43 protein-coding genes and 1 pseudogene are annotated in these 41,268 nt (G+C 58.8%); 26 read left to right on the forward strand and 18 right to left on the reverse strand.

The features are described 5' to 3' along the window. Positions 1–140 precede the first annotated feature (140 nt). The gene (locus tag NP534_RS08145; RefSeq protein WP_081007142.1) at positions 141–929 is read left to right on the forward strand and encodes a phosphotransferase; all 789 of its coding nucleotides are present in this window, start codon (positions 141–143) and stop codon (positions 927–929) included. A gap of 476 nt (positions 930–1,405) precedes the next feature. Here NP534_RS08145 and NP534_RS08150 read toward each other — a convergent pair whose 3' ends face one another. Beyond that, positions 1,406–1,849 carry a GNAT family N-acetyltransferase gene (locus NP534_RS08150; RefSeq protein ID WP_274098397.1) on the reverse strand — a complete coding sequence of 148 codons (444 nt, stop codon included), beginning with the start codon at positions 1,847–1,849 and terminating at the stop codon, positions 1,406–1,408. A 412-nt stretch (positions 1,850–2,261) separates the two neighbouring features. On the opposite strand from NP534_RS08150, the gene NP534_RS08155 reads away from it, so the two are divergent. From NP534_RS08155 to NP534_RS08175, 5 genes are all read left to right on the forward strand, one after another. Next, on the forward strand, positions 2,262–3,056 hold the full coding sequence (locus NP534_RS08155) for an aminoglycoside phosphotransferase family protein (RefSeq protein WP_053152181.1): 795 nt from the start codon (positions 2,262–2,264) through the stop codon (positions 3,054–3,056). Positions 3,057–3,457: 401 nt separating this feature from the next. Next, positions 3,458–4,597, forward strand: a complete 1,140-nt coding sequence (locus NP534_RS08160; protein ID WP_274098398.1) for a PIN domain-containing protein — start codon at positions 3,458–3,460, stop codon at positions 4,595–4,597. A gap of 242 nt (positions 4,598–4,839) precedes the next feature. Then, positions 4,840–5,205 carry a helix-turn-helix domain-containing protein gene (locus tag NP534_RS08165; RefSeq protein WP_274098399.1) on the forward strand — a complete coding sequence of 122 codons (366 nt, stop codon included), beginning with the start codon at positions 4,840–4,842 and terminating at the stop codon, positions 5,203–5,205. A 6-nt stretch (positions 5,206–5,211) separates the two neighbouring features. Then, on the forward strand, positions 5,212–5,487 hold the full coding sequence (locus NP534_RS08170; RefSeq protein WP_274098400.1) for a hypothetical protein: 276 nt from the start codon (positions 5,212–5,214) through the stop codon (positions 5,485–5,487). A gap of 255 nt (positions 5,488–5,742) precedes the next feature. After that, complete coding sequence (locus tag NP534_RS08175; protein WP_274098401.1) at positions 5,743–6,744, forward strand: hypothetical protein; 1,002 nt, start codon at positions 5,743–5,745, stop codon at positions 6,742–6,744. A 169-nt stretch (positions 6,745–6,913) separates the two neighbouring features. Here NP534_RS08175 and NP534_RS08180 read toward each other — a convergent pair whose 3' ends face one another. Further along, complete coding sequence (locus NP534_RS08180) at positions 6,914–7,708, reverse strand: DNA adenine methylase (protein WP_274098402.1); 795 nt, start codon at positions 7,706–7,708, stop codon at positions 6,914–6,916. A 183-nt stretch (positions 7,709–7,891) separates the two neighbouring features. Between NP534_RS08180 and NP534_RS08185 the strand changes: the two genes are divergently transcribed. After that, complete coding sequence (locus NP534_RS08185; protein WP_274098403.1) at positions 7,892–8,467, forward strand: hypothetical protein; 576 nt, start codon at positions 7,892–7,894, stop codon at positions 8,465–8,467. On the opposite strand, the gene NP534_RS08190 is transcribed toward NP534_RS08185, so the two are convergent. The 3 genes and pseudogenes from NP534_RS08190 to NP534_RS08200 form a co-directional block, all read right to left on the reverse strand. Further along, positions 8,456–9,013, reverse strand: a complete 558-nt coding sequence (locus NP534_RS08190) for a lysis system i-spanin subunit Rz (protein WP_274098404.1) — start codon at positions 9,011–9,013, stop codon at positions 8,456–8,458. The genes NP534_RS08185 and NP534_RS08190 overlap by 12 nt on opposite strands. Then, positions 9,013–9,582, reverse strand: a complete 570-nt coding sequence (locus NP534_RS08195) for a glycoside hydrolase family 19 protein (protein WP_274098405.1) — start codon at positions 9,580–9,582, stop codon at positions 9,013–9,015. Before NP534_RS08195 ends, NP534_RS08190 begins: the two co-directional genes overlap by 1 nt. Before the next feature lie 36 nt (positions 9,583–9,618). Next, a pseudogene (locus NP534_RS08200) lies at positions 9,619–10,209 on the reverse strand (phage late control D family protein); the annotation flags it as partial. Between NP534_RS08200 and NP534_RS08205 the strand changes: the two are divergent. The 7 genes from NP534_RS08205 to NP534_RS08235 all read left to right on the forward strand — a co-directional run bounded on the left by NP534_RS08205 (position 10,189) and on the right by NP534_RS08235 (position 15,259). Beyond that, positions 10,189–10,386 carry a pyocin activator PrtN family protein gene (locus NP534_RS08205; protein ID WP_274098427.1) on the forward strand — a complete coding sequence of 66 codons (198 nt, stop codon included), beginning with the start codon at positions 10,189–10,191 and terminating at the stop codon, positions 10,384–10,386. The pseudogene NP534_RS08200 and the gene NP534_RS08205 overlap by 21 nt on opposite strands. A gap of 85 nt (positions 10,387–10,471) precedes the next feature. After that, positions 10,472–10,969: a hypothetical protein gene (locus tag NP534_RS08210; protein ID WP_274098406.1), complete on the forward strand. Its 498-nt coding sequence runs from the start codon at positions 10,472–10,474 to the stop codon at positions 10,967–10,969. Further along, positions 10,966–11,349 (forward strand): hypothetical protein, encoded by a 384-nt coding sequence (locus tag NP534_RS08215; RefSeq protein WP_274098407.1) that lies wholly within the window; start codon positions 10,966–10,968, stop codon positions 11,347–11,349. The genes NP534_RS08210 and NP534_RS08215 overlap by 4 nt, the downstream gene beginning before the upstream one ends. Beyond that, on the forward strand, positions 11,346–11,609 hold the full coding sequence (locus tag NP534_RS08220) for a pyocin activator PrtN family protein (protein WP_227696918.1): 264 nt from the start codon (positions 11,346–11,348) through the stop codon (positions 11,607–11,609). The genes NP534_RS08215 and NP534_RS08220 overlap by 4 nt, the downstream gene beginning before the upstream one ends. 432 nt (positions 11,610–12,041) lie before the next feature. Continuing rightward, positions 12,042–12,737, forward strand: coding sequence for an HNH endonuclease (locus tag NP534_RS08225; protein WP_274098408.1), 696 nt, complete (start codon positions 12,042–12,044; stop codon positions 12,735–12,737). A 58-nt stretch (positions 12,738–12,795) separates the two neighbouring features. Then, entirely contained in the window at positions 12,796–13,413 is a 618-nt protein-coding gene (locus tag NP534_RS08230; RefSeq protein ID WP_274098409.1) for a hypothetical protein, read from the forward strand. A 1,444-nt stretch (positions 13,414–14,857) separates the two neighbouring features. Next, on the forward strand, positions 14,858–15,259 hold the full coding sequence (locus NP534_RS08235; RefSeq protein WP_274098410.1) for a hypothetical protein: 402 nt from the start codon (positions 14,858–14,860) through the stop codon (positions 15,257–15,259). A gap of 305 nt (positions 15,260–15,564) precedes the next feature. Here NP534_RS08235 and NP534_RS08240 read toward each other — a convergent pair whose 3' ends face one another. Next, positions 15,565–16,320, reverse strand: a complete 756-nt coding sequence (locus tag NP534_RS08240; protein ID WP_274098411.1) for a hypothetical protein — start codon at positions 16,318–16,320, stop codon at positions 15,565–15,567. A gap of 279 nt (positions 16,321–16,599) precedes the next feature. Beyond that, positions 16,600–17,721: a site-specific integrase gene (locus NP534_RS08245; RefSeq protein ID WP_274098428.1), complete on the reverse strand. Its 1,122-nt coding sequence runs from the start codon at positions 17,719–17,721 to the stop codon at positions 16,600–16,602. Positions 17,722–17,823: 102 nt separating this feature from the next. On the opposite strand from NP534_RS08245, the gene dusA reads away from it, so the two are divergent. From dusA to NP534_RS08265, 4 genes are all read left to right on the forward strand, one after another. Then, positions 17,824–18,834 (forward strand): tRNA dihydrouridine(20/20a) synthase DusA, encoded by a 1,011-nt coding sequence (gene dusA, locus NP534_RS08250; RefSeq protein WP_274098412.1) that lies wholly within the window; start codon positions 17,824–17,826, stop codon positions 18,832–18,834. 32 nt (positions 18,835–18,866) lie between these two features. Then, a complete protein-coding gene (locus tag NP534_RS08255; RefSeq protein ID WP_274098413.1) occupies positions 18,867–19,088 on the forward strand; it encodes a hypothetical protein in 222 nt (73 codons plus the stop codon). Between the two features lie 176 nt (positions 19,089–19,264). Then, on the forward strand, positions 19,265–20,191 hold the full coding sequence (tal, locus tag NP534_RS08260; RefSeq protein WP_274098414.1) for a transaldolase: 927 nt from the start codon (positions 19,265–19,267) through the stop codon (positions 20,189–20,191). 189 nt (positions 20,192–20,380) lie between these two features. Then, the gene (locus tag NP534_RS08265; protein WP_274098415.1) at positions 20,381–22,246 is read left to right on the forward strand and encodes an alkaline phosphatase D family protein; all 1,866 of its coding nucleotides are present in this window, start codon (positions 20,381–20,383) and stop codon (positions 22,244–22,246) included. Between the two features lie 71 nt (positions 22,247–22,317). Here the strand turns inward: NP534_RS08265 and rssC are convergent, their stop codons facing one another. Together rssC and rssB are read right to left on the reverse strand one after the other, a co-directional pair. Beyond that, on the reverse strand, positions 22,318–22,800 hold the full coding sequence (gene rssC, locus NP534_RS08270; protein ID WP_016500715.1) for an anti-sigma factor antagonist RssC: 483 nt from the start codon (positions 22,798–22,800) through the stop codon (positions 22,318–22,320). Next, complete coding sequence (gene rssB / locus NP534_RS08275) at positions 22,797–23,981, reverse strand: two-component system response regulator RssB (RefSeq protein WP_027596602.1); 1,185 nt, start codon at positions 23,979–23,981, stop codon at positions 22,797–22,799. The genes rssC and rssB overlap by 4 nt, the downstream gene beginning before the upstream one ends. Positions 23,982–24,251: 270 nt before the next feature. Here rssB and NP534_RS08280 point away from each other — a divergent pair, with 270 nt between their 5' ends. Next, positions 24,252–24,551: a PilZ domain-containing protein gene (locus NP534_RS08280; protein WP_033700379.1), complete on the forward strand. Its 300-nt coding sequence runs from the start codon at positions 24,252–24,254 to the stop codon at positions 24,549–24,551. Positions 24,552–24,586: 35 nt separating this feature from the next. Here the strand turns inward: NP534_RS08280 and NP534_RS08285 are convergent, their stop codons facing one another. Continuing rightward, on the reverse strand, positions 24,587–25,294 hold the full coding sequence (locus NP534_RS08285; protein ID WP_274098416.1) for an MlaA family lipoprotein: 708 nt from the start codon (positions 25,292–25,294) through the stop codon (positions 24,587–24,589). A gap of 191 nt (positions 25,295–25,485) precedes the next feature. Here NP534_RS08285 and NP534_RS08290 point away from each other — a divergent pair, with 191 nt between their 5' ends. Together NP534_RS08290 and NP534_RS08295 are read left to right on the forward strand one after the other, a co-directional pair. Then, entirely contained in the window at positions 25,486–26,049 is a 564-nt protein-coding gene (locus tag NP534_RS08290; RefSeq protein WP_274098417.1) for a phosphonoacetaldehyde phosphonohydrolase-related protein, read from the forward strand. A gap of 122 nt (positions 26,050–26,171) precedes the next feature. After that, positions 26,172–26,435, forward strand: a complete 264-nt coding sequence (locus NP534_RS08295; protein WP_003248815.1) for a DUF4404 family protein — start codon at positions 26,172–26,174, stop codon at positions 26,433–26,435. Between the two features lie 59 nt (positions 26,436–26,494). Here NP534_RS08295 and queF read toward each other — a convergent pair whose 3' ends face one another. Then, complete coding sequence (queF, locus tag NP534_RS08300; protein WP_274098418.1) at positions 26,495–27,325, reverse strand: NADPH-dependent 7-cyano-7-deazaguanine reductase QueF; 831 nt, start codon at positions 27,323–27,325, stop codon at positions 26,495–26,497. Between the two features lie 68 nt (positions 27,326–27,393). After that, complete coding sequence (locus NP534_RS08305) at positions 27,394–27,897, reverse strand: cupredoxin domain-containing protein (protein ID WP_274098419.1); 504 nt, start codon at positions 27,895–27,897, stop codon at positions 27,394–27,396. Positions 27,898–28,081: 184 nt separating this feature from the next. Here NP534_RS08305 and cinR point away from each other — a divergent pair, with 184 nt between their 5' ends. Together cinR and NP534_RS08315 are read left to right on the forward strand one after the other, a co-directional pair. After that, complete coding sequence (gene cinR / locus NP534_RS08310) at positions 28,082–28,762, forward strand: two-component system response regulator CinR (protein WP_274098420.1); 681 nt, start codon at positions 28,082–28,084, stop codon at positions 28,760–28,762. Next, positions 28,759–30,111: a heavy metal sensor histidine kinase gene (locus NP534_RS08315; RefSeq protein WP_274098421.1), complete on the forward strand. Its 1,353-nt coding sequence runs from the start codon at positions 28,759–28,761 to the stop codon at positions 30,109–30,111. Before cinR ends, NP534_RS08315 begins: the two co-directional genes overlap by 4 nt. Before the next feature lie 38 nt (positions 30,112–30,149). Here the strand turns inward: NP534_RS08315 and NP534_RS08320 are convergent, their stop codons facing one another. Genes NP534_RS08320 through NP534_RS08330 form a run of 3 tightly spaced genes read right to left on the reverse strand, consistent with a single transcriptional unit; the run spans position 30,150 to position 33,389 of the window. Further along, positions 30,150–31,391: a lipoprotein-releasing ABC transporter permease subunit gene (locus tag NP534_RS08320; protein WP_274098422.1), complete on the reverse strand. Its 1,242-nt coding sequence runs from the start codon at positions 31,389–31,391 to the stop codon at positions 30,150–30,152. Between the two features lie 56 nt (positions 31,392–31,447). Further along, complete coding sequence (lolD, locus tag NP534_RS08325; RefSeq protein WP_177326495.1) at positions 31,448–32,131, reverse strand: lipoprotein-releasing ABC transporter ATP-binding protein LolD; 684 nt, start codon at positions 32,129–32,131, stop codon at positions 31,448–31,450. Between the two features lie 7 nt (positions 32,132–32,138). Beyond that, on the reverse strand, positions 32,139–33,389 hold the full coding sequence (locus tag NP534_RS08330; protein ID WP_033700392.1) for a lipoprotein-releasing ABC transporter permease subunit: 1,251 nt from the start codon (positions 33,387–33,389) through the stop codon (positions 32,139–32,141). A gap of 93 nt (positions 33,390–33,482) precedes the next feature. Between NP534_RS08330 and NP534_RS08335 the strand changes: the two genes are divergently transcribed. Together NP534_RS08335 and NP534_RS08340 are read left to right on the forward strand one after the other, a co-directional pair. Next, positions 33,483–34,067 (forward strand): PilZ domain-containing protein, encoded by a 585-nt coding sequence (locus NP534_RS08335; RefSeq protein ID WP_274098423.1) that lies wholly within the window; start codon positions 33,483–33,485, stop codon positions 34,065–34,067. A gap of 29 nt (positions 34,068–34,096) precedes the next feature. After that, positions 34,097–34,813 (forward strand): glycerophosphodiester phosphodiesterase, encoded by a 717-nt coding sequence (locus tag NP534_RS08340; RefSeq protein ID WP_274098424.1) that lies wholly within the window; start codon positions 34,097–34,099, stop codon positions 34,811–34,813. A gap of 48 nt (positions 34,814–34,861) precedes the next feature. Here NP534_RS08340 and sthA read toward each other — a convergent pair whose 3' ends face one another. The 3 genes from sthA to NP534_RS08355 form a co-directional block, all read right to left on the reverse strand. After that, positions 34,862–36,256 (reverse strand): Si-specific NAD(P)(+) transhydrogenase, encoded by a 1,395-nt coding sequence (gene sthA / locus NP534_RS08345; RefSeq protein WP_033700396.1) that lies wholly within the window; start codon positions 36,254–36,256, stop codon positions 34,862–34,864. 201 nt (positions 36,257–36,457) lie between these two features. Beyond that, positions 36,458–37,456 carry an FAD:protein FMN transferase gene (locus NP534_RS08350; RefSeq protein ID WP_274098425.1) on the reverse strand — a complete coding sequence of 333 codons (999 nt, stop codon included), beginning with the start codon at positions 37,454–37,456 and terminating at the stop codon, positions 36,458–36,460. Between the two features lie 197 nt (positions 37,457–37,653). After that, complete coding sequence (locus tag NP534_RS08355; protein WP_033700399.1) at positions 37,654–39,117, reverse strand: glyceraldehyde-3-phosphate dehydrogenase; 1,464 nt, start codon at positions 39,115–39,117, stop codon at positions 37,654–37,656. Between the two features lie 167 nt (positions 39,118–39,284). Here NP534_RS08355 and NP534_RS08360 point away from each other — a divergent pair. Then, the coding region (locus NP534_RS08360) for a CarD family transcriptional regulator (protein ID WP_274098426.1) at positions 39,285–41,268 on the forward strand (1,984 nt) is incomplete at its 3' end.

Here is a 41,268-nt window from a genome sequence, read left to right on the forward strand (position 1 = left end):
TGCTCTTCCGATCTCAACGATGGACGTGTTATTACGGTTTTAACCACATCAACTGGCCAGAAGCCGAGATTACTCATTGGGTTAACCTGTCCAGTTTTTCGTAACCTGGACAGATGCTGTTAACTTAGAAGGTAAAAGTTTTGGACGAATTGGAGACTATTCTTCAGGGTGGGGGCAGATCTTTGGTAACGAAGAAGGGAGATGTTGTTTTCCGCGCACCTACTCCTTGGTCAATGACAACCGTTGCGCTGCTCGAGCATTTGGAGCGAGTCGGCTTCGAATACTCGCCAAGACTGGTAGGTACCGGCCTCGATTCCAAAGGACGGGAAATGGTTTCGTTTTTGGATGGTGATTTTGTCCATCCTAAGCCTTGGGAAGATGAAGCCCTACCGCTCCTGGGACGCATACTGAGAGAGTTGCACCTGGCGACTAATACTTTTGTACCTCCAGATAACGCTCAATGGCGTCCATGGTTTGGCCGCGGGTTGGGTACCCCTTCAGTAATAGGCCATTGCGATACGGGCCCTTGGAATATCGTATGTCGTAATCAGTTACCGTTTGCGCTCATTGATTGGGAAGAGGCTGGCCCCGTTGACCCATTGATCGAACTCGCACAAGCCTGCTGGCTAAACGCTCAGTTAGTAGATGACGACATCGCTGAAAAGCAGGGGCTGCCCTCGATTGAAGTCCGTGCTCATCAAATGCGGTTGCTACTCGATGGATATGGTGTCCCCCGTTCTCAACGCGCTGGTTTCATTGATAAAGTGAGGGACTTTGCCATTTTCAGTGCCGCGAACGAAGCAATTGCGGCGCGGGTGACGATGGATAGCCAAGAGATTGATCCGCTCTGGGGTATATCGTGGAGAGCGCGCAGTGCAGCCTGGATCATAAAACACCAAGCCACGCTCAATCGGGCAATCGTAAGATGATCTATCCCCGCTGATTTTTCCGCCGCCTCTTCCCATCAAAAGGCGGCCATACCCGGTTCTACAAAGGGGAGATTGAGCGCGAACTATATAGGTCTAACTAAGTTAGACTTTCCACAGTCGAGCGACTGCGTTGCAGAGAAACTGGGCTCGGATACGATATCCAGCACAATTAAAATACGGCACATGAATGCCTGGAGTGGACCAGCGACCACTTCGGGTCGGTTGCTGCCAATCATACGAAACTATCAGCCTTTTCGGTGATGGATTGGACGCACACACGCTGTAAGCCTTAATTTTAAAGGCCTCTGTTGATCATCATCAGACTGTGTACCAATTTTTTACCACTTCACCTGTTAGCGCCGAGCTGTAACCTACCACTTTTCGTTCAGAGGTCGACAGCGAAAGGTACGACTACACTTTGAGACCAGGCGCCACTACGAGACGCTGGTACGGAGGTCCATCCTCAGTACAACCATTTAAGAATACTCCGCTTTGACTTGACGAGGAAAATTTTTACTTCCTATCTCTGAAAAGCCCCACTTGAGATAGGCGTTTCTTGCATTTACTGCAGACGCCATTACATCCAGCCATACGTGCGTCAGCCCTAACTCTTTCGCGTGCTCGATTGCTGCAGACACAAGTCGAAACCCTAACCCCGACTTCTGACTGCCCGGTAGAAGATAGATCCTAGAAATCTCCGCTCCCCCGCATTCGTGCGTGATCGGGTTTCGAGAGTCAACCATCATGGTTAAGAATCCAACCACAACCCCAGCAACCTCGGCTACCCAAAGCCTTGATTCAGCTTGTCGCAGCAGCATCAAAAATGCTGACGTACTAAAGGTATCGAGTTGATGGGCTAAAGCTACGCAGTCATTCCATAGGTAATGATAGGACGCTGCATAAGCAGCAGGACCAATCACTCCTAACACCTCAGCATCGTCTACACATGCTCTGCGGATTTTTACCACTCCGTCCACACTTGGGCCTCGCGCAATTCCAATGGGTCACCCAAGAGTCTACCCGCTCAGATCTGCGTCTGCTTTGCTCGACTGCTGCCATGGATGCAGAAATTAGCCCCCAAATCCGTGATGGATTGGACCAATTAATGGCAGCCCCTTTAAAGCAAAAGGTTACAGAGCAACCACCGCCTTCTCTTACCAATTTTGAACCACCCCCTACTCGAGTTTTCATCCACGGTCAACGGACGTTGCGGCAGCTAACGACCCAAAGCGGCCGGTCGGAGAAGGCAGCAGCCCGCCAAAACCAGACGTTTAGTCTCACGTCTCAATCATTCATAATGCTGCTCCGGAAAGTGCGAAAGTTAATGAATTCATGTTTGATCAATACTTGAAACGATGGGAACTGACCATCGACGGTGATGCTTTCGCCTCGCTGAATGGACATCTACTGCCCGTTCGCCACCACGGCCTACCAGCCATGCTCAAAATTTCGCAAGCGCTGGAAGAGCGGGCAGGCAATCTGCTCATGGCTTGGTGGGACGGTGAAGGAGCAGCTCCAGTGCTGGCACATGACGGTGAGGCCTTACTCATGGAGCGTGCGAACGGCTCGGTCTCCCTGGCGCACATGGTGAGCTGCGGCCAGGACGACGAGGCTACTCGTATTATCTGTTCGGTGGTCCGCCGCCTCCACATACCAAGTACAAAACCGCTGCCTGCTTTGGTCCCCCTGGTTAACCGGTTCGAAGCCTTATGGAGCGCAGCGGCAACGCACAGAGGAGTCTTTGAACAGTGTGCAGAAACCGCCCGCCAACTTTTAGGCGCACCTCGCGAAGTCACGGTACTGCATGGCGACATCCATCACGGAAATGTCTTGGACTTTGGCGCCAAGGGATGGCTCGCTATCGATCCTAAGGGACTGTACGGTGAGCGCGGCTTCGATTACGCGAATATTTTCTGCAATCCGGATAGCAAAAGCGCTTTGGCTCCAGGGTGTTTCGAGCGCCGTATAGGGGTCGTGGCACACGCCTCCGAAATTGATCGCCACAGGTTGTTGCAGTGGGTGCTCGCATGGGCGGGGTTGTCAGCAGCCTGGATGCTCGAGGACGACATTGAGCCGGATGCCCCCCTTGAGGTGGCGAAGCTTGCAGCGTTGGCGCTCGGTTTGTGAGTTTTACGGTAGGGCGAGGCCAGAATACTTTTCTGTCAACCTTGGGTTGCGATAGCTAATGGTCTCGATAGACTACTTTTGGCCGAATGCTGCCTTTAGCCACTGTCAGCTCTGGGTCGGAAGTGGATCTTCCCACAAGCAACCCCCTGCCTCATATCCTCGCACCAGAATCGAGAATGGACAGTGGCTAAGCTCCATGTGATGGATTGGGCATAGTTTCCCCCAACGCCGCGAATTTCAAGACCTCTATGCCATAGCATTGAGCCCTGTACCAATTCTGTACCATCCTCAACGTTTGAGAGCCTTTCTCTCACACGATCTCTCTTGTCGTCACGGACGATTACCTTTTAAGCTCAACACTCGCCATGTCGGCTCACCATCTTGCTGAAGGACCATCTCAGATGCCGGCTTTACAGGTATTCATTGATACTAACATCCTACTGAACTTCTATGAATTTTCAGACGACAAACTCGAAATACTCGACGAACTCACTGAGCTTGTCTCTCCTGATGCGATAACACTCCATTTGCCAAAGCAAGTCGAGAACGAACTTAAGCGCAACAGAGAGTCAAAACTTCAATTCGCAATAAACAACTTCAATAACGCTCAACTCCCGACAGGCGTCCCGCATCATATGCGCGGCACAGAAGCTGCTCGACAGTATGACGAAGCGATAAAAAGTGCAAAACAAGCAAAAAAACTCTTGATAGCCAACGCTGCATCTCTTGCATTGAGCAACCAGCTAGAAGTTGACACAAAAATAACGAAGCTATTTGAAAGAGCCACTCGCCATCCCGAAGACGATGAACTGTACAATCAGGCCATTGTTAGAATGCACAAAGGCAACCCCCCAGGCAAGGCGGGAAATATCGGGGACCGCTATATCTGGGAGACACTTCTCGCCCGCACCCCAAACGAAGACTTATTCATAATCTCAAAAGACGGAGATTATGCTTCACCTTTGACAACAGACAAAACTATACGCCCCTTATCGTTTCTTTCCGATGAGTGGAGTGAGACGAAAAATCAAGGGAAGTTGACGGTATTCAAAACTATAAGTGAAGTTGTTGAATATTACAAAAACCTTCAGTCTCAACCCGAAAACATTGAAGAGCCGCAGGCTGAGGTACAAGAGCCTGCGGCGGAAGCCGCTGAGCCACCACCAGCCCACGAAGAGCCAGCTCCAGAGGTAGATACTGATAATCCGCTCCCGCCACCTGCAGCCCCCCAGCTTCCACGCGAACCAGTAGATGAGGCGATATCGGAATTAGAAGGAAGCGGAAGCTTTTCTACTACTCACTGGGCGGTAGCAAATGCCACGCGCTATCTAGATCAGTTGACAAAAGACGATGCGGAACGGTTGTTCCAAGCAGCAATTGATAACAATCAAATTCGGTGGATCATTTCGGACGACGACGTTAACGCCTTCTATTTGTCGCTTGTTAACAAATGGGTAACCGAGATCAGCCCTGATATTGCGGATTCAGTCATTGATATCCTAGGCTTGACACCAGATCCTACTGATCAAGAACCGGCCTAAGGAGAGCTTACGCTCTTTACACACACCAATTGTGCTGCAGTAGACCCCAAAAAAGGCGCCCAATCCCCGTAGCACAGGGACTTGGGCGCCTTTTCACATTCAGGCACTACGGTTTGCACTGGCATAGATTGGCATGAAATGGCGTGCGGTTTGCCCCATTTCTGCCCCATTGTGTCGTAGCCTTTGCCAAGATATTCGCCTCGCCTATACTGTCTGGATATACAGCATAGGACGGTATTGCCATGACCTCCCACGATCTTGATCAGTACCCGCTTCGCCTCAACTTGGACGAGGAACAGACCGAAGTAATCGCGTGGCTTATGGATTACTTGCCACTCAGTTTTAGGGACGTTCATTGCGCCCCTGCCCGTAATCTACTGGGCTGGAAGATCGGCGATCTCAGCTCAGCATCCGGCGTTACCCCTCAAGCCATCCAGCGGCTTGAGAACGGTGCACAACTCAACCCAGTCAGCATGCAGGCGCTGGCATTTGCTCTTGAGGCTGAAGGCTTGGTGTTTTTCCCCGGCCACCCGCCACTCAAGGGTGAGAACTGTCGCGGGGCGACGAAAGACCCGCGCAGCCGCGACGACCACCACCAACTTGAGTAGCCAGTCATGACCCAGCGCTACTGCTTCCGTAGCGGCAAACTGGCACCCGGCCTATTGCTACCACCGGATATTCAGATGCGCCTTAACCTGGTTCTCGCATCGATCGAAGCTGCCAGTAGCCCTGTTAATTGCCTGATCGCACAGGCCAACGCCCAGGGCGTTTGTCTCGGCTTGGACATGGGACGCGTACTGGCTCGTCCCGACATCGAGCGCATCGAGATCCTTGTCGACAACATCGCAAGCCAGCGATTGGCCGAGCTGGCTAGCGACACGCAACCGTGACCAAGCCGGCTGCTCCCCAGCTAAGCTGCAGGTAATAATCATGCGCTCCAAGTAGCCGGGTACAACAACCACTCCAATCTCCCATGTTTGCCATGAAATCCCGACTCATAATTTTCGACTGGCAAACACTCGCCTAACATGGACCTTCAGCAACCGTCTTTTTTGGACTATGCTAGCTTTGCATGCCAAGGCTGCCGCACTGCCGCACGCAATTAACAAGTCACATAATTTACCGTCGACTTCTGGAGCACTAGAATGGGGCAAGTAAAAATTGAAATACCCAGAGACACAACCGTAAAACGCTATTTGTCCTTTCAAAACTTTGAACGCCTAATAAAGAATCAATCCCTCTACTTCTCAAGATTCGACAAATTCGAGGATCATCTGGAAGGCGGCATCAACAGACGAAACTACCACAATATCAGCAATTCCCTATCTATTTTCGATTTAGCCATGCAAAGATGGCCAAGCGTCTCCCCTCGCACCGAAGAAGAAACACAAGCTCTAAGAAAGTCTGAAACTGAAATTTTTGAGAACACCTTTCCTTCTATTCTTGGAACTCAAAAAAAATTAGATGGCGACGCATTCTTAAAAAACATTAGCTCATGGCTTTATGCAAATTGCTGGACAGACTTAGGGCACGAATGCCAAGCAATGTGGCAACTTTATGGAAGCTCCGGCAGCAACTGCCGCCATGACAAAGGTTGCCAGGAATGCGCAGAAACCATAGGAAACTCAGTCTGCATCGAAACCACTGCAGGTGCAATCGTAGACAATCTAGAGTTACCCGAGGGATACAACCTCACAATTCGAAAAGTCGAATACATCGACCATCGAACCTCGCACTTCCATGAAGATGACTTGGTGATGCGCCCATACTTTTCTAAAGCGCTACATTTCAGTTACGAAAACGAGGTTCGCTTTATGCTTTGGCCGGAGAGCAACGACATTAAGTTCTCCCATAAACACGACCAAAGCACGATAAACAACCAAGACAATCAACAACTCAAACTCAAAGACCTCAATAGCTTTATTCATAGAGTCATTTTGGCACCCCCACCTCCCAGTAAAATTTACAAAACGCGGAGCTTACACATGGAGCGCTTTGGCACCGAACTAGGTCTAGAGGATGAGCTTTCAAATAAAAACCTTAAAACCAAAGTCGAAGCCCTATTTAGAGCGAACAACTTGAACATTAACATCACCGAATCCGACCTTATCCAAATATCCCCCAAAGACTGCTATACACTTGGATAACAACAATCAACCACCAATGCCTGTAACCCTTGGTGCTTAGCCCTAGGATGTAGGCAGCGTTGCTGAAATCGGCTAGATACTGCAGCCTCTGGAAGTGCTAACAAAAATGAACGGAGCCATATCAACGCGCTAGTTACACTGCTTACGGCCCCGTCGGTTGCATCAATGGTTAGAACAAGCCGCCCAGCGCAGCTGGCCGCCAGTTCATGATCACAAGTTCGCCCGTCACCTCAGCCCTGCACTGCCGCTGGTTTGTGTTGGTGTAGCGGATATCCAGATACTCGAAGTGGAAGCCTTCGAAGACGCGCCGGATGTCCGGGTGGTCATTGATGCTGACCATCACCTTGCCCTTGCACCGGCGCATGAAGTCAGCCATGCGCTCGTACTCCTCGAAGGGGAAGTCGACGCCGTAGCCGGCGGTCTGCCAATACGGCGGGTCCATGTAGAAGAAGGTATGCGCTCGATCATAGCGCTCGGCGCAGGCGAGCCAGGACAAATTCTCAACATAGGTACCAGCCAGGCGTTGCCACGCGGCGGATAAATTCTCCTCGATTCGCAGCAGGTTGATGGCCGGCCCTGTGGTCGCGGTACCAAACGTCTGCCCGGTGACCTTGCCGCCGAAGGCATGCTGCTGCAGGTAGAAGAACCGAGCGGCGCGCTGGATATCGGTTAGCGTTTCAGGGCGCGTCATCTTCTGCCACTCGAAGATCTGGCGGGAGCTGAGGGCCCACTTAAACTGGCGCACAAACTCCTCCAGGTGGTTCTGCACAACGCGATAAAGGGTGACCAGGTCACCGTTGAGATCGTTCAGCACCTCCACCGGGGCGGGCTGGGGACGCATGAAGAACAACGCGGCACCACCGGCGAAGACTTCGACATAGCATTCGTGAGGGGGAAAGAGAGGGATCAAGCGGTCGGCTAGGCGGCGTTTGCCACCCATCCAGGGAATGATAGGAGAGCTCATAGGTATGCAAGTCTTTACTGTATAGATGAACAGGTGATAGGCTCGCCGGGCTTTGTGCACAAGGCAGGAGCCACGGCTGGACTTGCAGGAAAGGTCTGCGGGTTCGGTGGACCTGGGCGGATGTTGGCGCATCCAACCAGGCCCGCTCCTTTTCATTTTTTTAGCGAAGATTGGGGAGTTTTGATGAGTGCTAAAGAATTCGCTAAGCAACTCAAAGTCGAAATCGAAAACTTCGCAGCGCAGGGCCAAGACTCTGTCAGCATAGAGACCCTCACGTCAGGCCTTGATAAGTTTATCAACAGTGCAAGTGAGGAAAGTGAAAGCATTCTGATAGAGCGTCTTAAGGCGTATCTCCAGTCTGAAGTTGAGAAAGAGAAGTACAACCACTCCGCCGACCTGGAAATGTTCAAGTCTGTAATTCAGACAGGCCAGAATGCCCTCCGGGCGATTGTCCTCTTGAATGGAGGCGCAGCAGTAGCCTTGCTAGCTTTCATCGGAAAACTCGCGGATGTCAGCCGACTCAACATTCCTCTATTTGCAGCACCGCTGACTATATTTGTAGTCGGAGCTTTCCTATCAACCATATCGTCGGGCCTGACTTACCTCACTCAATTGCTTTATTCTGAAGAGGGAAAATGGCGAACCCGTGCTGGCGTTTCATTGCAAATCGCCTCAGTACTTCTCGGTTTGACGTCGTTGTGTTTATTTGGGTACGGAACTTATCGCGCCTATGAAGCGTTCATAGCCTTAGGGACTTGAAATCGCCTTAACGTAGGCTTGGCATGCAGTCAATGCTAGAAGTCCCCGGTCGCCGTCGTCTGTGATGGCGATAATTCGTTGAGCATGCGCTGGGTCAAGTTGGGCGCGTACGGCGCCATGTACCAGGCCTCCGGTGCCGGCGGTTTCTCGCACCCCACCGTCACAACCCTGGGCGGCGAAGGCTCCGGCGTCGACAAGGACTGACAACCGCAGATCAGCGGTAGCAAGCCGGTCACGCAGGCGAGCTTGAGTTTTTTGAGCATCGTTCATTTCCTGCCAATGTGTTTTGCCCTGCTCCTGCAGGCGAACCTCCAGGGCTTGGCGCTGGGTCTGCTGCTTCGCCAACTGATCCAGGGCTGCAGCTGCAGCCTCTTCACGCTCGCGATGATAGGTTTGCTCCTTGTCGGCCAACTGCCGAACGTAACCAGCGGCCTGGTCAGCAAGCTGCCGCCCATACTCGCTGGCCTGCCACACCCAGGCGCCACGGCCGCCGGCATAGAGCCCGACCGCAGCGGCCAACAAGGCGATACGCCAATTCAGCGACATTACTGCAGCACCTCAAGCGCTCGCTTATAGAGCGCCTGGCGATCATTCAACCCATTCAGGCCCCCATTGATGCGGCGGGTGATCGACTCGAAAACCGAGTCATCGGCCTGCAGCACCTTGTCAGCCAGGGTGTTAAGCCCCGCCCGCTGCCAGAACCAGCCGGCCGACAGCGAGGCGTAGACGGGCTGCTCGAGCAGGTCGGGGGTGTTGAGCAAGCGACTGTCACCGAACAGCGCTTCGCTGCAGGCCTCGTAGTTGTCGCGGCCTGTGATCTGGATAAGCCCACGGCCACGGTACCGCTGACCATCGCCATCAGCCGCCGGGGTGTTGCCGAGGCACTGCGCCAGGCGCCCCGTGTCGTACTTGGCCAGGTAGGCATCGTTACCGAGCTCACGCACATACAGCAGCTGCCCAGACTCATGGCCGACCTGGGCAAGGAATGCCGCCATGCGCTTGGGGGTGATGATCGAGTACTTGCCCATCGTGGCGTTGAGGCCCGGAATGAAAACGCCGGCTTTGCGGCCGGCGTTGGGGAGGATTTGTTGCAGTTGTTGAACCGAGATAGCCATTGCGTTCTCCAGTGATAGCCGCGTGCGGCCGTGGGGTTACAGCTGCTCAACCCTGAGCGGCTTTTGTTCTTTCTTCTTCTTGCCCGAGGCCTTGGCCTTGCCCTTCTTGCCGCCGTTGCACTCGACCGTCGTCGTCCACCCGGATTGGGTAAACACCTGCTCGACGGCATCCACCAGGTACTCGCCATCGAGCCCGACCTTGAAGCCCTGGGCGTTGATCGAGCACTCGGCAAACAGGTCGGTACGCCCGGCCATCTCCAGACGCACGGCAGCGGTGCTGCGGTTGAACGCGGCCAGCCGCGCCTTGGCGGCCTGCTCGGCGGCGGTCTTGTTGGGGTAGATATGGCGGTCGGTGTGGACCGGAGGCAGACCATCGGGCGACTCGCCGTTGTCCAGCTGCACCACCTTCAAGGCACCGGTTTTCTGGTCCTGATGCTGGGTCTTCACAGCCTTTTGCGTGCTGCGATCTCCTAGACGGAACTGGTACCGGGCGACGTCCGTCTTGTTGATGGTCACGACCAGCAGCGACTTGCCGGTTGTGGTCTTGCCACCCTGCCGAGGCATGACCAGCAGCTTGCCCTCGGCCACCTTGGCGGTGCTGTCGTACTGCCGGGCCAGGCGCGTGAGCACTACTTCTCCCACATCGGTACTGACCGCCGCTTCAGGGAGCTGATCAATAAAGGCCGGATCAAGCTGAGTCTCAAAAAGCTGCACAACTCAGCAAAGGCACAACACGTGATCTACCTCCACGACCTCGCTGACTACCTCGACAGCCAGGCGGAAGAAGCGAAGCAGACGGCTTAAACCAGACGGCCCCGGTCTACAGGGGCAACCAGCTCGCCGTCGACCTCTCACTTACACCGATGGCGGGCAGTTCGGAGCACAGCACATGCAACCCTTCCAATACGCACTCAGCGCCGGGATCGTCTTACTCTTCATCTTGGCGATCCTGCCCTACTTGCTCGCTGGAGCCCGTCGCCGGGCACGTGAAGAAGGCAAGGAAATTGGCTTGGCGGAACGCAATGCCACGCATGCCCAGCGCATCAAAACGCTTAACGAAGAACTGGCGGAACTCGCCGTACAACGCGAAGCCGACCAGCGCAAGCACCTCAAGACCACGGCAAACCTCAAGCTCACCATCAGCGAGCTCGAGGAGCGAATCATGTCCTACACTGGCATGCCGGTGACCAGGGCCGATTACGAGCTGCTGACGAAGGTCGGCGAAACACTGCAGCTCGCTCATCGCACCATGAAAGCCTTGAAGTCGGATCAACAGGCGAGCCTGGCCACAGCACAGGCGCTCTGTGTTGATTCGCTCGCCAAGCGCATTCACGCCCAGTTGCGCGGCACCCCAGCCACGGCACCGACTGCGGAGGCTGCAGCATGACCACCGTTATCCAACGAAGCTGCCTCGTTGATGGCCGCATAACCACGCACAAGCATCTCTGGGAAACAGTGGACCCTTACGACGGCGGTTATCACATCTGCAAGAAGTGCAAACTCGGCTCTCAAGGCGAGCGCCTTGCGACACCTTGCCCCGTATCCGACGCCGAGTATCACGCCGTCGCGTGGCTCGGCCAGGCCGGGCTGTACCGAACTCGGTTTGAGGCAGTGCGCAACTTCGAGCAGTCCGTAGCGCCGGTTACCGCCGACGAATTGTTCAACCTTGCCAGCAAACAGGCGCGAAGCCAGTTCAATGAGGGTCGGCAATCCGCTCGCCCCAGCAACGCAGAGACAAATTCGCAGGAACAGGAGGGTCACGCGTGAACACAGCCTTTGTTTTGATGGCGCAGTACAACGGCATGGCGATTATCTCGCTCGACCAGGTATGCGCTGACTACTTCACGCACCTCACGCCGCTCGTATTCCAACGCAAGGTGCTGGCGGGGGAAATCAAGCTGCCCATCACCCGACTAGAACCAAGCCAGAAAAGCGCCCGAGGCATACACATTGCCGATCTGGCTCTCTACCTGGACCAGCAGCGGGATGCTGCGCGCAAAGAGTGTGCGCAATTGAATAGGAGGTGACGCGCAGACTGATACGGAGATTTCATCGCACTTGATCAGTGTCAGCCGTCCGCCCGGAACAAACCGCTACATCCCACCCTTCCGCCCAGTCGAATTCACCTTGGCCACCTTGCGTCGATGGCCGCCTACGATCGGCGGCTATCGACCCATAGCGGACTCTTGCAAAGGGCAGTAATCGTCCAAAAGCGGTACTACCAATGCTCCGTAGAGTTTCCTTGTTCCGGGCGCAATATCATCCCATCGACAATGCGACGGAAAAACTCATCGCAGTCCTCTGTCGACGCGAGCCCCTTCGCAGAGGGGGCCTGCGGCCTCACTAGTGTTTGTATTATTGATCGCTTATATTTGTTCGCTTGTGTGATTTTCGGAACCACTCGCGCGCCGCGGATCCACTGGCTATTTAGACCGGCATCAAATCTAAAGGATGGCATCGTGGCGTGTTCTCGCGGCAAAGCAGCACCGGATAAGCTGACAGAAAAAAGGCTCTTTGCTTCGTCTGCTGGCTACTGCCAGCGGCCAGGGTGCACCACCCCCTTGTTTCGAGATACCGGAACCAAGGTAATCCACCTCGCTGAAATGGCCCACATTTTTGCGGCCAATAACGATGGGCCGCGTGCAAACCCTGCTATGTCAGCAGAAGAGCGCGGAGCCTTTGAAAATCTAATTCTGCTGTGCCCTACATGTCATACGATGATCGACAAAGCACCGCAAGATTTCCCAGATGGCACGGTCATTGGGTGGAAGCAGCAGCACGAACGAAAGCTCGCGCAGCTTTTTGGAGCCCAAAAGTTTTCGACACGAGAGGAAACCTTTTTGGCAATCAGGCCACTGATGCTTCAGAATCGGATGATCCATCAGCAACTGAATCCTGAGTTGGAGTATCGCTACAATCCTGAGGCGGAAGAGGCGTCCCAATGGAAGCTAAAAATGGTCGAGCAGATCATACCTAATTCTCGTCGCGTCCTTAGCATCCTCGATGCGAATACCCGACTTATGACTGAGGAAGAGGAAGTTACACTGGAGTTGTTCAGGCAGCATGTTTATGACCTTGAAGCTCGACATATTGCCAAAATCCCTGCCGGAGCCCAGAGTCGGTTTCCGATCAAAATGAACGAGATGATGAGATAAGACGATGGCACGGAGCCCTCAGGACAACACAAATTTTGCCAGCAGCATGATTGCCAGAATGACTGAAGTTGTACAACGAGTGGAGACCGTCACTCCATATTCGTTCCTAGTGCACACGGAAAAATTCCCCCCTGTGCGGGTAGGTGTACTCTCGATAAACAAGGTTGAAGCATCAGATATCCAAAGATTGCTCGATGCAGATCCAAGAGTCGAGTTCATAGCGAATATTCCGAAGGTCGGAGTATGGCAAGGCTCAGCAATCCACCTTCTGCAAGATAAGGGAGTTGCTTTTGGCCCTGTGAAACACTTGATGGGCGCCATCAGTGGCCGACGAGATGAGGAGCCTCTCAATGACTATGAGCACGCAGAAACTAAATACTTCAAGACGATACTGTCCCAGCACAAAAATTTGCATAAATTGGTGCGTATTACTGACTTGATTTATGAGTTCCACCGCAAAAACGGCGAGCCCCTTCTGATTGCCGGTTTGAATGATTATGAACTGACAGGTGTCATGATTCGAGCGGCAGTTGCTCAGCACGGTCAAGTCTCGATAATTTTTGCGACCAACCCCAATGGCGGGCCTACACCCGAAGCGTACGACGCCGCAAAATCCATGGGCATTGAGTTGTACGATCAGAGGAATGATTTCTACCGCAGGCTACACACTCCATGAGTGTTGCACAGTTGCTGCAATGCCTCACGAAGGTTATAGATCTGACCGAATCATCCGTCTCTAATGCAAGATGGTTCGGCTTCGGGTCATTTTTTTTGAGCACAAAACACTTCAGCGATGTCGATCTGTTAGTCGTGTGCGAGACGCAGGAGGACGGCATTTTGATTTATCAAATGTGTCGTGAACTTTGGACCGAATGGCCAGTCGACCTCCTGATAATGACTCAGACCGAAGAAGCCGATACTTCGTTCATCGTCAGGTGGGGCTGTATCCCCCTACTTGGGGGGATTCCGCATTGGCGGACGAGCCAAGGTGCGACTTCCCCTGATGAAAACTGTTGAGGGACAATCTCTTGCACCGAACCTATGGCACCTTAAACGCCTGCGTTGAATCGCTGCCTGATCGAAACGACAGGCAGCTCTGGGTTGAAAGCCGTCACTCACTAACGTTTAAGCCAGGCAGCGCCTGTCAGAGACTTCAAGCCGGTATCGAATCCCTTAGTTGCATTTGGTAGAATTCCCCAATGGCCACTGCTCTTTCTTGGGACTGTACAAATAACTTCAAAAAATTTTGAATTTTCACTTTTCCTTACCATGCGCGCCCAATTGTTCTCGAGAACCCCGCAGTGTGCGGCATGTATTGCAGTTCAATGGCAGGACAAGATCCTCTGATTCACTTTCGGAAAATTTAATAACACACAAACCTAAATCCCTTAGCGCATCGCTACCAATGACACCCCGGATATCCGACAGCATTTTCGCATCAAGGAGAAGTTTATCAGTGATTTCCTCCGCGTCGAACCGTCTCAAGCCACGAACCTTGCGTATCGCCACATTGCAACTCCAACACACATCTTCCGCGTATAGCAAGGTAAATTGCTCTTTTCCATCTTGGCCGCCCAGATAGCACGAAACTCACGAGCTTCGGTAGCGGCACCTCAAATTTCTTAATCATTGGTATAGATATATCGCTGATCATTTCAAGCTCGAAGGCTGAAAGAATAAAAGAAGGTTCGAGCCTGCTTCGATTGAGTCTAGACGCCAACCATAGCGATTTAACGCCTGACTCGATATACATGCGCTGATGCCTATTGAACTCTTCAGGGGGCTGCCCAGACAGGTGCACTTCAATCACCCTTGCTTCGTCATCTCTATTTCAATAGACATCCGCGACCTACTGAGACCCGGATGGGGCGGTTCCGCGAAATTCCGTGATTGCACGCCAGCCCACATCAATTGAAATCGGGTAACGCTGCCCGAGTGCGCCATCCGCTCACCCTTGTAAGTCGCGACCATCCTCTATCGGCCGGTCACGGACGTCGGCAAGGGATTCATTCAGCACCAACGTAGTTTCCTGGACTATGGAGCCTGCACTGGCCTACTATCTCAGTCTGCGTCTTTGGCAGGCCACTAGCCTAATCAAAAATTGATGTTAGAGAAAACTCATGAAAAAAAGGACTTTTGACTTTTACAGGTTGTTGCACGAGATCGAGTTTGAGATAGGAAGCGAATGCTACAATGGCAATATTCAGAACTTCGGGCCTGGTGGGTCTTGGGAGGGGGAAGGTAGAGATTTTCGCTACCCAGTTCGTTTCACCAATGCTGAAGGCGAGCGCGAGAAATACAGAGGAAAGCTCCCGTTCACGATGAGCTCTAGCGGGGAAATAGCATACTGCATTCTCGGCGAAAATCGTTTTAGTTCTGCTCACTATGCTTTTGGGGCGAATGAGCTTTACATTATGCGAGGAATCAAACACGCTCTTGAAAAGTTAGAGTCACGATTCGGCATAGACTTTGATGAGCTATTGAAGCAGGAAAAGACCTCCGAGAAAGGGGGGACAAATTAGATTGTTTGTAGCAAATCTTGCTGCAGGCGTTAAGTTGGTTTTTGTACAGAAGTCGATTCCTGCTTTTGTGGCTGCCTGTGTTCCTAGCTGGAGATCGCGAAAAACTTTAATTCAACCCGGGGTGGCTGAAACTGGCCGTTTGCCACCCTCTACCAACGGCGGCTACGGGTCGAAAGCGGACGGTCGCGAGCGGCCGCAATCGACCCAAAGCGGCCGGTGGCGGCGAGCAAAGAACGGCCAAAGCCGACTAATCGTGGCATCTACCAAATCAGCGAAAAGTCATCTTGTTGGCAAGCGAGGTCAAGTTAACGCTCATAAATTGGCCTAGGATCTGTATGCTCTAGACGGCGGTTCTGTGCAATAGATGCAATCCTGCCACTTAGTATAATTAGCAGCCTGGTGCAAGCTTGCGAGTAATAGTGTTTCGCATCAAAGGTGTAATTGTCGTTAAAGGTCTTTCGGTAAAGGTCTTTACATTTGTCGTGCAAGGAGGTGTCTGCGAGTGAAATTCCTAGCTTGTGTGCAAAGCTGTTCCGAATTGCTCGCACTACCTCAATTGCTTGTAGTTCATCTTTCGAAATAAGACCGAGTGAGAAAGCTGCCTTCGTTCGAGCTGAAAAGGCAAAGAGCGGTCCGCTGCCTCCACGAAGCATGTCCTTCGTAATGGTGCTTTCAACGAGAAATTGCTCTAGTAGCCGACATAGCATTTCATCCACCATTGACGCCCAGACGAGAACAAGCCCTCTCTCAGTACCGCTGGCGTTCTCGCGATTGGCCTCTTCGAGAAACTCATGGATATCGTGCCACCCGACAGGTAAGGCTGGCGGATGTAATTCTTCATGTACTAGTGACGGTGCGTCGAGTTTCGCCGGAGCTACATTGCCGAACTCACCGGATACGCATCGCTCGAATATTTCTCTCCCGTGGGGTTCTGAGTCTAACGGGGAGGCCGTAAAAGGCACTTCTTGCCCGAGGTGCTCAAAGAAGACCTGGCAATTGATAGAGGAGCATTCGCTGCTGGACCAGTGCGGTTCACGCACATCGCGGTAGTTGATTTTCATTGTCATCTCATTCTGGTAATTAGTATGGCCGCCGTAAAGCACGCGGATATTCTAGTTCATCCCATGACTGCATTTGGCCACTTCTGCCGGTGCTGACCGGCAGCTTTGGGTCGAAAGCGGCCACTCCTAACATATGGCCCGACCCAAGGGGGTGTTAGGCGCAGGGCAGATCATGGCCGCTGGCTGCCAATCAAACCATCCAATGGACTGATCAGGTCGATGCAACCGACCAGTCACGACGAGTACAAGTGATGGTCAATTCTGCGCATCCCCAACCAACTACTCAACTCGGGCGCCGAGGGTGACTGGGGCCTGGATAATCCGGTCTAACCAAGTCCATTCCATATATCGATCGCCACGCCCCCTCAGATGGGTATAACGCCGTAGCGAGTTCCAGTCACGATGGCCGGAAACACTCGATACGCGCGGGATATCCCAATCCATTTCGAACAACCGGCTCACACCTTCGTGGCGCAGATCGTGAAAATGCAGGTCCTCAACGCCAACCATCTTGCACGCCCTGGACCAGGCCGTGCCGATTGAGTCGGTGTTGTAAGGGAAGATCTCAGCGCACTGACGCGGCATGCTTTGCACGATCGCCCACGCCTCATCCGGCAGATGGCACCAAACATCGTTGCCGATCTTCTGACCAGGGTTCTTCATGTCCCGCACCTTCACCGCTTGGCGGTGCTCATCCAGATCCTCCCACATGATGCGAGCGATCTCGTCCATACGACGCGTAGAAAAGATGGCAAACGCCACGACCTTCGGCATGTGAATGACAGTCGGACGTCGTGCAAGCATCTCGAAAAAGTGCTCAAGCACCTTGTCGAGTTCTTCAAGGGTTGGCCTGCGATCCCGCTCCCGGCTCTTCATGTTGTAGCCGAGGCGTTTCAGGACAAGGCGTGCGTCGGGCATAGCTTGGGGGTTGATCTCGTACTCCCACGCTGCCCTAGCAAGCGACAACACTGAACCCAGGTGAGCCAGGTCGTTGCCAGCTGTCTGCGGTTTGATGCCACCGCCTGCGGGGCTCATACGCCATAGGGCATAGTCCACCAGCACCTGCTGGCTGATGTCGGAATCGACCATCTCACCCAGGTAGCTGTTCTTGATGGCGTTCAACGTGCGTCGCTTGGTCTCGCCCAGAGGCCGGGCTTTCTCTGCCTCGACCAGGTAACGGTCGATCATATGTTTGACCGTGTGCCCTACCCGGTTGGCGCGCTCGATAGCACCAGGCTCAGACAGCTCGGTTTCCCGTCGCTTCGCCCAGGCCACTGCAGCCTGTTTGCGGGCGAACGTTTGGCTCTCTTGGTAGACTGTCACCTTGTCGCGATTAATGCGGATCTGGACGAGGTAGCTGCTGCTGCCATCGGCCTTTTTACGCGTTCTGATCGTTGCCATCTGAGATTGGTACACGTCGTCTGTCGGTTGGTACATTGTACCAAGCGCTTGGTAAAAACGCCCCAAAACCCCCGAAAATTGGTACAAAACACGTTGAACGAAATGACCGCAAAATCAGGCTACAAGCCAAAAACCACGCGCCCTGAGCCGTCACGCCGCTTCAGCGTTGCACCCATGATGGATTGGACAGACCGCCACTGCCGCTTCTTCCTGCGCCTGCTCTCCAAGCACACCTTGCTCTACACCGAAATGGTCACCACCGGCGCCCTGCTGCACAACGACGCCCACCGTTTCCTGCGTCACGACGTGTCCGAGCACCCGCTGGCCCTGCAACTGGGTGGCAGCGTGCCGGCTGACCTGGCGGCCTGCGCGCGCCTGGCCGAAGAGGCCGGCTACGACGAGGTCAACCTCAACGTCGGCTGCCCGAGCGACCGGGTGCAGAACAACATGATCGGCGCCTGCCTGATGGCCCACCCGGCGCTGGTGGCCGATTGCGTGAAGGCCATGCGGGATGCGGTTTCGACGCCGGTGACGGTGAAGCACCGCATCGGCATCAATGGCCGTGACAGCTATGCCGAGCTGTGCGACTTCGTCGGCCAGGTGCGTGAGGCCGGGTGCCGGAGTTTTACCGTGCATGCGCGAATTGCGATTCTTGAGGGGCTGTCGCCCAAGGAGAACCGTGAGGTGCCGCCGTTGCGCTATGACGTGGCGGCGCAGTTGAAGGCGGACTTCCCGGACCTGGAATTTGTGCTCAACGGGGGAATCAAGACCTTGGCGCAATGCCAGGCGCACCTTGAGACGTTCGACGGGGTGATGCTGGGGCGTGAGGCGTACCACAACCCTTACCTGCTGGCCGACGTGGACCAGCAATTGTTTGGCAGCGAGGCGCCGGTGGTCAGCCGCAGCGAGGCGTTGGCACTGCTGCGGCCTTATATCGTGGCGCATATGGAAAGTGGTGGGGCAATGCATCACATCACCCGGCATATTCTGGGGCTGGCCCAGGGGTTCAAGGGCGCGCGGCGGTTCCGGCAGTTGCTGTCGGCGGATATTCACAAGGCGGCGGAGCCGTTGGCGGTGTTTGATCAAGCGGCGGAACTGATGGAGGGGCGTTGAAAAGGCGCACTCGCTCACAGAGCACCTGGGGCGTGGCACTGGCGATTTTTGTTCCGGTCGCCATCATCCTGTTGGTGGCCTCGCAGTACCCGACCATGATCGAGCGCAGGGTTGAAGCGAGGAAGGCGCAGGCGCGGGCGGCACAGCCAGCACCGCGCCCTGCGGGGACCACGCTGGAAATCATCATGCCAGACGGCAAACGGCTCCAGGAAGGGGAATCCGGCACCTTGGGCGAAGCGCTGAAAAGCAGATAGTCCAGCAGACTTGGGAACCTCGCGGCGGGAGGGGACTCGAATGATCACCTTTCGCAGCCCTTTCCGACCGGCCCGATGCCCCGGCAAGGCCGCTTTGCACGCCCGGCTTCGACGGGCCTTGAGCGGCCGCCGGGGCTCGGGTAATGTCGAGTCATTGCACAGGACAGAGCACGCCCATGACCTCCAAGCTGGAACAACTCAAACAGTTCACCACCGTGGTCGCAGACACCGGGGACCTGGACGCCATCACCCGTCTGAAACCGGTCGATGCCACCACCAACCCGTCGCTGCTGCTCAAGGCGGCTGCCATGCCCGGCTATACCGAACTGCTCAAGCAGGTGAAGGGCGATGCCAATGGCGATGTGGATCTGGCCTGCGACAAGTTCGCGGTGGCGGTGGGTTCGGGCATACTGAAGGCCATCCCTGGGCGAATCTCCACCGAAGTGGATGCCCGCCTGTCGTTCGATGAACCGGCCCTGCTGGCCAAGGCCCGCCAGTTGATCGCGCTGTACGACAAAGCTGGGGTCGGCAAAGACCGCGTGCTGATCAAGCTGGCCTCCACGTGGGAAGGCATCCGCGCCGCCGAGAAGCTGGAGAAGGAAGGCATCCAGACCAACCTCACCCTGCTGTTCTCCTTCGCCCAGGCTCAGGCCTGCGCCGATGCCGGGGTGTTCCTGATTTCGCCGTTCGTGGGCCGTATCTACGACTGGTACAAGAAAAGCACCGGCAAGGAGTACGTGGGCGCCGAGGACCCGGGCGTGCAATCGGTCACGCGCATCTACGACTACTACAAGACCAATGGCTACGACACCGTGGTCATGGGCGCCAGCTTCCGCAACATCGGCCAGATCGAGCAGCTGGCAGGCTGTGATCGCCTGACCATCAGCCCCGAGCTGCTGCAGCAACTGAGCGAAGATCAGGGCGAGCTGCCGCGCGTGCTCAAACCGGGCAACGCTGGCGAGGCCAAGCAGGTATTGAGCGAAAGCCAGTTCCGCTGGGCGATGAACGAAGATGCCATGGGCACCGAGAAGCTGGCCGAGGGTATTCGCCAGTTCGCCCGCGATCAGGAGAAGCTGGAGAAACTTATGGCTGAAAAAGCCTGATACATATTAGGTTTGCCTGACGGGCGGGAAATGTTCAGCATTTTCCGCCCGTTTTTGGTTTGGCGCTGAACAGCGCCAGGCTTCAGAGGTATTTTGAATTCGATGGCCTATTCGCGGGCAAGCCCGCTGCCACCGGTGCAGTGCTGTCGCTGCACGCGTGGATGGGCTGTCTAGCCAACAGAGCTGTTGATGACCTCATCCCTACCCCTCGTTCTTGCCGGCCCGGTACTGCGCCGGCTAGAGCCCCAGCGTCTGGCCATCTGGCTGGTCGCCACGCAACCCTTGCAACCCGAATTCACCCTGGACGGCGCAGCGTGTACAGCCAACGCCACTTGCCAAGTTATCCCGATAGGCCAGCACGCGTTTATCCACTTGCTGGATATCCACTTCGCCCAGCCCCTCCCTTGCAACCAGGCGCTGGGCTACGACCTGCGCATCGATGGCCAGGGCATCGCCGAGTGGGCACCCCACCTGCTCTACCCAGGCTGCCAGCGCCCAAGCTTTGTGCTGCGGGACCGCCTCGACCATTTATTGCATGGTTCTTGTCGCAAGCCGCACCACCCTGCCGCGGATGGCCTGCTCTGCGCCGACCGTTTGCTGGCACAGTGCGAACAGCCCGAACAGCGCCCTGCCGTGCTACTGATGAGCGGTGACCAGGTGTATGCCGACGATGTTGCCGGCCCCATGCTGCGGGCCATCCATAGCCTGATCGAGCGCCTGAGGCTGTTCGACGAACAGCTCGATGGCGCGGTGGTGGCCGACAGCACAGCGCTGTACCAGCATCCGGCAAGCTATTACCACCGTGCGGACCTGCTGCCGGCCCAAGAACAGAACGAAAGCTTGCGTGAGCGCTTTTTCGGCGGCAAACGCAAGCCGATCTTCTCGTCCAGCAACGCCGACAACCACCTGGTTACCTTCGCTGAAGTCATGGCCATGTACCTGCTGGTGTGGTCACCCGAGCCCTGGCGCCTGGTGAACCTGGACATGCCCCCTGGGCTCACTGAGGAGCGCCAGGCGCGGTATCGGCAAGAGCTGCCACTGATCGAGGTCTTCGCCAGCAACCTGGGCCAGGTGGCACGGGTAATGGCCCACCTGCCGTGCCTGATGATCTTCGATGACCACGACATCACCGACGACTGGAACCTCTCGGCACAGTGGGAAGAAACCGCCTATGGCCACCCCTTCTCACGGCGCATCATCGGCAACGCGTTGCTGGGCTACTTGCTGTGCCAGGCCTGGGGCAACGACCCCGATGGCTGCGCGGGGCTGGTAGAGCGCTGCCAGGTGCTGACAGGTACAACGCTGGACAGCCAGGCACAGGACGAACTGATCGGCCAAGCGTTGAAGTTCCAGGGTTGGCAGTACAGCTTGCCCAGCAACCCGCCGTTGCTGGTGCTCGACACCCGCACCCGCCGCTGGCGCAGCGAAAGCAGCCTGGCCAAGCCATCCGGCCTACTCGACTGGGAAGCGCTGAGCGAGCTGCAGCAGGCGCTGCTCGATCATCCGTCGGCGATTATCGTGTCACCCGCGCCGATCTTCGGGGTAAAACTGATCGAAACCGTGCAGAAGGTGTTTAGCTGGCTGGGCTACCCGTTGCTGGTGGATGCCGAGAACTGGATGGCCCACCGCGGCGCCGCGCAGGTAATTCTGAATATCTTCCGCCATTCGCGCACGCCGGGGCATTACGTGGTGCTCTCCGGTGATGTGCACTATTCGTTCGTGTATGAAGTACTGATTCGCCATCGCCAGCGCAGCCCGCACTTGTGGCAGATCACCAGCAGCGGCATCAAGAACGAGTTCCCCAGGCGCCTGCTCGATGTGCTCGACCGGCTGAACCGTTGGCTGTATTCACCACGCTCGCCGCTCAACTGGTTTACCAAGCGGCGGGAGATGGAGGTGGTGCCGCGTACGCCCAGCCATAGCAAGGCGGGGGAACGGCTGTGGAATGGTGCGGGGTTGGGGCAGGTGTTCTTTGATGAGCAAGGGCGCCCGGCGCGGGTGTTTCAGCTGGATGCCGGTGGGCGGGAAGTGACAGAGTTCGTCGTGCCGGAATGAGCGATGGTTTTAACCTTTACCGGCCACTTCACGAGGCAAGCCCGCTGCCATGGGCCGGTAAAGGCAATGAATCAGGTACGCTCTAGCGCATTTACCAGGTCATGGAAGGCTTCGCGGTTGGAGTCATTGAGCCCCATGAGAATCTTGTGCGCCTCCAGCACCTTGGACCGCACCACCTCTTCGTTCTGGTCCTGCGACGGCAGGTCGGTCAGGCACTCCGGGCACGGTATCGGACGATCGACGATGTTGAACACCTGATCGAAGCCCATCGACTGCAGCAACCGGGAAATATCCGGGTTGGTGGTGACCACGGTCGGCAGCAGCCCAACCTTCTGGCGCGACAGGATCGACAACTTGGCCAGCAAGCCCAAAGTGGTGCTGTCGATGCTCTCGGTTTCAGTCAAGTCGATGACGATGGCCGAGAAATTCAGCGCAGTGAAGATCTTTTCGATCGTCGCATCCAGCGCCGAACACAAGGTCAGGCGCACTTCACCGACGAATTTCAGTACAAAGGTACCGCTTTGCTCGGCGAACTGAATTCTACCGGTACTCATTGAAGGTTCCTGCTCAACACCAATAGGGCGATATCATCCGGCATCTCCCCAAGCGTAGCCAATCCAAATCGTTGGCGCAGCCCATCCAGGCTGCCACCCGCTGCCTTGACGATTTCTGGCAAGGCGGCTTCTTTATCTTTGAGCGTGTCACCCGGCAAAAGGTCCAGAATGCCATCGGACATCAAGCTGAGGCTGAACACAGGCGGCAGCTCCACCACCAGGTCCTGGTAACTGGCCTCGTCGAACAACCCCACCGGCAGGCCGCGGCCTTCCAGGTAGCGGGTATTGCCCGGGGTGTACAGCACCGGCAGCGGCAAGTGGCCGCCCACGGCATAGGTCAACAGGCCGGTGTCTTCGTCGATGACACCGCCGACCATGGTCACATGCTTGCCCAGCTTGCAGTTGATCAGCCCGCGGTTGATGTGGCTGAGCACTTGCGAAGGCTTGAACTCGCGCATCTTGCTGCCGCGCTTGAATTCGAACAACAGGCGCGTGGTCATGAACTTGAGCAGCACCGTGACGAAGGCCGACGACGCGCCATGCCCGGAGACATCAGCGAGGTAGAAGGCGATGCGTCGGTCATCCACACGGAAGTAGTCGGCGAAGTCACCCGACAGGTACAGCGACGGGATGATCTGGTGCTCGAACGCGAACTCGCCGGCTACCCAGGGGCTTTCCGGCAGCATGTTCATCTGCACCTGCCGACCGGCGGTCTGGTCCTCCTGCAGCAGGTGCAGGCTGGCTTCGAGCTCACGGTTGGCCGCTTCGAGCTTGTCGCGGTAGCGCTGGTTTTCCAGCACCAGGCGCGAACGGTCGAGCGCCCGGCGCACCGAATGCTCGAGCACGGCAAGGTCTTCCAGCGGCTTGATCAGGTAGTCGGCAGCGCCCAGGCGCAAGGCCTCGACCGCATCGCTCATGACACCGGCACCGGACACCACGATCACCGGCAATTGCGGCGCTCGCTCGCTGATCTGGCGGATCAGTTCGAGCCCGCCCATCTGCGGCATGCGCAGATCGCAGATCACGAGGTCGGGCTGGTGTTCTTCGAAGACCTGAAGCCCCTGCTGGCCATTACCGGCCTGGAGGACGCTGAAACCACTGTCTTCAAGATAGGCGGCGAGGCTCGCACGGACCACGTCGTCGTCATCGATGATCAACAGCGTTGCACTGGTTTTCTGCATGTGGGCGAACGGCGCCGATTTGGGTTGGTGCAGCGGTGTCGGCAAAGCTGACGGCCGGCTACGGGAATACTCTGTGGTAACACTCTACTTGAGTTGTAGGACAAGAAGACCCGCCCGGCAACTATCAGCACTACCCTGTAAGGCGCAGACGGTACTCCCATCCGCCAGGCGTTTCAAGCGTACGAGGTTCGACCTCGCTGCTCTTTACAGGCCAAATCACCGGGAGTTATAAGAAAGCCGACCCGTGCAACCCAAAGGGAAGGATGCAGCATGCCTCAGACGCCCTCCAACCACAGCGAAAAACGCGATTTCATCCGCATGCGCATCGATACCGAGGTGAGCCTGCTGCACGAAGGCCAGGTGATTGCGGCGGTGTGCCTGGACCTGTCCAGCGGGGGCATGCAGGTGCAGGCGCCGCAGCGCTTTCAGGTGGGGGATACGCTTGAGGTGCGGATCGATTCCGATCACCCGGCGCTCAAGGGCTTGCACGCCAGCACCGAGGTGGTGTGGATTGCCGATCAGCCCGATGGGCAGCAGAAGTTCGGCCTGCGCATCCTGGCCATGCATTGACGCGGGGGCTGCAGGGCAGCCCCCTTGCTCAAGAATCAGAAGTCGTCTTCGACTTCGCCGTCCTTGACCTTGAACTCGCGGTTCTGCAGGTAGGCGTTGCGAATGAAGATGTACTTGTCGCCCTGAATCAATTTTTCCGCCGACAGCAGGCTGGCGCGGGTATCGATCACGTCCAGTGCAAAGATCGAGTTGCGCGTCGGCACATGGTCGATATAGCGGTAGGGCTTGGTGTAGCTGTCGGGGTACTTGGCCAGGCCATCACGCACGGTGCTTGGGCCCAGCAACGGGATGACCACGTAGGGGCCGCTGCCCACACCCCAGTAACCCAGGGTCTGGCCAAAGTCCTCGTCGCTACGCTGCAGGCCCATCTTGGTGCCGACGTCGAAGAAGCCACCGATGCCGAACGTGGTGTTGACGATCAAGCGTGCGGTGTCCACCCCTGCCGCATGCGGCTTGAGCTGCAGCACGTTGTTGACCAGGTTGGTCACGTCGCCCAGGTTGCGGAAGACATTGTGGATGCCGTCTTCAAGAAATTGCGGCGTCACCGCCTCGTAGCCCTTGGCCAATGGCTTGAGGGCATAGGTGTCGACGGTATCGTTGAACCTGAAGATCGGTCGGTTGACCGCCTCCCACGGGTCCTCCTCGGTGGCCGCCTGGGTAGCCGCCACGGGCGCCAGCAGCAAGCTGGCGCAGACACAGGCCTGGGTGACTCGCTCGATCACACCGGCACCGATCCTACGCATAGATGTCTCTCCATCGAATTTCTTGGCCGCAGCCGCACCTGGCGCGCTGCTGGTAAGGCGCAAGTATAAGGGCTTGCGGGCTGATCACCAGCATTACACATTTTTCCTAAAGATTTTGTGAACGTATGTTGCACCGTCATCGCCCGGTAACAATGGCGGCATAGCCTGCGGACTATTTCAGGGAAGTTGCCATGCACGATGCATCCGCCTTCACTGCTGTGCTGTTCGGCCTGCGTGGCTGCCTGGTCCAGGGGGCGAACGGCAACCCGCTGCCCGCGCCCGGCGCCCTGGCAACACTGGCCAGCCTGCGCCAGCGCCAGGTGCCCTGCATCTGGCTGGACGACCTGAGTGCCACGCAAGGCAAACGCCTGGCCAACGTGCTGCCCGACTGGTTGCCGGGGCATTCGGTTAACGGTGTGCGCTGGCCGGCACCGAACGCCTGCTGGCAGGCACTGATGGCGCTGGACAGCGCGCACCTGGATGGCTGCGTACTGGTCAGTGGCGAACCGGCGCTGTTGCAATCGGGCCTGAACGCCGGGTTGTGGACCGTGGGCCTGGCCGCCTGCAGCCCTTATTGCGACCTCAGTTCCCGCCATTGGCAAGCCATGAGCCAACAGGAGCGGGACCTGGCCCGCGGCAAGGCCACCCTCGAACTGTTCAGCCTGGGCGTGCATTCGGTGATCGATCACCTCGAAGCATTGGACACCTGTCTGCAGGACATTGCCCAGCGGCGCCGCAAGGGTGAAAAACCCTGATACAGCACCTTTGATGCGGATCATGCAAAGCGGCTGCGAGTGGATTACATTGAAAGCAGGCCAGAACCTTTGCCGCTTCGCTGAGGTCCATGCCTTGCCAAGCCATTGATGGAGAAAAGCCAATGCCTGCCCGCGAATTGCAAGAGCGTCTGAACAGCTTGCGCGAGCAACTGGACCGGAACGTACCGCTTTCGGAAGAAGAGCTGGCCGCCCTGCATGAGGAAGCCAGACAGATAGAAGCGCAACTGAAGCTTGAAGAAGCCACGCCGGACAACAACCTGGTGGATGGCGTGAACCTGGCGATTGAACGCTTCGAGGCTGATCACCCCGACTTGACCGCTACCCTGCGCAGCATTGCCAACTCGCTGCACAGCATGGGGATCTGATTCAGCAAGGCCCCTGTGGGAGCGGGCTCATCCGCGCCCACAGGGGCCTTTTACCTGCCTTACTGGCGAACCAACCGCAGGTTCGCAGGGCTGATCGCCCCCATGCTGCGATACGGGTTGATATCCAGCCCCCCTCGTCGCACATACCGCGCATACACCGTCAAATGCTCGGGCTGCAGCAGGTTCTTCAAGTCCAGGTAGATCCGCTCGACGCACTGTTCGTGGAAGTCGGCATGCTGACGGAAGCTGATCAGGTAAGTCAGCAGGCTGGCATGGTCCAGCGCCCTGCCCTTGTACTCGACCACGACGCTGCCCCAGTCCGGCTGACCGGTGACCGGGCAGTTGGATTTGAGCAAATGGCTGTGCACGGTTTCTTCCACCACGTGCTCCGGGTTGCAGCGCAGCAGCTCCGGTTGCGGCTGTTCATAGTTGCTGATGGCCACATCCAGCGCATCGATGCACTGCCCCGGCAACGCCACCACGCCCTGGGCCTCGACTTCAGCCAAGGTGCGAACCTTGACGCTGACCGGCTTGCCAGCGGCTGCAGACAAGTCCTTCTCCAGGCAAGCCTGCAGCTCGCCAATCGCGGCGAACACCGTCTGGTTCAGCGAGTTCAGGTACAACTTGAACGACTTGGACTCGATGATGTTCGGCGAGTCGGCAGGGATGGCGAACTCACCGATCGCTACCACCGGCTTGCCCGAGGGCAACAGCCACGACAACTCGAAGCAGTTCCAGTAGTCCACGCCCTGCCACGGCAGGGTCTGGGCAGTGACGCCCAGCTCGGCCCACTTGGCAGTACGCGGGATCGGGAACAGCAGCTCAGGGGAGTAGGTAGCGATGTATTCGCTGGACTTGCCCAGCGGGGAGTGTTCGGCGGCGGGATGCATGGAAACTGACCTGAAGGTTCGAAATACTTCCTAGTCTACCGTTTTTACCGCCCGCCTTGCAGGGCAAGTCACTCGATGGTCAGCGGCCCGACCATGCCGGCCTGGTAGTGCCCCGGCACGTTGCAGGCGAACTCGATGGGCGCCGACTGGCGGAAGGTCCAGGTCAGCTCGGCACGCTGGCCCGGTTGCACCAGCACGGTGTTGCCCGCGTCATGGCCATGGTCTGCGTGGCCCATCTGGCCGTGGTCCATGCCCTCGTGGTGCATGCCTGCGGTAAACAGCTTGCCCTGCATGGCGATCATCTGCTTCTGATGTTCGACGTGCATGGCCTTGTCGCCCAGGTTGAACTCGTGGGGCAACTTGCCTTCGTTGATCAAGACAAAGCGCACGGTTTCGCCAGCTTTGGCGTGCAGGCTCTTGGGCTCGAACGCGATGTCCTTGAGCACGACCTCGACTGTGCGGGTAGCCTTGGCCGCCGGGGCCGGCTCGCCGAAGGCGAAGCTTTTGCCACCGTCTGCCAGGGCGGGCAGGCTTACCAGGGCAAAGGCGGCGGCGATGAACAGGTGTTTCATGATGACTCCAAAGCTTACAGCGGGGATAAGGCCACTTTAGAAAAGGCCGGCTGGCAACTACCTGACAGGAAGATTACAACTTTGTCAGCTTGGGCGGCGCTTGGGCGACCCTTGATATAGTCACGTATCATTTCAGTCATCACACCGCCCGCACAGGGCTGCCTCCCGATAGTGTGGACACCGCATGAAACTGTTGATCGTCGAAGACCAGGCCCGCACCGGCCAGTACCTCAGCCAAGGCCTTAGCGAAGCAGGCTTTGCCACCGAACTGGCGGCCGATGGCGAAACCGGCCAGCACCTGGCGCTAAGCGGCGATCACGACTTGTTGATCCTCGATGTCATGCTGCCTGGCCGCGACGGCTGGCAGATTCTGCAAGCGGTGCGCCAGGCCGGCCTGGACACACCCGTGCTGTTCCTCACCGCCCGCGATGCCGTCGAGGACCGCGTGCACGGCCTGGAACTGGGCGCGGATGATTACCTGGTCAAGCCGTTCGCCTTCTCCGAGCTGCTGGCGCGGGTACGCAGCCTGCTGCGCCGCGGCGCCAGCCCGAGCCTGGACACCACCTTGAGCCTGGCCGACCTGCGCCTGGACCTGATCCGCCGCCGTGCCGAGCGTGCCGGCCAGCGTATCGACCTCACCGCCAAAGAGTTCGCCCTGCTCGAACTGCTGCTGCGGCGCCAAGGCGAGGTGTTGCCCAAGTCACTGATTGCCTCGCAAGTCTGGGACATGAATTTCGACAGCGACACCAATGTCATCGAAGTGGCGATTCGCCGCCTGCGCCTGAAGATCGACGACCCGCACGCCAACAAGCTGATCCACACGGTGCGCGGCATGGGTTATGTACTGGAGGAGCGTCAGGATTGATGCGCAGGCGTTCCCTCGGCAGCCGCCTGGCGCTGCTGTTCGCGGCCTGCACGGCTGCTGTTTCGCTGGGTGCCGGCATCCTGTTCAACCGTGCCAGCGAACAGCACTTCATCGAGCTGGACCAACAACTGCTCGAATCACGCCTGTCGCTGTTTCGCACGCAACTCGCCGGTGTCGCCACACCCGCCGAGCTTGAGGCCCGGCTCCCTGCCCTGCGCGATGAGCTCAGCCACCAGGCTGACCTGGCCCTGCGCATCAGCGGTAAAGACGGCGCACCGTGGTTCGACAGCCGCACGCAGTTGCCCGACACCACGCCGCCCTCCGGGCTTGCGACCTTGCACACGGACGGCACCGACTACCGCAGCCTGGCCATGCCCCTGAAGCCGGCCGACCCGCAATCCGCGCAGCTGACGCTGTACCTCGACATCACCCACCATCAACATTTTCTGCAGGGCATGCAACGCTTGATCTGGCTGACCGTCGGCCTCTCGGCCCTGGCTACGGCGCTGCTCGGTGCCTGGGCCGTACGCCGCGGGCTGCGGCCCCTGCGGCAGATGGGCCAGGTCGCCGCCAGCGTATCGGCACGCTCGTTGACCACCCGCTTGCCGGTGGCGCAGATGCCGGAAGAACTGGCCGAACTGGCCACCACCGTGAATGCCATGCTGCAACGCCTGGACGATGCCTTCCAGCGCCTGTCGGCGTTCTCGGCCGATATCGCCCACGAACTGCGCACGCCGCTGTCCAACCTGCTGACCCACACCCAGGTCACCCTCACCCGTCCGCGCAGCCTCGAAGAGTACCGCGAGGCGCTGCATGGCAACCTGGAGGAACTGCAATGGATGGCACAGATGATCAACGACATGCTGTACCTGGCCAAAGCCGACCACGGCCTGCTGGTGCCCGGGCAGGCTGCCCTGGCCTTGCACGAGGATGTGGATGCGTTGCTGGAGTTCTATGCCCCGCTGGCCGAAGACTCTGATGTAAGGCTGTTGCGCGAAGGCCAATTGCTGCTGCAGGGGGACCGCAACATGCTGCGCCGGGCACTGTCCAACCTGCTCGACAACGCCTTGCGCTTTACCCCGCCGGGTGGGCAGGTACAGGTGACATTGGGGCCGGGGTCACGGATATGCGTGGCCAATACCGGGGCTGCGATCGAACCGGCTGCATTGCCACGCTTGTTCGATCGGTTCTACCGGGTGGACCCGGCGCGACGGGAAGGCAGTAGCGAGCATGCAGGATTAGGGTTGGCGATTACCCGCTCGATCGTGCAAGCGCATGGCGGCAGCATTTCTGCGACGAGTGAAAACGGCTGGACGCGCTTTGTGATCGAGCTGCCTGAAGGTCGGTGACCGAGGGCGCAATGCGCCCCCAAACGCTCAAACAGCCCTCAAACCGCCAAGCCAATCGCCGGCTGCACCTGCGATGCCCGATAAGCCGGGTAAATAGTCGCCAAAAAGCTCATCACCAACCCGGCCGCACAGATCATCGCCACATCCCCCCATTGCAGCTCCGAAGGTAGGCTGCTGATGAAGTACACATCCGAAGTGAAGATGTGCTGGCCGCTGACTCGCTCCAGCCAGCCCACAATCTGACTGACATTGAACGCGGCAATCACCCCCAGCACACCCCCGATCAACGTCCCCACCACACCGATCAAGCTACCCTGCACCATGAACGTGCCCATGATCTGCGCAGGCGTGGCGCCCAAGGTACGCAGGATGGCGATATCCGGCCCCTTGTCGTTCACCACCATCACCAACGTGGCAATGATGTTGAATGCCGCGACCGCGATGATCATCATCAGCAACAGGCCGATCATGGTTTTTTCCATCTTCATGGCGCTGAACAGGCTGCCCTGTGTGTGCGACCAGTCATCGGCGCGGTAGGCATCACCCAGGCCCGCGACGATGGCCTTGGACACCTGCGGCGCCGCATACAGATCATGCAGTTTCAGCCGCACGCCCTGCACCTGGCCCGGTGCCCAGCGCTGCATTTCACCCGCATCGGCGACGTGAATGTAGGCTTGCGAACCATCCAGCTCGGCGCCGACCTTGAAGATACCGACCACGGTCAGGCGCTGCATGCGCGGGGTGATGCCACCCGGTGCCTTGCTGATTTCCGGCACGATCAGGGTCAGCTTGTCACCGGTGTTCAGGCGGAAACGGCGCGCACTCAGCTCACCGATCACCACGCCGAACTCACCCGGCTGCAGGTCTTGCAAACGGCCCTGGACAATATGCTGGCCGACAATGGAGACCTTGCCTTCCTCTGCCGGGTCGATGCCACTGACCTGGATCGGCTGCATCGCGCCCTTGTACGAGAGCATGCCTTCCATCTCGGTGATCGGCGCGGCGGCCATCACCGCCGGATCTTTCAGCGCGGCATCGGCGACCGTGCGCCAGTCGTCCAGCGGCTGCACGCCCAGGATGCTGGCATGCGGCACCAGGCCAAGGATGCGCGAGCTCATTTCACGCTGGAAGCCGTTCATTACCGACAGCACCACGATCATCGCCAGCACGCCCAGGGACAGGCCGATCATCGAAGTCATCGAGATGAACGAGATGAAATGGTTGCGGCGCTTGGCACGGGTGTAGCGAGCACCAATGAACAAGGGCAAGGGTCTGAACATGTAAAACACCCAATGAAAGAGTTGCGGGGCGGCTCAGGCCACCCCGTGCAGGCGGCTCAGATCGCCACCAGGTGACCGTCGTCGAGTTTCAGCACGCGGTCCATCTGGCGCGCCAGGTTGAGGTCGTGGGTTACCACCAGGAACGCCGTGCGCGAGGCGCTGGACAGCTCTTGCATCAATTCCTGAATACCCTGGGCGGTGTGGTGGTCGAGGTTGCCGGTAGGCTCGTCGAGCATCACCAGGCCCGGGCGGTTGACCAGTGCACGGGCGATCGCCACACGCTGGCGCTCGCCGCCAGACAGCTCGGCCGGCTTGTGCGTGAGCCGGTGGCTCAGGCCGACCCGCTTGAGCAGCGCCTCGGCGCGCTCACGGGCTTCCGGGATTGGCGTGCGGCCGATCAGCAGCGGCATGCAGACGTTTTCCAGCGCGGTGAATTCCGGCAGCAGGTGGTGGAACTGATAAACGAAACCCAGTGCCCGGTTGCGCAACAGGCCACGCGCACGCTCACCCAGGGCCGACAGTTCCTCACCCGCCAGCCAGACGCTGCCCTGGGTGGGCGTGTCGAGGCCGCCAAGCAGGTTGAGCAAGGTGCTCTTGCCAGAGCCAGAGCTGCCGACGATGGCCACGCGCTCACCCGGGTGCAGCTCCAGCTGCAGGCCCGACAGCACCTGTACCGACTCTGGGCCTTCGTCGTAGGACTTGCCCAGGTTGCGGCAACTCAGAACGGCTTTATCACTCATGCGCGACTCACTCATAACGTAGCGCCTCTGCAGGCTGGGTGCGGGCCGCACGCCAGGCCGGGTACAGGGTGGCGAAGAAACTCAGGACCAGCGCCGCGGCGCAGACCATGTACACGTCATTGGCCATGATCTGCGACGGCAGGTAATCGATGAAATAGACGTCGGCGTTGAGGAACTTGTGCCCGATCAGCGTCTCGATGCCGGCAATCGCCGCGCTCACGTTGAGCGCTGCCAGGATGCCGACCACGGCGCCGATCAAGGTGCCGATCACCCCGATCACCGTACCCTGCACCATGAAGATGGCCATGATCTGCCCAGGTGTGGCGCCAAGGGTGCGCAAGATCGCGATGTCGCCGCGCTTGTCGTTGACCACCATTACCAGGGTGGAAATAATGTTGAACGCCGCCACCGCCACGATCAGCAGCAACAGCAGGCCGATCATGGCCTTCTCCATGCGGATCGCCTGGTACAGGTTGCCATGGGTGCGGGTCCAGTCCCGGCTGTAGAACTCCTGGTCACCCAGGTGTTGGGCGATGTCCCAGGCCACGCGCGGCGCCTGGAACAGGTCGTCGAACTTCAGGCGCAGGCCCTGCACCTGGTTCGGCTTCCAGCGGTGCAGGCGGGACAGGTCGTTGATGTTGGTCAGGCCCAGGTAACCGTCGATCTCGCCGGCGCCCACGTGGAAGGTACCGACCACGGTGAAGCGCTTCATGCGCGGGAACATGCCGGCCGGGGTCACGCTGACCTCGGGCGCGACGAAGGTCAGCTTGTCACCGATGGCGACACCCAGCTTGGCCGCAGCCTTGTCGCCGATCATGATGCCCCACTCGCCCGGCGCCAGCTGGTCGAGACGGCCTTGCTGGACGAAGTTGTCGATGATCGACACCTCGCGTTCGCGCGCCGGGTCGATGCCATTGAGCAGCACCTTCTGCACCTTGCCGTCGTGGGTCAGCAGGCCCTGCATCTGGGTGAAGGGCGCAACCGCCACCACCTGCGGATTCTGCTTTACTTGTTGGGCAAGCGCAGGCCAGTCGTCAAGCGGCTGGCCGCTCTCGAGCGTGGCATGGGGAATCATGCCCAGCACGCGGGTACGCATCTCGTGGTCGAAGCCGTTCATGACCGAGAGCACCACGATCATCACCACCACGCCCAGGGCGAGGCCGATCATCGAGGTCAGGGAAATGAACGAGACGAAGTGATTGCGACGTTTGGCACGGGTATAACGCGTGCCGATAAATGCGAAAAGAGGTCTGAACATGTCGGGGCTTGTTCGGATGAAAGGGAACGTCCTTGTGGCGAGGCGCTTACGGCGGCTTTACACTCGGACCACCGCCGCTACCATGGGTTCGCCATGACGACATTAGACGAAGAAGATCGCCGCGAATACTACCGCATCGAAGATCAGATCGCACTTCAAATCAGCCCCTTGAGTGCGGCCGAAGCCCTTGAGCCAGAAGTGTTGCAGGATGATTCACCGCTGTTCAACCTGCTCAGCGAACTGCACCTGTCCGACTTCGAAGCCCAGCACCTGCTGCGCCAGTTGAGTGACAAGGACCGCACCCTTGCGGCGTTTCTGCGGGCGCAGAGCAAACGCCTCGACCTGCTCAGCGCCGTGGTCGCGCAGACCCTCATCGGCGAAATCGGCCAGCCGCAGGCAGTGGTCATCTCCGAAGGCGGCATCGAGTCCAGCCAGGCCCAGCCCATCGCCCCTGGCACCCGGGTCAAGGTGAAGATGGTGCTGATGCCCCGCGCCCACGGCCTGCTGCTGCGCGGCAAGGTCAGCCACTGCGACCCGCGCCCGGACGGCAGCTTCGAGGTCGGCACCGAATTCATCGACATGACCGACGCCCAGCGCCAACTGCTGGCCCGTTACATCCTGCAGCGCCAGCAACAGCAACGGCGCCAGCAGCTGGAACAGAACGACCCTGCTTCCTGAGCCTTTCCCTTTGAATTGAAGGAACGAACGTGACCCTGATCTACGGCCATCGCGGCGCCAAGGGCGAAGCCCCCGAAAACACCCTGAACAGCTTCCGCCAATGCCTGTCCCACGGCGTCAATCGCTGCGAGCTGGACCTGCACCTGTCGGCCGACAACGAACTGATGGTGATCCACGACCCGACCCTCAAACGCACCACCGGCCGTCGCGGCAAGGTGGTCGAGCAGCCGGCGGCCGACCTCACCAGGATCGACGCGCGCAAGGGCGGCCCGGGCTGGGTGCAGCCCTGCCCCATCCCGAAACTGGAAGAACTGTTCGAAAAATGCGCCTTCGAGCATTGGCAGCTGGAGGTCAAGAGCGCCTCGCGCACCCGCGCTGCCAGCACGGTGCTGGCGATTCGTGAACTGGCCCAGCAATACGGCCTGCTGGACAAAGTCACCATCACCTCGAGCTCACGCGAAGTGCTGGGTGCTGCGCTGGAGCTGGTGCCGGACGTGGCGCGCGGGCTGGTGGCCGAATACGCCTGGCTCGACCCACTGAAGGTCGCGCAGAACTACGGCTGCGAGCTGCTGGCATTGAACTGGACACTGTGCACCCCCGAGCGCCTGCTCAAGGCACAGGGCCAGGGGTTGCACGTGTCGGTGTGGACAGTCAACGAACCGGCACTGATGCGCCGGCTCGCTGATTTTGGCGTGGACAGCCTGATTACAGACTTTCCCGGTTTGGCCAAGACCACCCTCGGGTAGGGCTGAAATCGGTCTCCCCGACCGGCTCAGGCCACCGGCCGGAGCCGCTTAAAAAAGCCGGTTCAGGCCGTCGTAGGCAGCTACCCGATAAGCTTCGGCCATGGTCGGGTAGTTGAAGGTGGTGTTGACGAAGTACTTCAGGTTATTCAGCTCACCCGGCTGGTTCATGATGGCCTGGCCGATGTGGACGATTTCCGAAGCTTGGTAGCCGAAACAGTGCACGCCGAGGATTTCCAGGGTTTCACGGTGGAACAGAATCTTCAGCATGCCCTGCGGCTCCCCGGCGATCTGCGCACGCGCCATGCCTTTGAAGAAGGCCTTGCCCACTTCGTACGGCACCTTGGCCTGGGTCAGCTCTTGCTCGTTCTTGCCGATCGAGCTGATCTCCGGAATGGTGTAGATGCCGGTCGGCACGTCATTGACGAAGCGCCAGCTGCCATTGTCGACGATGCTGCCGGCAGCCGAACGGCCCTGGTCGTGGGCGGCACTGGCCAGGCTCGGCCAGCCGATCACATCACCGGCGCCGTAGATGTTCGGCACGGTCGTGCGGTAGGCCTCGTCGACCTCGATCTGGCCACGGCTGTTGACCTTGATGCCGATGTTTTCCAGGCCCAGCTTGTCGGTGTTGCCGGTACGGCCGTTGCACCACAGCAAGGCGTCGGCCTTGATCTTCTTGCCCGACTTCAGGTGCAGGACCACACCATTGTCCAGGCCTTCGACCCGCTCGTACTCCTCGTTGTGGCGTACGGTGATGTTGTTGTTGCTGAAGTGGTAGCTCAACGCCTGGGAAATTTCCGAATCCAGGAAGCTCAGCAACTGGCCACGGTTATCGACCAGCTCGACCAGCACGCCCAAGCCGCTGAAGATCGAAGCGTACTCGCAGCCGATCACGCCGGCGCCGTAGACGATCAGTTTGCGCGGGGTGTGGCTGAGGCTGAGGATGGTGTCGCTGTCGTAGACGCGCGGGTGATGGAAGTCGATGTCGGCCGGGCGATAAGGGCGCGAGCCGGTGGCGATGATGATGTGCTTGGCGTTGAGTTTTTCCACCACACCGTTGGGGCAGACCACTTCGACGGTCTGCTCGTCAGCGAAGCTGCCGGTGCCGAAGAACAGGTCGACACGGTTGCGTGCGTAGTAGCCGGTGCGCGAGGCGACCTGCTTGGAAATGACCTTTTCGGCGCTCTTGAGCACGTCCGGGAAGGAGAACCAGCGCGGCTCGCCGATGGCACGGAACATCGGGTTGGTGTTGAACTGCATGATCTGCCGCACCGAGTGACGCAGTGCCTTGGACGGGATGGTGCCCAAGTGGGTGCAGTTGCCGCCAACCTGGCGACGGCTGTCGACCATCGCCACCTTGCGCCCTGCTTTGGCGGCGTTCATTGCCGCGCCTTCTCCGGCCGGGCCGGAACCCAGCACCACTACGTCGTAGTTGTAGACAGCCATGCGTACTCCTTCAGAACTGGCCCGCGAGTCACGGTGGCTCGCGGGGCGCGATCATGTCGCCGGGGCGCCATGAGAAAATTCGGTTGCAGTCTAATCAAGCGTGAACGCCGCGCACATTAACCCTTGGTCGCGTCGTAGGCCAATTTTGCCTGCACTACATGTGGTTCACCGATTCCCTGGCGATCATCCATCCTTGCGCTTTCACTCGCCTTTCATTGCCCGCTCGAACGCAGGGGTGGTTCGGGAGACGAAGCCACCCTCGGCCCGAGTCACCAGCACAGCGGCAAGGTCATGGCTGATGGCGAAATCCCAGCCGCGCTCCGGCCCGAGGATCAGTAGCAGGGTCGAGTAGCCATCGGCCTGCAGCGCCGAGGCATCGAGCACGGTGACGGCGGCCAGGTCGTGCGCGACCGGGCGCCCGAGGCGGGCATCGAAGGTGTGCGAATAGCGCCGGCCATTCTCCTCGAAATAATGGCGATAGTCACCCGAGGTCGATACCGAAAGGCCATCGACCGGGATGACCTGGCGGGCGATCTGGCGGTCTTCACGGGGCAGCTCCAGGGCGATGCGCCAGGCGCTGCCATCGGGTTTGCGGCCAACGGCCTTGAGCTCGCCAGTGGCTTCGGCGATGAAGCTGGTAATACCCATGGCGCGCAGGCGCTCGGCGATCAGGTCGACGGCGTGGCCGGCGGCGATACTGTTGAAATCCAGTTCGACGGGGGCGTCCTTGCACAGCGCCTGGCCTTCGATACGCAGGTGCTGGTAGCCCACGCGCAGGCGCACCTGGGCCAGGGCCTGCGGGTCGGGCACCTGCTCGTGACGGGCCTGGGGGCCGAAGCCCCAGAGGTCGAGCAAGGGCTCGACAGTGAGGTCGAAGGCGCCGGCACTTTGCACAGCCAGGTGCTGGCCGAAACGGACCAGGCCGAGCATGTCGCGCGGCAGCGCCAGGCACTGATTGGCCGCGAGCTGGTTGAACTGGCTGACGGTGGAATCGCTGCGATAGGTCGAATAGTGCAGGTCGATCTCCTGCAGGATTGCCTCGACAGCCGCCTGCACCTGGACCGGGGGCGGGCCTGCGGGCTCGCGCACGTACTGGATGCTGTAGCTGCTGCCCATGGTCGGGCCACCCAGGCGCTCCAGGGTCGGGCCTTGGTTGCAGGCGGTGAGGAGCATCAATGCCAGGAGAAGAACTGTACGCACATTCGCTTACTCGACTATCCGGGCCGGCCTCTTCGCGGGGCAAGCCCGCTCCCACAGAAAAACCCTCAACCTTGAGGATGTCACTCATCCTGTAGGAGCGGGCTTGCCCCGCGAAGAGGCAGCCCGGACAACACAATAGTCAGGACAAAAAAACGGGAACCCGAAGGTTCCCGTTTTTTCATTGCCTTACAAGCGAATCAGCGCGGAAACGCTGGCGGGTTCACACCGGCCATGTCTTCCATCACGCGAACCACCTGGCAGCTGTAACCGAACTCGTTGTCGTACCAGACGTACAGCACAACGCGGTTGTCGTTGCAGATGGTGGCTTCGGCATCAACCACACCGGCGTGGCGCGAACCGACGAAGTCGGTGGAAACCACTTCCTGCGAGCTGACGTAGTCGATCTGCTTGTGCAGGTCCGAGTGCATGGCCGTCTGGCGCAGGTACTCGTTGATCTCTTCGCGGGTGGTAGCCTTTTCCAGGTTCAGGTTCAGGATGGCCATCGAGACGTTCGGCGTCGGCACGCGAATGGCGTTGCCGGTCAGCTTGCCTTTGAGCACTGGCAGCGCCTTGGCGGCAGCAGTGGCGGCGCCGGTCTCGGTGATGACCATGTTCAGCGGCGCGGCGCGGCCACGGCGGCTGCCCTTGTGGAAGTTGTCGATCAGGTTCTGGTCGTTGGTGAACGAGTGAACGGTTTCGACGTGACCATTGATGATGCCGTACTGGTCGTTGACAGCCTTCAGCACCGGCACGATGGCGTTGGTGGTGCAGGAGGCGGCCGAGATGATCTTGTCATCAGCAGCGATTTCGCCGTGGTTGATGCCGTGCACGATGTTCTTCAGCGCGCCCTTGCCAGGTGCGGTGAGGATCACGCGGGCAGCGCCCGGGCAGGCCAGGTGCTGGCCCAGGCCGTCGGCATCACGCCATACGCCGGTGTTGTCGACGATCAGCGCGTTGTCGATACCGTACTGGGTGTAGTCGACTTCGCTCGGGCTCTTGGCGTAGATAACCTGGATCAGGTTGCCGTTGGCGGTGATGGTGTTGTTGGCTTCGTCGATGGTGATGGTGCCATCGAACGGGCCGTGCACCGAGTCACGGCGCAGCAGGCTGGCACGCTTGACCAGGTCGTTCTCGGCGCCTTTGCGCACGACGATGGCACGCAGACGCAGGCCGTCGCCACCACCGGTCTTCTCGATCAGGATGCGCGCCAGCAGGCGGCCGATACGGCCGAAACCGTACAGCACGACGTCGGTGCCTTTACGCGCCGAAGCGTTCTGCTGGCCAACCACGTCGGCCAGTTCTTCACGCACGAACTGCTCGGCGCTGCGGCCGTTGCCTTCTAGCTTGAACTTGTTGGCCAGCTTGCCCAGGTCGACCGAAGCGGCGCCCAGTTTCAGCTCGCTCATGGCCTTGAGCAGGGGGAACGTCTCGTGGACAGACAGTTCGGTCTCGTCGGCCTGACGATGACGCGCAAAGCGGTGTGCTTTGAGGATCGAGATAACCGAACGGTTGATCAGGCTGCGGCCATAAATCGAGCTCACCACGTTGTTGTTGCGGTAGAGCTGACCGATAAGCGGGATCATCGCTTCAGCCAACGCTTCACGATCAATCCACTCACCAAGACACTGGTCGGGCTTCTGAGTCACGGGAACCTTCCACATGTAGGGACAGAAAAAAGGGGCTACATTATGACGCCCCAACGCGGAACGGGCAATGAGCGCCTGTCGCGGCAGCCAGAGCCAGTGTTCATGGCCTTTGGAGCCTGACAGCGGGCACCGGCACCGGTACAATCGGTCTCTTTGCCGCAACGCTTGGAGTGCAATCTCCCGTGTCAGTTCTGCGCCTACCGCAACTGTCGGCCACGGCCGGCAAACAAACCTGGGGCAACCTGCCCGGTGCCGCCCTCAGCCTTGCCATTGCCGAAGCCGCCAGCAGCGCTGGCCGCTTTACCCTGCTGCTGACGGCAGACAGCCAGGCCGCCGACCGTCTGGAACAGGAGCTGCGCTTCTTTGCCCCAGACTTGCCGGTGCTGCCCTTCCCCGATTGGGAAACCCTGCCCTACGACCTGTTCTCGCCACACCAGGACATCATCTCCCAGCGTATTGCCAGCCTGTACCGGCTGCCGGAGCTGAGCCACGGCATCCTGGTGGTGCCGATCACCACCGCCCTGCATCGCCTGGCGCCGACCCGCTTCCTGCTGGGCAGCAGCCTGGTGCTGGACATCGGCCAGACCATCGACGTCGAGCAGATGCGCACGCGCCTCGAAGCCAGCGGCTACCGCTGCGTCGACACGGTGTACGAGCATGGCGAGTTCGCCGTGCGCGGCGCCCTCATCGACCTGTACCCCATGGGCAGCAAACTGCCCTACCGCATCGACCTGTTCGATGACGAGATCGAAACGCTGCGCACCTTCGACCCCGAGACCCAGCGTTCGATCGACAAGGTCGACTCGGTGCGCCTGCTGCCGGCGCGCGAGTTCCCGATGCAGAAAGAGGAAGTGACCCGCTTCAAGGCCCGCTTCCGGGAGCGCTTCGACGTCGATTTCCGCCGCAGCGCGATCTTCCAGGACCTGGCCAGCGGCATCATCCCGGCCGGCATCGAGTACTACTTGCCGCTGTTCTTCGAAGAAACTTCGACCCTGTTCGACTACCTGCCCAGCGATACCCAGGTGTTTTCCCTGCCCGGTGTCGAGCAGGCGGCCGAGCACTTCTGGAACGACGTGCGCGGGCGCTACGAAGACCGCCGTGGCGACCTGAGTCGGCCATTGCTGCCGCCTGCCGAACTGTTCCTGCCGGTCGAAGACTGTTTCGCCCAGCTCAAGCAATGGCCGCGGGTGGTGGTCAGCGCCGAAGACGTCGACCCGGGCGTCGGCCGTGAGCGCTTCCCGGCACGCGCCCTGCCGGACCTTGCCATCGAGGCCAAGGCCAACCAGCCGCTGGCCGCGCTGGCCGGGTTCCTCGACCAGTTCCCCGGGCGGGTACTGTTCACTGCCGAATCGGCGGGCCGTCGCGAAGTGCTGCTGGAACTGCTCGATCGCCTCAAGCTGCGCCCCCACACCGTCGAAGGCTGGACCGACTTCATCACCGGCTCCGAGCGCCTGGCGATCACCGTTGCCCCGCTTGATGAGGGCCTGGTGCTGGACGACCCGGCCCTCGCCCTGGTGGCCGAGAGCCCGTTGTTCGGCCAGCGCGTGATGCAGCGCCGGCGCCGCGACAAACGTGGCGAAGCCGCCAACGATGCCGTGATCAAGAACCTCACCGAGCTGCGCGAAGGCGCGCCGGTGGTGCACATCGACCATGGCGTGGGCCGCTACCTGGGCCTGGCGACCCTGGAGATCGACGGCCAGGCCGCCGAGTTCCTCACCCTGGAATACGCCGAGAACGCCAAGCTTTACGTGCCGGTGGCCAACCTGCACCTGATTGCCCGCTACACCGGCAGCGACGACGCCCTGGCGCCGCTGCACCGGCTCGGCTCCGAGGCCTGGCAGAAGGCCAAGCGCAAGGCCGCCGAACAGGTGCGCGATGTCGCTGCCGAACTGCTCGACATCTACGCCCGCCGCGCCGCCCGCAAAGGCTATGCCTTCGCCGACCCGGCCGCCGACTACGCCACCTTCAGTGCCGGCTTCCCCTTCGAGGAAACCCCCGACCAGCAAAACGCCATCGAAGCCGTGCGCGCCGACATGCTCGCGGCCAAGCCAATGGACCGCCTGGTGTGTGGCGACGTGGGCTTCGGCAAGACCGAAGTGGCCATGCGCGCCGCCTTCATCGCCGTGCACAGCGGCCGCCAGGTGGCGGTACTGGTGCCTACAGATC

Origin of the sequence: Pseudomonas sp. 39004, from assembly GCF_028682155.1 — a bacterium.
Taxonomy (GTDB): domain Bacteria; phylum Pseudomonadota; class Gammaproteobacteria; order Pseudomonadales; family Pseudomonadaceae; genus Aquipseudomonas; species Aquipseudomonas capeferrum.

Bases quoted from the DNA above. Each gene is read 5' to 3' on its own strand.
- NP534_RS08265 (WP_274098415.1), top strand. From the start codon at position 20,381: ATGACCTCATCCCTACCCCTCGTTCTTGCCGGCCCGGTACTGCGCCGG.
- NP534_RS08280 (WP_033700379.1), top strand. From the start codon at position 24,252: ATGCCTCAGACGCCCTCCAACCACAGCGAAAAACGCGATTTCATCCGC.
- NP534_RS08295 (WP_003248815.1), top strand. From the start codon at position 26,172: ATGCCTGCCCGCGAATTGCAAGAGCGTCTGAACAGCTTGCGCGAGCAA.
- NP534_RS08175 (WP_274098401.1), top strand. From the start codon at position 5,743: ATGGGGCAAGTAAAAATTGAAATACCCAGAGACACAACCGTAAAACGC.
- NP534_RS08170 (WP_274098400.1), top strand. From the start codon at position 5,212: ATGACCCAGCGCTACTGCTTCCGTAGCGGCAAACTGGCACCCGGCCTA.
- NP534_RS08230 (WP_274098409.1), top strand. From the start codon at position 12,796: ATGACTGAAGTTGTACAACGAGTGGAGACCGTCACTCCATATTCGTTC.
- NP534_RS08235 (WP_274098410.1), top strand. From the start codon at position 14,858: ATGAAAAAAAGGACTTTTGACTTTTACAGGTTGTTGCACGAGATCGAG.
- NP534_RS08210 (WP_274098406.1), top strand. From the start codon at position 10,472: ATGCAACCCTTCCAATACGCACTCAGCGCCGGGATCGTCTTACTCTTC.
- NP534_RS08165 (WP_274098399.1), top strand. From the start codon at position 4,840: ATGACCTCCCACGATCTTGATCAGTACCCGCTTCGCCTCAACTTGGAC.
- NP534_RS08320 (WP_274098422.1), bottom strand. From the start codon at position 31,391: ATGTTCAGACCCTTGCCCTTGTTCATTGGTGCTCGCTACACCCGTGCC.
- dusA (WP_274098412.1), top strand. From the start codon at position 17,824: ATGACCGCAAAATCAGGCTACAAGCCAAAAACCACGCGCCCTGAGCCG.
- sthA (WP_033700396.1), bottom strand. From the start codon at position 36,256: ATGGCTGTCTACAACTACGACGTAGTGGTGCTGGGTTCCGGCCCGGCC.
- NP534_RS08245 (WP_274098428.1), bottom strand. From the start codon at position 17,721: ATGGCAACGATCAGAACGCGTAAAAAGGCCGATGGCAGCAGCAGCTAC.
- cinR (WP_274098420.1), top strand. From the start codon at position 28,082: ATGAAACTGTTGATCGTCGAAGACCAGGCCCGCACCGGCCAGTACCTC.
- NP534_RS08355 (WP_033700399.1), bottom strand. From the start codon at position 39,117: ATGTGGAAGGTTCCCGTGACTCAGAAGCCCGACCAGTGTCTTGGTGAG.
- NP534_RS08305 (WP_274098419.1), bottom strand. From the start codon at position 27,897: ATGAAACACCTGTTCATCGCCGCCGCCTTTGCCCTGGTAAGCCTGCCC.
- lolD (WP_177326495.1), bottom strand. From the start codon at position 32,131: ATGAGTGATAAAGCCGTTCTGAGTTGCCGCAACCTGGGCAAGTCCTAC.
- NP534_RS08180 (WP_274098402.1), bottom strand. From the start codon at position 7,708: ATGAGCTCTCCTATCATTCCCTGGATGGGTGGCAAACGCCGCCTAGCC.
- rssB (WP_027596602.1), bottom strand. From the start codon at position 23,981: ATGCAGAAAACCAGTGCAACGCTGTTGATCATCGATGACGACGACGTG.
- NP534_RS08240 (WP_274098411.1), bottom strand. From the start codon at position 16,320: ATGAAAATCAACTACCGCGATGTGCGTGAACCGCACTGGTCCAGCAGC.
- tal (WP_274098414.1), top strand. From the start codon at position 19,265: ATGACCTCCAAGCTGGAACAACTCAAACAGTTCACCACCGTGGTCGCA.
- NP534_RS08290 (WP_274098417.1), top strand. From the start codon at position 25,486: ATGCACGATGCATCCGCCTTCACTGCTGTGCTGTTCGGCCTGCGTGGC.
- NP534_RS08285 (WP_274098416.1), bottom strand. From the start codon at position 25,294: ATGCGTAGGATCGGTGCCGGTGTGATCGAGCGAGTCACCCAGGCCTGT.
- NP534_RS08190 (WP_274098404.1), bottom strand. From the start codon at position 9,013: ATGTCGCTGAATTGGCGTATCGCCTTGTTGGCCGCTGCGGTCGGGCTC.
- NP534_RS08215 (WP_274098407.1), top strand. From the start codon at position 10,966: ATGACCACCGTTATCCAACGAAGCTGCCTCGTTGATGGCCGCATAACC.
- NP534_RS08155 (WP_053152181.1), top strand. From the start codon at position 2,262: ATGTTTGATCAATACTTGAAACGATGGGAACTGACCATCGACGGTGAT.
- NP534_RS08330 (WP_033700392.1), bottom strand. From the start codon at position 33,389: ATGTTCAGACCTCTTTTCGCATTTATCGGCACGCGTTATACCCGTGCC.
- NP534_RS08185 (WP_274098403.1), top strand. From the start codon at position 7,892: ATGAGTGCTAAAGAATTCGCTAAGCAACTCAAAGTCGAAATCGAAAAC.
- rssC (WP_016500715.1), bottom strand. From the start codon at position 22,800: ATGAGTACCGGTAGAATTCAGTTCGCCGAGCAAAGCGGTACCTTTGTA.
- NP534_RS08335 (WP_274098423.1), top strand. From the start codon at position 33,483: ATGACGACATTAGACGAAGAAGATCGCCGCGAATACTACCGCATCGAA.
- queF (WP_274098418.1), bottom strand. From the start codon at position 27,325: ATGCATCCCGCCGCCGAACACTCCCCGCTGGGCAAGTCCAGCGAATAC.
- NP534_RS08160 (WP_274098398.1), top strand. From the start codon at position 3,458: ATGCCGGCTTTACAGGTATTCATTGATACTAACATCCTACTGAACTTC.
- NP534_RS08195 (WP_274098405.1), bottom strand. From the start codon at position 9,582: ATGGCTATCTCGGTTCAACAACTGCAACAAATCCTCCCCAACGCCGGC.